Below are 57671 nucleotides of genomic sequence, written 5' to 3' on the forward strand. Positions count from 1 at the left end.
ATGCATTAATTCTTTTTTCGTTTATCGGAGCGTCGGTGAGTACGGGACTTGTGTATGGAATTGGTTCAATTTCAAGGGGAGGGTTGACACCTTTACGACTTGTGCTATCTGGTACGGTAATTAGTGCTCTATTTAGTGCGTTGAGTGAGGGGGTAGCTCTTCACTTCCGTATCGGTCAAGATTTGGCTTTCTGGTATGCGGGAGGTGTCGCCGGCACAACTTGGACGCAAATAAAAGTAATGGTTCCGATTGTATTCTTAGCTATCCTTGGCGCAATTATCATCTCTCGCTCAGTGACATTATTAAGTTTGGGTGAGGAAATTGCGACAGGTCTTGGACAGAAAGCAAAAACGGTGAAGATTTTTGGAACAGTTATCGTTTTGATTTTAGCAGGGTCAGCTGTTTCAGTCGTTGGAGCTGTTGGTTTTGTTGGATTAATTGTTCCACATTTAACAAGATATTTGGTAGGTGTAGATTATCGTTTTATTATTCCTTGTTCGGCTATTTTAGGTGCCTTGCTACTAGTTTGGGCAGATTTTGCAGCACGTATGATCAATGCTCCTTACGAAACACCTGTGGGGGCATTAATTGCCTTAATCGGTGTGCCGTTCTTCCTTTATCTCGCTCGTAAAGAAAGGAGAGAACTGTAATGGAACATATAAATGTTGTTTCTTTTGAAACAAAGCGAAAAAAAAGAGAGGTTACCGTATTAAGTGTGTTAGCTGTTCTAATTGTGGTGACATTTGTTATTAGTATGAATACGGGGCATATTCGTTTAGCGCCAATGGAATTAATTCAGACGCTTTTCGGAAATGGTACAGCTCAGCAAGACTTGATTTTATTTGAATTCCGTTTGCCACGTATTGTCGTTTCGGTTTTAGTCGGGGCGTCACTCGCTGTTTCGGGTTGTATCATGCAAGGTTTCTCCCGTAATGCATTGGCAGATCCAGGGATTCTTGGAATTAATGCAGGTGCGGGATTAATTGTTATTTTATATGTCGCAATGTTCCAAACGGAAACGATTTCTTCTGTTATGTTACTACCTGTTTTAGCTTGGATAGGAGCAGGAATTACAGCAGCTGTTATTTATGCTTTATCGTATAAACGTGGAGAAGGATTGTCTCCTACACGTTTGTTATTAACGGGTATAGCGGTTGCGGCGTTGATAAGTGCAGCGACAATAGTGTTAACGCTTCGTCTATCTCCAGAGAAATATCAATTCGTAGCGACTTGGATGGCAGGGAGCATCTGGGCATCGAATTGGAAGTTTGTTATATCAATCCTTCCATTCATTATGCTTTTATTACCATTCGTGATCTATAAAGCACGTGTATTAAATGTATTGAATTTAGGAGATCAAGTAGCGCTTGGTTTGGGTGTATCGGTAGAAAAAGAACGACGCTTGTTATTAGCGGCAGCAGTGGGGCTGGCGGGTTCAGCTGTTTCTGTCAGTGGGGGGATTGGCTTTGTTGGGCTAATCGCACCACATCTAATGAGAAGACTAGTTGGTCCAAAGCATCAATATTTAATTCCAGGTGCAGCGCTTGCAGGTGCATTGCTCGTATTAATGGCGGATACGATTGGACGCTGGATTATCCAACCGTCTGAAATCCCCGCTGGAATTGTTGTTGCGGTGATTGGTGCACCATACTTTTTATACTTACTTGCTCGTTCGAGATAATAAATAGAAGGAGAATCCATTTTGATATGTTAAAAGAATTTTTTTCTTACTATCGACCATATCGTTGGTTATTCATAATAGATTTTACTTGTGCAATTATTGCGGCGTTATTGGAATTGGTTTTTCCGCTTGCTGTAAGCCATGTAATTGACGATTATTTACCCACAGGTAATTGGAACTACATTATAACAGCTTCATTGGCACTGTTAGGCTTGTACATATTAAGTGCGTTTTTCCATTATATCGTTACATATTATGGACATATGCTTGGTATTAATATTGAGTCTGATATGCGAAAGAAAGCATTCGACCATGTTCAAAAACTATCTTTCCGTTTCTTTGATAATAATAAAACGGGACATCTTGTATCACGTATGACAAATGACCTGATGGATATTGGCGAAATTGCTCACCATGGTCCTGAAGATTTGTTCATTGCGGTTATGACGTTGATTGGTGCATTCGCTCTAATGCTGTCGATTAACTGGAAGTTAGCAATTTTTACATTTATTATCGTCCCACTTTTAATTATATTATCTATCTATTTTAGTAAAAAGATGTCAAAGTCATTTGGTCAGTTCTTCCAAGATATTGCCGACTTTAATGCACGTGTTGAGAATAATGTGAGTGGAATTCGAGTTGTAAAAGCATTTGCAAACGAAGGCCAAGAAATTAAACAATATGCAGTAAACAATGAACGTTTCCGTCGTACGAAATTAGTGACGTACAAGGTGATGGCCTGGAATTCGTCAGTTAGTTATTTCTTAATCAAAAGTGTTTCGATATTCGTATTAGCATGTGGATCTTGGTTTGTAATTCAAGGAAAGATGGAGTTTGGTGAATTTATGGCGTTCATCTTACTATCAAATATTTTCTTAGGACCAATTAATCAAATTAACTCGGTTATTGAGACATATCCAAAAGGTGTCGCAGGTTTTAAACGTTATTTAGAATTATTGAATACAGAACCAGATGAGAAGGACATAAAGGATGCGATTGAGATTCAACAAGTAAATGGAGATATTTCGTATGAAAATGTCACATTCGCTTATGAAGGAAAAGAACCGATTCTGAATAATATAAGTTTCCACGTAAAGCATGGTGAATCCATCGCCTTTGTCGGTCCATCAGGTGCGGGGAAAACAACGATTTGTAGTCTATTTCCTCGTTTTTATGACATTCAAGAAGGCAGTATTAAGGTAGACGGTATTGATATTCGAAACATGACACAAAGGTCGCTTCGCCAGCAAATTGGTATTGTTCAACAAGATGTGTTCCTATTTGATGGCACGATTCGCGAAAACATTGCCTATGGAAAATTAGATGCTACCGAAGAAGAGATTTGGGAAGCTGCTCGCCGAGCACAACTTGCTGATATTATTAAAGATTTAGAAGATGGATTGGATACATTGATTGGAGAACGTGGTGTGAAACTTTCAGGCGGTCAAAAACAACGTCTTTCTATTGCACGTATGTTCTTAAAAAATCCACCAATCTTAATTTTAGATGAGGCTACTTCGGCACTTGATACGGAAACAGAAGCAGCAATTCAAAAAGCGTTAACAGAATTATCGAAAGGGCGCACAACATTTGTTATTGCGCATCGCTTAGCAACGATTCGTAATGTTGACCGTATTATCGTTGTGACGGAAGAAGGCATTAAAGAACAAGGAACACATGAGGAATTGATTCGAAGTGGTGGTAATTATAGTCGACTGTATAAAGCACAGTTTCAGATGTGAAAATAGGAGGTCGCGCAAAATGAGTCGATTAGAAACAATAGATTTAAAGATTGGTTATGACGAACGTATTATTGTAAATAACTTGAATATTTCAATACCGAATGGAAAAATTACGGCTTTAGTTGGTTCAAACGGATCAGGTAAATCGACTATTTTAAAAGTAATGGCTCGTTTGATGAGGCCAACTGCTGGTTGTGTAATGTTAGATGGAGAAATGATTCACAAAAAATCCACCAGAGAAGTCGCAAAGGAGCTCGCGATTCTTCCTCAGAATTCAAAAGCTCCAGATGGTCTAACAGTGTATGAATTAATTAGTTATGGACGATTCCCTCATCAAAAAGGGATGGGGGCATTATCAAGAGAGGATAAAGAAATTGTTCATTGGGCGATTCATGTAACGGGTATGGAGGAATTTATTAATCGAGGTGTTGACCAACTATCGGGTGGTCAACGACAACGTGCTTGGATTGCAATGGCACTTGCACAACAAACAGAAATTTTATTTCTTGATGAACCAACGACTTTCCTAGATATGGCACATCAGCTTGAAGTATTGACACTGTTGAAAAAGTTAAACGAAGAAGAAGGACGTACGATTGTTATGGTTGTACATGATTTGAACCATGCTACAAAATTTGCCCATCACATGATAACAATTAAAGCAGGAACCGTTGTAAGTGAAGGAACGCCGCGAGAAGTTGTGACACCTAATGTACTACGAGACGCGTTTAATATTGAAGCGGATGTAATCGATGATCCACGTACAGGTGAACCACTGTGCTTACCGTATGGATTGGCTTATGGACAAACAGAAGTAGAAAGAACGATAAAGCAAGCACAATAAGAATACCATAATAGAATGTAGCAGTTAGAGTATGACCGAACAGATGTACTGTTATGAAATCGGGCATGTTCAATACACCAGCCATTGCAATAGTATATGGCTGAGAAGAAGCACTTTACAATTTATTTGGCACTGTTAAAAGATGAAGAAATAGCCGAATTGATTTCAAAATAAAAGAAAAGAGAAGTGTAAAAAATGAAAAAATGGTTGATGATTTTCCTAGTCGCATTTAGCATGATTGCTCTTGCAGCTTGTTCAGATAACAAAGAAGAAAGCAAGGCGGAAAATAAACAAACAGAACGTATTTTAAAAACGGATCAAGGCGATGTGAAAGTACCGATGCATCCTAAACGTGTCATTGTTGATTGGAATTTAGGACATGTTTTAGCAACAGGTATGAAACCTGTCGGCACAACAATTACGATGCTAGAGTATGGACAATTAATGAAGCCCTATGTAGATGAAACTGTTGCGGATATTGGTTCAGGTAATACACCGAATGTAGAGAAAATGCTTGAATTAAAGCCAGATTTAATTATTACTTGGGATCCGAAATCAGTAGAGAAATATAAAAAAATTGCACCTACGGTTGTGTATGATACATCAAAATATAATGGTGTCCACGAAGAACTACGTGCAATGGGGAAAATTTTAAATCGTGAAAAAGAAACGGAAGAATATTTGACTGATTTTGATAAGCGCGTTGCTGTTGCTAAGGAGAAAGTAGAAAAAGCGATGCCAAAAGATGCGACCTACTCAATTATTGACCTTGCCACAATTAAGCAAGCAATTGTTGTAGGAAATACAAGTGAACGTGGTGGGAACGCACTTTATGAGATGTTGGCATTAAAGCCAAGTGAAGGTATTAAAAAAAATATTATAGATAAAGGCGAGTCACGCAAAGATGTTTCATGGGAAAAAATTGGTGACTATGCAGGAGATTATATTTTTGTCATCACTTCAAAAGAAAAGGGTGTCGATACAGCTCCATCAAATTGGAAGTCGTTAGATGCTGTGAAAAATGGGCGTGTAATTGAAATTGATATGAAAGATTATTTTTCAAGTGATCCTATTTCATCATTAATTCAAACAGAGGATATGGCAGAAAAATTAGTGAAATTGCAAGAGGACCTAAAACAAAAGTAAGCCTAAGTAGAGGAAAGGGCAATGTCGAGTTTATACGAATCTATAAGGTCAAAGATGTAATAATATATTGTTAACCCCAAGGCAAGATAGGTTATTGAAGTTTTAGGTTTGCAAACTAGTGGAGTGTTGATATATACGTCCTATAATATAAAGGAGTGACAAACGAAACCCGACTCATAAGAGTCGGGTTTTTAAGTATATCTTTTAGATGCTCTGTAACCTGCAGTTTTTGCATCTTTAATTCTCTTATTATTCTATTTCCAAGACAATTTTTATATCATAATTTTTAAACTTGACATGCATATAGTAAGACAATGAGAATACTGATAATGATACTTAGCAAATGCATTCATGGATTATATTTTTTCTCCCTTTATTCCTATCCTTCATTTTGTAGTTTTCCCCTAATAATTAAGAATGGCCTGATGAAGCAAAAAAGCAAGAACCAAATAGATTCATAAGATAAAAGCGGATTAGGATATATTTGGTACGCGTATTTTGTTATACATTGTGAATTAGTCATAATATGGAATAGAATTGTAGAAACATAACATAGAATATTCTCATTAATATTTCTACAGTTTTAAACTATATACATATAAAGGTAATAGGATTATATTGGCAATGAAAGAGAAAATAATAGATAGAAGGGGATGTTATTATGTTTAAAAAAGCAGTACTTGGTATTTCATCGTTAGCAATAACTGCGTTTGTCGGATTAGGAATGGCAACAGAAGCTTATGCTGGACCTGCAGCACCACTTACTTCACTAAACGTTGTACAAGTAGAATCTGAGCAGGGCGGAGTAGAAACGATTAATCCAAACAGTTTTAGCACAACACGTGACCACGGGGGAAAATACTTATATATTACTACAAAGGAAATGGGATATGGTCAAAATCCATTTACGAAAATGGATGGTTTTAATGTGAAAAGTATTGGATCCACTATAATTGGCGGAAAACCAATTGTTGGTTGGTATTATAAGTGGGATGCTTCTGGGCATCAGCAAGGAACATTTGAATATCAAAAAACATCTATAAACGCTCCATTTAATACAATGCGAACTTCAATCTATATCAAATAAATAATTTGAAAAGTTATAGGGATTTATCATACAAAATTCAGTTCATAAAATTGAATTTAATTATAGCGAATATAGGAGCCGTCCTGAATTGGGAGGGCTCTTATATTTGCTATAAATGTCTACAAGCGCAATATATTTTCCTAAATCATATGCTAATTTCCTTGTAGTAATAGTTGTATAAGTTAGAAGAATAATAACTTGAGTATAGGAACGATGGAAGAAATAAAAAAGATGCGAAGTTTATTCTAAGACTTCGCATCTTTTCATTTAACGCAAGCATTGTGAGAAATCAATTATATATTGATTTCTAAGCACGAAAAGCATTTAAAACTAAAACTTTATTTGAAGTAAACAATACATTTATTGTATTAGTAAAAATTTTATTTTGCATTGAGCGATTAGCTTTTGCTAACTGCTCAATGCAAAGAGATACATAGAAAACTACATGTACTGAGTTTTAGCATACAGCCTACAAACTGTATTGATGGAATATCTATTTTGAATCCAATTTACTTAAAGTAAACATTCCAATGGATAAAATGACTGCGCCTACTAAAGAACCTAGCCAGTCTCTCCATCCTAATGCATTAAAAGGTGTTTCTGTTAAATCCATAATTAAGAAGATAGCCAACATTAATACACCGAATGCTAAGCATCCCCAGAAGGTTTGTAAATGTTTAATCATCTTCTTTCGAAACTTGCTCATATAAATCACCCTTGCTAATACTTTATATTTTTATAATTAAATTATCACATGTATAAAGATTGAAAGTAGAGATTATGCAATATTGCATAATCAAACTCAACAAAATAATTCTTTGAATAAAAATGGAACTAGGAAACTGTGGGATGGGATTTGAAATGCTTGTCAATCTAGCGAATAAATATATCAAAGAGGTGAAGTGGCACTTATAAACAAGCAACTGGATTCTGTGAAGGTGGCCGTGAGTTAAATGGGCTTCTATAAAGCTAAGGGCCCAATACACTATTATGTTGTGTATAAGGACGGGCTATCGCATTTGAAGCCAAAAGAAAAAAGTCACATTAAGTAGCTGAAATATTGAGCCAACTCCACGCTTTATAAACTATAAGATTCTTAGTCTTCTCCCAGTTACTGAACGTAAAGCGCTTAGCTAATAGGAGCTAAGAAAACAAATGATACGGTGGCTTGAGAGTAATCAATCTTAACTTAAAAAGGAATTTTTCATTTATTTTCCCACATTCTATTTAGGATTATTATTCCAAACATATAATTAGTTTATTCATATAAAAGGATATTTATAGTTCTTATCGAATAGTTTAATTGGAGGGGATTAGGCGATGGAAAAATATATTCTTGATGAATTATTAAAGTGGGAAAAAAAATTAATAGAAAAGTATAAAGCGATTGTAAAAGTAGAAAAAGAAAAGGAACTTGAATCCTGTACTCTAATGAAAAAAATTGAAATTCTAAAAAAAACGAGTGAAAAGTTTGAAGGGGAAAGAAAAAAACTATTCATAAGAGCAGAAATCAATCCGCTTCAAGAAAGAGAAAAACAAATAGAGCAAGAAATTATAAGTACAAAAGGAATTTATTATGAGAATAAGGAAGAAATTGAAATTACACTTGAATACTTAAGAAAAGAAATTGATAAAGGTGATGAGAGTCAGCAAATTATTACTGATCCCAAAGAGATAATTTTAAAATAAAACTAGAAAAGCGTCCCAAACGGATGCTTTTTTCTTTGTTATATGGAAATCATACATTAAACATGAATTTAAGTGAGAAGTTATTATATATAAATGTCTGTTATCTTTACTCTTTTGTTCCGTATAAGAAAGAATCAATATAAGATAAGAGTTTCCATAAAAAACTTATTTTATAGAAATTGAAAAAACTCATTCCATAGGATATTTCTAATATAAAGAGAGAATATCGGAATCAACGAAATTCGACAATAGAAGAGCGGTAATTATATATTCTAAAAATGCAAACAAAGTTCGCACGAAATACCAATTTTACGAACAATAAAGGAGTTAAATAAAAATCTAATAACCGTATCTAGGGATTTCGAGCTTAGTTGCATGAATCTTCGTATGTTGGTATGTATCTATATAATTCATACTTTATATAGAAATTATTAAATTTTAAATAACTCATTACTAATTTTTATAGCAAATTACATTTTACTTTATAAGGTTTTTTCTCACGTTGATCTAATTAAACCCCCATAATTATGATTATATAAACCAATTTATATTTTTATAAAGACTTTTAAACTATATTCATGTATTAATCTTTTGTATGAATTTTTATAGCAAATTTGTTTTATTTTCCATACATTTATATCTAGTTTTTGCACTAATTTTTATGGTCAAATACAAATTTCTCGCTTAATTATCTATAATTTTTACTTGAGTAAATACATTATTCCATTCACTATTGAGTATTTTTAGCATCTCATAATTTAATTATGTAAATAAGTTTGTGTAAAAATTGAATTTAACGCGAACTTGTGTTCGTGTATTTTTTCTGTTATAGTATATATGAGGTGATTTTTATGGATTACAGCAAGCAACGTCAAAAATCAGTACATCGTAAGAAATTATACGAGAATTTAAATGAAATGCCCTTTTACATAGAAGAATTTGTGGAGTACAAAGAATTGCATGATGCCTCTCCCTCCACCCTACTGAATTATGTATATGATTTTAGAGTTTTCTTTAATTGGCTATTATCTGAACAAATTATTGAATTTAAGCCCATTAAAGACATATCCTTCTCTGATTTGGAGAATTTAAAGAAAAAAGATGTTGAGAACTTTATGAGGTTTTTAAAACTACAACAAAATATGCAGAATTCCTCTGTTAACAGAAAAATTTCAGCCTTAAAGTCTTTATTTAAGTACCTTACCTCCCTATCAGAGAATGATGATGGAGAATGTTATTTTTATAGAAATGTAATGGCTAAAATTGAAATACATAAAGATAAGGAAACATTAAATGCCCGTGCAAAACGTATGAGATCTAAAATATTTCATAATGATGACGATCAAGAGTTTTTGAATTACATTAAGTACGAACATGAAAAATCTTTAACAAAACATCAGTTGTTCTATTTCCTAAGAGATAAAGATCGTGATGTAGCTATTCTTTCTCTCTTTCTTGGTAGTGGTATTCGTGTAAGTGAATTGGCCGATCTTCGTATGGAAGATATAAACTTAAAAGAAAGGCTAATTGATGTAATACGAAAAGGAAACAAAGAAGATTCTGTATGGATTACCCCAATTGCATTGAATGATCTTGAAAATTATATGGAAATTAGAGATAAAAAATATGCTCCAGGGAAAGAATTAAAAAATGTATTCTTATCGAAGTATAAACATACTGCACAGCCTCTTTCAGTTAGGGCTATCCAAGATATAGTAGAAAAATATACTAAGGCCTTTGGTAAAAGAATGTCTCCTCATAAATTAAGACATACATTGGCAAATAAGTTATATATGGAAGAAAAAGACTCGTTACAAGTGATGCAGCAACTTGGGCATACTAGCCAAGATACGGCCTTATTATACACACAGCTTGGAGAAACAACTATTAAAGATAGCTTAGGCAGAATAGGAAAGAATAAATAATATTTATTATTCGTTTCACATTTGATTTTATTATGTAAAAAATATATAGTTTGAAATCTACATTAATTGGAATATAAAAACTCTCTCTTAGTAGATTTAAATAAAAATTTTAGATTTCTACAATTGTTGTTTACGTTAAATCGGAATTTAACGAACAGTTGAGGAAATGTGAGTTAAACTCCCCTCCTATCTTAATGTATGTTGTACAAGGACAAGAAACTCTAAACGGAATTTTTATAGATTTACAGAATTATATTCATTTAATCTTGTGTAAAAAGACATGAAAATGGGTACTTTTTATAAAGGGATTGCTTCAGTTATATATAATTTAAATATATTAAAGAATTATTCATTCTTATATAAAGGCAAATATTCATAGTTAGAATTAATTAACTATAAGAAAATGAATTTCATATTTTAATTAAATATAATTCCTATATATATGTAAATGGAGGTTTTTTTATCTTTTTTATTTATGTGATGAAAAAATTAGGTATAGAAAAATTAAACAGACGTTTGTTTAAAATATTTTAGTTATGAATCAATGTGTGAGTTATGATGGATGAGTTCCGTGTTCAATTGTCCATTTAGTTAACTTCGCATTTATTATATAAATTTTATATAGCAAAGAAAAAGCATCCGCTATGGATGCTTCCTCTAAAAATTTATCGCTACAAGTTCTTCTTAACGTTTTTCATGAGAAATAATTAACTTTTAAAATTTTTTTTAATATTCGAAACCATTATTTGTAATCCAATCCATATTTTATTGATACCAATATAGTTACAGGTATGCTAAAATCCATTTGAAACATTGCTTTTGGGAATGTAATTGCTATCATAATCGCAATTTATTTTCTACAAACTGATTGAGTTTTAACCTAAATTGCGGTTTTATTCCGCCGTCCTTAACAAATTGTTAAGGACCTTTTTTATTTGTCCTTTAGTTGCGAAAAAATAAAATTTGCAAAGATATAAAATTCTCATAATGGGGGTAATTAAAAATATTAGCTTGATGGACATGGGGTCCCGCCACATTGCTATCAAGCTAACAAAAATAAATTCCCCTAAAATGAAAAAATACGCTATTCTTTCTGTAGAATCTATAAAATGACAATAATGTTATTTGATTTTAAAAACTAAAACAAGCATAACCCCGTTTTAAATTTAGGACGGGGTTAAAAATATAGTTATTTAATTTTTAAAGTAAGATATTTCACTACACTAAAAAATATAATAATAAAGTCGTTTAAAAATCTAAGCTTTATTCAACAATAGCGCCCGATTACGGAAGATCATTTCTAGTTAAATTTGTATTTAAAAAGATTGTTTTCTTAAAGAAACATGCTGTTAGCCAACCATGAAAAAGAGCTTCACCACAGGAAATGTAAGAAAATCACTTTCTAACATGGTAGTTTTGTCCTTATACAGAAAGATAATATTGAACTTAAGGACATAAGTTCAACCTTCAATAAAACGCAGTGCACAACCGGAATGGTGATCGGTTAGATCTTTTGCAAATTGTTGATTCGGAAATCCTCTGTGAAGCAATCTCAATCCGCCTGAAGTTAAGGATATATGATGATGGAACCGATAAAATAACATCCTGTTGGGATCAAGAGTATCATTCTTTAAATATCGATAATAATCCCCAAATCGAAACTGTAAAAAACTGTGCTCATGCTCAATATCAAAGAACTTTGCTCCTTCGATATCAATCAAATAAGGTTCTAGTTTGTCATTAATTAATACATGATCAGGGCCTAGTTCCCCATGTATAAATCCATATCGACTTCTTAGTTCAATTTTTGATTCAAGCTCGTACAATGTATCGAGTAGCTTGCTATGACTTGCCTTGATGCTGTCAATATGTTGGGATGCGTAATCTAAATCTTTTTTTGCATGGTTCATTTGCAAGTGATGACATTTTTCCGTGTTGATTCCACTTTGATTCGCTTTCCCATGAGTATTTCTCTCATTGGCATGCATGCCTGTCAGCATATCTCCTATCCGCTGAAACACTTTATCTTTATTTACTCACAATATATCCAATTGTGTAGATAATCCATAAGTGGACCGGGTAGAAAATATAAAACATATATTTTGTAAATGTATTATTTACACCACGCTCCCCGTTATATAAGAAGAAGAATGGTAACGCAAATACCATCATCCATTGGTTGTTAAATCCAAATAAGCCCATGTCTGTAAAAATTTCTCCCGCGATAAGTAAGGTTGGGACTTCCATTAATGAAAGTAATACATATGTGATAATTAACCATATTTTCTTTTCATTAAAATAATAGAAGATTAATGTCATGATGACTCCCATAAAACTTGCTTCTGTAAGGAGTCCTAATGTAGCCACAATAATTGTAGCTGGAATTCCTAGTAAATAGTTTTTTGTACGTTTCGTATAATCAATCATACAAAGTAAAACAATACTCATTCCAAGTGACAAGAAAATATTATTGTGAAGTCCACTTTCCCTTGGGAACATGTACTGAATTAAAGTTGAACCTGCAAACATAATCGCTGCCCATATAAATACACGTGTAGCATACTTTTTACGATTTCTTGTATAAAAGAATCCTTCCACTACAAAATAGAAGAAAATAGGTGCTACAATACGTCCTGGATGATGCATCCACATTGGCATACCTGGAATGTAAGTATATACATGATCAATGACCATAAGGATCATTGCAAAAACTTTTATTTGAAAAGCATTTAACCTCATAAAATCTAAAACCTCCACCTTACCTGATACTTAGATACTATTAATCTTCCGGAAACACTCTTTTATTTTCATAAAAAGTATTAATTGTTTGTCTAGGAGGTTCTTTTGTAAAAATAGAACCTCCTAAATAGTAAAACTTACTATATTATATTTAGATTAAGTAGCTAAACCATTAAACACATGTATTGTTAATTCATTAGTTTTTTCAAATAACTTCGTCGAATGATGAAAAAGCTAATAACAAATAGTAATAAAAATATCCCTACGCCTATCACTGTGACGCCATAAAAGGCTGATGAAAAATGGCTACGCATCCCAAGTAGTGTCCCACATAGAAGTATAGATGCGAATGCAAACGGGATGAAAATTAAAGTTGCCAACTCCTTGGTCACAACAGTAATTAATTCTTTTACAGAAAAGCCAATTTTACGGATTCCTGCATATTTTTCTTTTTCTTCTTCAAATGACGTTTGAAGATAGAAATAGAGTATGCTCATTGCAGCGCTCAAAAAGATAATACTCAGCATAAAACCAATAAAGAATAGAAGGCTTGCTGTAGTTTTTTCAGTCTCGTACAAATTAATTTTAGAAGATATCAGTCGCTCATCCGGTATTATTGAAACTTTTGAAAGAATTGTTTCAGACAGTTCAAGTTTTTCTGTCCAATGATCAACTTCATAAGCAAATACATTAAATACGGGATACTCAATTGCTTCATAAACTTTATCTGAAACAATATAATATACCTTTTGGAAACTTGAAGTTAAAATATTTCGTTTCTCAAGCCCCACATATTTAAGGTTTCCAAACGGGTAATCATGAATATCCTCAATACTTGGAAGGACATCATAATTACCAGCAGCAACATAGTATTCATCATCCTTTAATGAAATCGCTTTGTGAGAGCCAAGTGCATTATAATTTGAAACTGACATAAAACCGATATTTTGCTGTTTATCTGTCTTAAACGTGGAATAATACGCATCATAACTACCTTGTTTGGATAATGTAGATTCAATAAATGTAATATCCTCTTTTTCAACTTCCTTTTTATTTTCCGGAAGTGAAATATATTGAAAGCTATAAGGATATGCGGCTTCTGCATCCCCTTTTACATTATAATAGGAGATGTACAAGACGCTTGTACATACAAATACCCCTAATAACAATACTGTTAATAAATAGATAAGATTAGCATGTGAACGACCTTTGGATTTGAGATTCGAAACATAAAGCATATTTGTTTTTTTCAAGTATGACGGTTGTTTTTGTAATGTATGAATCGCTAACAACGTTCCTTGCGTAATAATAAAGTAAATAGCTAATAGTGAACTAACAAACAATCCAATGTAATAGATTATTCCAGATGATTCAATCCAATTCATTTCTAACATAGATGAGAGTATAAAGAATCCACTGGCAATTACGGATAGTAACAGCTTCCATGGCGCAGCCGCTATTAACTTTTCCTGTGTTACATCTGCTTTTAGCAAATGAATCGCTTCTTCTTTGTTAATAAAGCGTGTAGTAAATTTAGAAACGATAAAGAACAAAATTGTAAATAAGACAATTGTTAATAGAATGGATTGAATTGGTAAATACATACCGAAGCTATCAGCTTGTAACACTCTTTTAGTAACCATTAAAAATAAAGGGGCAATTATAAGTCCTAACACGATTGCTGTTATAATAGCCACACCAGCAATAAGCATATTTTCTCTAAAAACCATCTTACGTACTTGCTTCATGGATGCCCCAGTAATCATAAAGATACCAAGATTTTTCATTTTCTTTTTTAAAAACGCAAACAGCGAATAGATGATGAAAGCAAATGAAAAAATGTAAACAATGAAACTCATAAGCATCATGGTAAGACCAAGTGTACTCGATGTATCAACAATTTCCATCATTGGATGGAAGGCAATAATCGAAAATAAGAAGAATATTAAAATAGAAAATACACTGCTCAAAAAGTAAGAAATGTATGTCCATTTATCTCGCAAGATGTTTTGAAGGACTATATGATTAAAACTCATGCTGCCCACCACCTAAAAATGTAAGTGTGTCCATAATCTCCTGATAAAACTCCTTTTTATTATTACCTCGATGCACTTCATTATAAAGGATACCATCTTTTATGAAGATTACGCGGTGGGCAAAACTTGCAACATAGGCATCATGTGTCACCATTAAAATGGCTGTATTAAAATTCTTATTAATTGATTCAAATAGCGTCATAACATCATTTACCGCTTTAGAATCTAGGTTTCCAGTCGGTTCGTCCGCTAATAATAATCCAGGTTCATGAATAACAGCTCGCGCTATTGCCACACGTTGTTTTTGTCCTCCTGAAATTTCAAATGTACGCTTCTTTAAAATCCCTTTAATTCCTAAGAAAGTTGTGACTTTTTCTAAGCGCTTAGTCATTTCAGTAGCTTGTACAGAGTCAAGAGTCAACGGTAATAAAATATTTTCCTCTACTGTTAAAGTATGAACAAGGTTAAAATCTTGAAAGACAAATCCTAATTCTGTCCGACGAAACTTTGCTAGTTCAGTATCATTTAATTCATACGGATTTTTTGAATTAATCGTAACTAATCCCTTAGTTGGAGGATCAATTGTGGAAATACAGTTAAGGAATGTTGTTTTTCCGCTACCGGAAGGACCCATTACGGCAACAAATTCATTCTTTTCTAAATGAAAGTCAATCCCTTTTAATGCTTTATAAATAATTTCACCTGTATAGTCCTTTTGAAGCTCCTTTACATTCAAGATTGTGTTTGACATTAGTATTTCACTCCTTTATATCGTTCAGTATTTTAGTATAAATATGCTTGTTGCTTCTTAACATCTCTCAATGTGACAGCAAGATGACAAAATTGTCACATTCAAAACGGCTACCTTAATTGGTAGCCGTTACTATACTTCTTGAGAGATCTATTGTAAATGTTGTTTCATTATCTTTAGAATGTAGGTGGTATGGATGATTTAACGTAGTAAGGATACTTTTTACTAAATAAAGACCGATACCAGTTGCCTCCCCTTTTATACGTCCTTTGGTTCCTGTGTAAAATAATTCAAAAACACGTTTTATTTCACTTTCAGGTATTGTTTCTCCTTTATTTTTAATGAATAACTGTCCATTTTCATAATGAATTATAATAGCAGAGTGTTTTTCGCCATATTTAACTGCGTTACTTAATAACTGGTAAACCACAACCTTTAGCCATTTACGATCTGAATAAAGTAATATACGCTCCGGTATAGTGCTTTTAGGAAAGATTTCTTCCTCAATAAAATAATCCCTTAAATCGTTAATAACTTCCTGTACAATAAGTTTTAACGGGATTGGTTCTATTTTTAAATCTGCTAATAATTTAGTAGAGCGACTATACGTTAGTAACTGATTTAAAGAGAAGTTCAGTTTATCACATTCAACTTTTACTTTTTGCCATTCTGCAAGGGAATTGGGTTCCTGAAACTGATTGGATTGTATAAGCAGTTGAATGACAGAAAGTGGCGTTTTCATTTGATGAACTGCATGAGAAATCATTAATTGCTGATTATGTAAAGAACTCTTATATTCCTCTTCTTTTGATAAAAATAAGGATTGAATATATTGCAACTGAGATGCGTATGCTTTTTCGTATGAAGCAATTGGCTGAAAAATCATAAGACTATCCGTATGGCTGTTCTTGTTCTCAATATGTGCATACATTTTTTTACGACGTAAATAACGACACAAAAGTAGTATGATTAATAGAGAGAAGGCTAGAAAGATAAAATAGGTATAATGATTTTCAAAACCATCTAATCGATGAATCACAATTGGTAAGCTAATAAATGTAATAATATACAAAATAATAAAGCTCGTATGGTCTTTTAAAAATAACTTCATGTGAGTTTCTCCGTTAATTGATAGCCAATTCCTCGTATAGTTGTAATTTCTAAAGTAGAATGAATGGCTTCTAATTTCTTTCGTACTCTTGCAATATTTACTGTTAAGGTATTTTCCTCAACAAATTCTTCCTCATCCCAAATGGCTGTAAGTAGTTGCTGTCGTGTTACAACATTAGGATACGCTTCAAAGAACATTGTACATAGCTGGAGTTCTTTTATCGTTAATAGCTCCTCCTGATTAGGTGTGCATAATCGTACAGTGTCCAGGTTTAAAGTTGTATTTCCTATTTTTATAATTTTCTCCTGTACATTTCTTGCATATTCGCCATATATACGACGAATTTGTCCATTAATTTTTGCAAGTACCACTCCTAATAGAAAAGGTTTAGTAATGAAATCATCAGCCCCATTTTCAATGCCATACACTTGATCTGCCTCACTCATACGGGCAGAGAGAATCACAATAGGACAATTCGATATTTGTCTTATTTTACGGGACCAATAATAACCATCAAAGGCAGGAAGGGTAACATCCATTATGACAAGGTGGGGTTGAAAATCTTGAAAAATTTCTAATACCTTTTGAAAATCTTCTACAATGAGGCAATGATAGCCATATTTTTCAAGATGGTTTTTTAGCGTATATGCAATATTCATTTCATCTTCAACAATCAATAATTTATACATTTCATCCTCCGATTTATTTATTAACTTTGTCTCATATCTTAATTTTAAACCATTATTGCTTTTGCTCAAAATGAGACCACTCTTATACTAAATGGAGTGGCACCATATGCCCATCAACTTAAAGGTTTTATAACAACCAAAAATAAAAAAATGGGCTTTTTTAATACAAGTTAGCACTAAATTTCTTTTTGGGGGTAGTTGTATTTTCTTAGCTTGATGGTGATGTGGTGATACCCCTATTTATGTAGAATTGAATTTTAACTTCAAATTTAATTAGTATTTGCTATTTTTAGAAAGTGTCCACTTTGGTGTCTCCGTTTTAAAAAGTACCCATTTTCTTGTCTCGATATATGGACAAGAAAATGGGTACTAAATGAAAGGTATGTATAGATAATTCAGCATTATACACTATAAAATCAGTTCCTACTTTCATTTTGGAAACTTAGTTAGACAAGAAACTCTAAACTAAAGTTTTTTTAGATTTATATAATATCCACTTAAAGCTAATGTTAAATCAAATAACTAAATTCGAAAGGATATAATTTAGTTAAAGAAAATCCCCAAAAATAAGAATTTTTAGGGATTATATGTATTATACATATAAACGGTTTAACAGTTGTTTCATTTCTGGTTTGATATTAATGCTTGAACGAATCTCTTTTGCTTTTTGTTCCGTTTCTTTTACATTAGATGCAAGCCCTAATTCTACTAATAATCCAGTTGCAACCGTAACTGTACGATTACGTTCACCGGAACAATGGAAAAATACTTTCTTATCTTGTTGAACAGCTTCTTTGACAGCTGCAATTGCAGTTTTTAATGACTCCTCTGAGCCCCCTTACACCTTCTACAATCGGATAAGCATGACGTGTAGTTTCTGCTGGAAATCCTTCTGATTCTTCTCCACCGGCACGGAAATTAAATCCCTCAGTGATTCCATGCTTTTTTACTGCTTCTTGTATCGCGTCCACTCCACCGAACTAAGAAAACACCTAACATATCGAATTAAATCAAAAATAGCTCAATAATAAACATTATCTTAAATCGTAATATAAAAAATGACTTTTGTTAACTAACAAAAGTCATTTTTTATATTTTATTGGTGTTTAAATTAATCGGCATCGAAATTATTTGGCTATTTTATCATGTGCTTTTGAAATTGCTTCCTTATTTAAATTACTGTGTTTTATTGAATATATGAAATATATTAATGCACCAATTGTTATCCAGATAATGAAGTACACCCATGTTCTTAAAGGTAAATTTAGCATTAAAAATACACAACTTACAATTGAAGTGATTGGTAATATAGGTACAAATGGTACCATAAAGCCACGTTTTAAATTTGGATGCGTTTTACGAAGGATAATAACTGATACACACACCATTGAGTACGTTACTAAACCACTAATATTAACCAAATTCGCTAATTCTTTTAAATCAATAAACCCAGCTATTAAGGAACTTCCTATTCCTACCAACCCTATTGTAAAAGTCGGTGCGCCAGTCTTCTTATTAATTTTTGCGAGTGATTTTGGTAACAATCCATCACGACTCATTGCAAAGAATACTCGTGTTGCCGCATACATAGAAGAGAAAATAACAGCCATAAGACCAATGACAGCTCCTACAGCAATTATACCAGCGACTTTACCTTGTCCTACTACTTCCATTACATAAGCCATTGCTTCAGGTACATTTAATTCTTTATAGGAAACCATCCCTGTCATCACAAGACACACTATAACGTATATAAGTGTACATATGATTAACGATACAATAATACCAGTGGGAAGATTGCGTTGTGGATCTTTTACTTCTTCTGCCGAAGTTGCTAATATATCAAATCCCATAAAAGTAAAAAATGCTGCTGCCCCACCAGCTAAAACTCCACTTACACCATATGGTGTAAACGGTACCCAGTTCTCTGGCTTTACATAGAATACACCCACTAAAATAAATAATATAACCATTCCAATTTTAATTAACACCATTATATTATTGATACGTTTACTTTCCTTTGTACCACGCGATAACATCCATGTAATTATCAATGTAATGACCATGGCTGGTAGATTCATCATACCACCTTGTGATGGAAGCATTAACAGTGATTTTGGTATATCTAAACCCAATCCACTTATTAAATTGTGAAAATAACCTGTCCATCCACTAGCAACCGCTGCTGTCGCTAAAATATATATTGAAAGGAGCATCCAACCTACTAAATGTGCAACTAATTCACCAATTGTTGCATAGGCATACGTATATACACTTCCTGAAACCGGAAGTATAGAAGCAATCTCTGCGTAACATAAAGCTATAAACCCACATACAATTGCTGCCAATACGAATGAAAATACAACTGCTGGTCCAGCGTCTCTTGCTGCTACTAATCCTGCTAATACAAGAACTCCTGTTCCAATTATTGAACCTAATCCTAACATAATTAAATCAAATGAACCCAATGTTTTCATTAAGGTTTTACTCTTACTAGGCTCTAATAATTGTGTAACAGATTTCTTTTTAAACAACTTACTCATATCTTCTGTATCCCCTTTGAAAAATAAGGTGTGTTCTTCTAATACTTATGGCACACATACATGTATATAAATATTGACTAAATTAAAATTATTAAATTCACAATATATATTGTGAAAGTATGCAAGAAAATCAAAGATATTTTTCTGTAAAAAAATATCGGAATCGATTCCATAAAAAACTATTGCATATTGGTATCTAAATTTATTATTTTATCTGTCTATTTGGAGGGGATATTTCACTATTTCTCTATGAACACAATTGATCTATCTTCTATTTCTGTTTTAAATCTTATTCTGGAAATACTATAGAATCATGATTGGTCAAATTATTTTCAAATTCAAGACCACACAAGATAGCATTTTAATCTGATAAAATCACATGCTCCTTAAGTTTAAAAAATAAATACCCCAGAACAAAAGAATTGCTTTTCGAAGTCAAACTGCATATTTTTTATTTTGGGGCTTTACAAGATTCTTAAGACGTGAAATATCAGTTCAATTCAACATATATTTCAATCCTTATCTTCTATCCTTCGTCTCTATAATTATCTTTCGTGCAATAGCTGGGCATTTAAACATGACAATTGATCGAATCCAGTATTGAGTTTTAAAACAAAAAGCGCAAAACTATAATTGAAATAATACCTCCCAGTACGGTGCCCAATAAGCTACGTGTTTTTATAGCAATAAAGAAAGTTGGTATGGCTGCAAAAAATTCAATATTATTTGTAAGTGATACAATCTTTCCATCATCTATAAATATCTCTTGACCAATCAAAGCAGCTATAATAGAAATAGGGACATAATGTAACCATCGCATTGCCCATGCTGGTAATTCGAAACGACTTAGTACCATAAGAGGAACGACCCTTGGAATAAACGTTACTATAGCTGACCCTAGAATAATTAAAAAAACTCCCCATCTTACTTCCATTTTTCCACCACCATTCCTATTGTTGAAGCAATAATTGTAGCAACAATAACCCCCATACTACTGGACAATATGAAAGAACTTCCCACAGCAATAACAACTGCTATAATTGCGACAACAATATCTAGTTTAATTGTACTTCGTCCTAACATTGTTAGTATAAGGATCCCTATAAACATTGCTGGCAAGGCAAATCCTAGACCGAATTCTTCAGGATTGGAAATCCACTGTGCCAAAAATGCTCCTGCTAAATTAGCTACAAGCCAATTTATATAAGCTGTTATGTTAAGGCCATGCATCCATCTTTCACTGATTTGTTTTTTCTTTGCAGCCTCGCTAATAGCAACACCAAATGTCTCATCGGTTAGTAGAGAACCTACTAACATATTACTAAATGAAGAAAGATGCCGAAAATAAGGTGCTAGTGCTGCACTAAGTAATATATGACGAAGATTAACAAAGAAAATCGTAATAATAATAGCAGTAAGAGAACTGCTTGTTGCCATCATTCCTGCAGCAATAAATTGAGCAGAGCCAGCATAGAGGATTAAAGACATAAGAGCTATCTCAGCTATGCTAAGTCCCGCAGTCTTTTGGATAACACCTGCCGCTATTCCGATACTTAAATAACCCAGTAATGTAGGGATACAATCTTTTACTCCTTTGATAAAGCTATCTTCATCTCTCTGAGATGAATTCACTTGGACGTTCGACAGACTCATTTCATTCCCTCCTTATTTTTTTAAAAATAGAAGCTAACACACTAACTACTACGAAAAAAATGAAAGAAAATACGGTTCAATTTATTTGAACCGTTTTCCAGTGACAACATGAAATAGATTAGCATTGTTTTTCCAAAGAGCTTCCGTTTTCTCTGGACCAACTTCTTTAACTAATTCTGAGAACATAATGTCGTGTCGAATGTACTCCATTGCAATTAGTACCAGGGCTGGATCTTCTGTTTTTATTGCCCATGCAGGTGTATTTGGAGAAAAATTTGCAATTAATACTTCTTTATTGTCTCGTGCTACAATCGTTAATCGACCATTCATACGTTCCTCAGCTACTTCTGGAGCCATATAATTATGATGAGTAGTTACACCAAGCTGCATATCAGGTGCTCCAAAAAGAATAGAGAAAACATGGATTTCTTCATTTATTCGTCTATCTATAGCACTTTTTAAAGACGAGGCTTGTGGCTCCCAAATCGACAACCATATTTCTTCTTCTGCTTTATCTATGATATCAATCATTTCAGTAACAACATGCTCATCACTGCTAATACGATGAATTACATCTACTTCTTGTTCACTTTCTAAAGCAGATAAATTTTTTTCAAGATAATCCATAGAATTTTCGAGATTGTTACGCAATCGACGAATTAATTCTTTAGCTGGTAAGGGAGCGTAGGTTACAGGATCAGAAGGAACTGTATAAACCGCACCTTTATCTATTAATTTCGCCACCACTTCATAAATCGTTGAACGAGGTACACCCGACCTTTTACTTATTTCATATCCTGTTATGGGGTAATTTTTTAAAAGGCCTATATACGCTTTACATTCATATTGTGAAAATCCCCATTTTTGAAGTTCTTTATATAGTTCTTCCATAAAAACTCCTTTAGTAGTTAGTGTAGTACTTACTATAAGATAAAGTGAATTGTATGTCAAAGTTATTTTTAAATATTAATTATATTAAATACAACCCTTAAATATTTAAGTTGTTTCTACATATATCTCACTTAAACTTCAATATCATAAATAGAGAATAAATAGTCCCTTAACGTAGTATAATAAGATTTGCAAAAATATCTTAGCAAGATAAAATTTCATTTAGGAGGTACTTTAAAACCTTAGCTTGATATCGATGTGGTGATACCCCTATTTATGCAGAATTGAATTTTAACTTCACATTTAATTAGTATTTGCTATTTTTAGAAAGTGTCCACTTTGGAGTCTCCGTTTAAAAAAGTATCCATTTTCTTGTCTCGTTATGCGGACGTGAAAAAGGATACTAAATAAACTTTTTCCTTAGGTAATTCAGCATTTTATACACTAAAAATAACACGCTCTTACGAATATATAAACCCTATATAAATTGCTAATTCCATTCTGAGTTTCTTTTAACTAATATATATCTTTTTATATACGATTATCATGCCAGAAGTTTATTGGAAAATGATTATTCTCATCATAAGCTTCAAATTCATAACCTTTTTCTTTTAATCCTTTTATAATTGCTGGAACTGCCGCGACAGATTGTGGATGAATATCATGCATTAAAACAATTTCTTTTGAAGATGTCGCACCTGCCAATACATTTTGCACAATTTTTGGGGCTGCTACATCAACGGGTAATTTATTGTATTTCCAATCTAATGAATCAATAGTCCAATCCCAGACTTTCAAATTATTTCTAAACACTTCATTTCGAAGTGATTCATTTAAGCCAGGCATTGATCCATATGGTGGCCGTGTTAATTTCGGTGAGTTTCCAATAACATTTCTAATTAAAGATTGGTCCTCTTTCATTTCTTTAACATATTCTTGATTGGTGTATAGCTTTTTAAAATCATGTGTCATGCTATGCATTCCAACATAATGATTCTCTACATGTTCTCGATTCACTAAATCTGGTAACCTTTTCACATTGGCACCAATTAAAAAGAATGTTGCTTTCACATTATTTTTCTTTAATACATCTAATAAGTTAGCTGTATATTTTCCTGGTCCATCATCAAAAGTTAAATATACAACTTTTCTTTCTTTACCATCAAAACGATTAGGTATCGATTTTTCTAATTTATTTTTAGGTAGACTGCTCACTTGTTGAACATTGTTTCCCTCTGCCGCATTTACTAGCTTAGGATTTGTAATAGATTGAAACATGTAATAACCGATCGCTACTACTATAATAGCTAGTAATACACTTCATGTTGTTTAATTTTTACCATGATTAACAAATTAAAAGTGAAGTTTTTTCTCGATCTTGTAAAATCTGTACTATCCTCAATCGCTTTGTATTTAGTAGTACATTAAATTAATCTGTATGTTGTTTCTCTTCCGTTACTATTTGGTCCCATAACTTCCAATTTTCTTTTCATGGATAACTAAATACATCTCAAGATTCACCCTATTAAAGCGGAGTGAATATCTAATATTTAATTTGTTTGAATTTCATTTCTAAGACATTGAATTTTTTATGATGTTTCTAACTGAAATAAATAATTAGCTTGGTATAAACTTGATACCTTATTTATGAAGTACATGCTTTTCATAGTAAGATTCCTTCTTAGCTGAAGGCTCACTTTTACCTACAATTACACAGATGACAACAATAAAAGCTAAGACAATCGTTAGCCATGTAATTGATTCACCTAAGAATAAAACTGAAAAAATAATCATTAAAAATGGTTGTAAATATTGTAACTGACCCACTTTTGCAATGCCACCTAAAGTCATGCCGCCGTACCATCGGAGGAAGGCACCTTTGGGTGTCTTTTGGGTTCTGATGCAAAAACTTCAGGACCATTGCAACGAATCTATAAATATTGGATATACTGATACTATTACTCTACAAAATGTGTGTGATCAGTATGTCCAAGGTTAAGCGATTTTTTGCACCAGAACTCAATGAATTACAGCAATTACTCACAATTTTATAGAATTCAGCTATACCCCATCCTAACTTTCTATCTGTAAAAAACTTTTCGACAGAACCAACTTTCGCACCTATAAAATAAGTGGGAAGCTTTAGCAATATTCAATTTAGAGTCTATCAATTGTGTACTTGACAACTTGATTAAAATAAAAAAACACCTCGATCTTTGGTATAGTGAGTTTGCCTAGAAATCACTACCACAGAAGAGGTGCCTTAACTACGATAAAATAAAATAACCAATATCATCAACTACCAAAAGAACTTAATTCTATTTTTTTCGAGCTTGAAATGAATATCCAGCTACGGATGCAGTCTATCGCCGTTTCCTGCTGTTGTTTAGTACGAATACGATTAAAAAAGTAACTCGCCTTACGAAAGAAATCCGCTCCAAAGTGTTGATTGTGCTTATGATCGTAACCGCAGTAAAAAGATTGAATTGCTGGCACACTATTTTGAAACCTTGGTTAGCTATTTAAACTTTGAAGTATTTACTATTTTTTAATCAATGAGTAAGGTGCAAAATTTAAAGTATATGGTGGCACTATTTGTACTTCGTCCTGTAATCTTTGCTCATCGAATAAACCTAGAGCTATCACTCATGCCTTCAGTTGAACACCCTGATGACTGAGCCAAGATAAATTATGGATGTAGTGCCCGTGCTATCGCATCAAAATAATTCTGACTGGCACGCTGACTTACTACGGCTTCAGGCACAAATACTTCAAAGCAATGGAAGCAGCCGGGGTAGAGGTGAAATTCAACGTCTACTCCTGCTTGTGCAAGTCGTGTTACATATTCAATGGTTTCATCTCGAAATAAATCGAGTTGACCTACACATGTATAAGTTGGCGGTAGCCCGGCTAAATTTTCTGCTCTCGAAGGTACGGCATAGGGAGATAGCTCGTTGGAATCTTTCTCCTTGCCCAAGTACATACTCCAAGCCGTCAAATTGTTTGCTCTATTCCATGTTGCGTGGTCTTCTGTAATCTCATAGCTTGATGGTGCTATGTTGCGGTTGTCAAGCATCGGATACAGCGGCATCTGGAATATAATAGATGGGCCTCTTTTATCCCGAGCCATTAACGCAAGCGCTGCGGTTAGTCCACCGCCTCCACTTGCACCGGCGATCGCAACTCGATTCACATCAATGCCCAGCGAGTCTGCCTCATTTGTCATCCAAACCAAACCTGCATAACAATCTTCGATAGCCGCTGGATAAGGATGTTCGGGAGCAAGTCGATAATCGACAGACACAACAACGCATTTAGCATTCTGAACAAAGCGTTCACACAAAACATCGTCCATATCGGGGTGTCCCATTACGTATCCGCCACCGTGAATCCACAGCATAGCTGGAAGTTTATCAAGATTGTTCTCAACGGGTTCGTAAATTTTAACTAACATCTCGCCAGCAGCGCCAGGAATCATTCGCTTGGTCATGTGTACAAGCTCTGATTTTTCCAAATATGGATTCGACAAGAGACTTCGACTCGCCTCTAAATCCCCCTCTAATTGAAAGCCTGGAAACTGTGAGAAAGCCTGTTTTAATTCTGGTAATACTCGACTGTCAATTTTCATATAAATTCCTCCAGTTAAATAATGAGACTTGATGCAATCCTTATGGAATAATCAACGGAATAGATGTGTCTCCTGTTCTCCTTCAGCTTCCCATTTGGCAATTTCCTCTCTTACACGAGGGGCAACTTCTGTTCCAAGCAATTCTATGGCACGCATGACTTGATCATGCGGCATGGTACTTAATGGTACATACATCATAAAGCGTGTAATCCCGACATGCTTACGAAGATGGATGATTTTTTCGGCGACTGTATCTGGATCACCAACATACAATGCCCCTTCAAAACTTCGTGCAGCATCAAAGCTGGAACGATCATAATAAGGCCACCCCCGCTCTTTACCAAGTTTATTCATGCCTGCCTGAGTGGACGGGAAAAATGTATCTGCTGCCAATTCCGTATTCTCTCCAACAAATCCAATCGAATGTGATCCCACCTGAAGTTTTGATACATCATGACCAGCGTGAGCCGCCGCTTTCTTATATAGCTGTACAATTCGTGCAAAGTGCATTGGGCTACCACCAATAATCGCTAACATAAGTGGTAATCCCAGAAAACCAGCACGGATAGCAGACTCTTGATTTCCACCGCTACCAACCCATATCGGTAAAGGATTTTGAACAGGTCTTGGATACACACCTAAATTATTGATTGCTGGTCGATGTCCGCCTTCCCAAGTCACTTTTTCGGACTGACGTATTTTGAGAAGTAGGTCCAAATGTTCTTCAAACAGTTCTTCATAGTCCTTCATGTTATAGCCAAACAATGGAAAAGATTCGATAAAGGAACCACGACCCGCCATAATCTCTGCGCGTCCATTTGAAATGCCATCCAGTGTAGAAAAATCCTGAAAAACGCGCACAGGATCAGCTGAAGAAAGTACAGTTACTGCACTCGCCAGCCGTATCTTTTTCGTTTGTGGTGCCGCCGCTGATAGAACCATCGCTGGAGAGGATGCTGCATAATCCTTCCTATGGTGCTCACCAACACCAAACACATCAAGTCCTACTTGATCAGCAAGAACGATTTCTTCAACAACTTCACGCAATCGCTGTGCGTGACTTATCACTTCACCACTATGTACATCTGGTTTCGTTTCTACAAAAGACGTAATACCTATTTCCATTTGTCATCTCTCCTAGTCCAATTAGATTTTAAGTCAAAAAAATTAATCATTTCCTTTATAGTAGTAACGTGTTTCTCATATTGGCTAACACACGTTTATTTCATGAACTCTTAACTCGTCTGGTCATAGCCCAAAAAAGAAGAGCGAAAGCACTGACAGAGGCTCCGAGTAAGGAAACCCCTCCCCAGCCAAAGTGTGCGTATATTTGAGTCGAAGCTATTGAACCACCAGCACTGCCGATAGAATAAAACACCATATATCCAGCAGTAAGTCGACTCCGTGCTTCTGTATGCAATGGAAGGATCATGGTTTGATTCGTGACATGTATTGCCTGTACGGCCAAATCAAGTAGAACTATCCCTATCACTAATGCGATTAATGACTGCTCTATATAACTGATGAACAACCATGAAATCAATAATAGAGCTAAAGCAATACCTGTCGTTCGTTGTCCGTAACCTTGATCGGCCCATTTCCCTGCCCGTGCCGCAGCTAAGGCTCCAGCCACACCTACAAGACCGAATGCGCCAATTGCACTATGAGATAGAGCAATTGGCGGTGTACTAAGTGGCAGTACTAGTGAAGTCCACAAAATGCTGAAATCAGCAAAAATCAGCATGGCTAGAACGGAGCGAATACGTAACGTTCGTTCTTGAATAAATAAAGTAAGCACCGATCTAATCAACTCAGGGTAGGATAGCGATTTTACCTCGCGTTTAACATTGGGCAACATCTTTATAAACATAAAAACCATCAAAAGCATGAACGCAGCAGAAAATAGATATACAGAACGCCATCCCGCAACATCTGTTAATATACCAGCAAAAGTGCGTGCGAGAAGTATGCCAATAACTATCCCACTTGTTACAATGCCAACGACACGTCCTCTTTCTGTAGGGGAAGCGATGGTCGCTGCAAACGCCACGAGAGTCTGTGTCACAACTGCAATCAGTCCCACCAAAGCCATACCTGCGAAAAGTACCATGCTGGAGGAAGCAGTACCAACTATAACCAGAGCTGTTGTAGATAATAGCATCTGACCGACAATTAGACGTCGCTGGTTTAGCAAATCTCCAAGCGGTACAAGTAGCAGTAAGCCCACTCCATAAAAAATTTGTGTAACGGTAATAACAACACCAATAATGGAATGGTTAATACTAAACTCATTAGATAGTTGATCAAGCAACGGCTGTGCAAAGTAAATATTGGCAACAGACATTCCACAGGCAGTCGCAAACAATAATGCCAAAGCGTGAGACATGGATGGCTGTTGATTCAAATTAGGTTTTGTTATGGAAGATTTATGACTTATCTTAGTGTAGAGTGGATCATCTTCTATATTTGTCTCTGTTTTAAACATACCTTAACCTCCAATCACATTAGATTTTTAATCATAACATACCGTTCAGTACAATATGATTACTGGTAAATATAACTTAGTCTCATTTATGATGTCAACGATTTTTGCACTAAATTTTATGTTACATTAAATGAATGGAGCTTGATTTGACATAAATAATGGCTAATTATATAATAATTACATACTGTTTGGTAATAAAAAAACAATTGTAATTACCTACACACCTATCCTAAAACAATTAATAAAATCAAAGTTTGAGAAGGAGAATTCTTAATGGCACGAACTCGTGAATTTGATGAGGATCAAGTTTTAGATGCAGCAATGCAGTTATTTTGGGAGAAGGGATATGAGGCTACCTCATTAAGTGATCTTACTTCTAGAATGGGCATTCAACGCCCTAGTATTTATTCGGCTTTTGGAGATAAGAAAGAATTGTTTGAAGCCGCACTTCGTAGATATACCATGTCTCGGGCATCTGATGTACGAAATAGGCTTCAAAGTCACTCCTCTGTAAAAGAGTCATTTGCTATTTTCTTTGCCGATGTCGTCAATGAAGAATACGCGGGGGATCTTAGTAAAGGTTGTTTTTGTATCAATACAATGGTTGAATTAGCACCTCATGATGAGAGATTTGAAATTTTGACCAGAGAACATCAAATGTACCTCGCTGTCATTTTTCAGGAGACGATCGAACGAGGAATCCAATCAGGTGAGCTGGAAGTCAACACAGATGCAAAGTCTTTGGCACAGGCACTGATTGTAGCGTTAATCGGTCTAACGGTTATGATGAAATCTCGCCCCCAACGTTCATTTGTCGACAATGTAATAGCAGCGACGCTCACATTACTTAAGTGACATGATTGTATATGAAAGCAAGAAAACTATACCTTTATAGGGGTCTCGCCACACATCCATCAACTTAAGAAAAATAAATGCCCCAGAAGGAAAAAATCACTTCTCTAAGGCTAGTGATTAATAAGAATTTAGCTCATTATTTCGTTTTATGTAACTACGAATTTCTTACCTTGATGGCAATAGGAGATTTTAGTGAGAAAAAATATAAAAAGATTTCATCCGGTATGATGAAATCTTTTTATGTTTTTCTTCTAATTTATTTATTAAAATTAGAATTTTCATTACTATAGAAACCTAATATAATAACAAATGGAGCTAATAGAATACTTAACCAATAATTTAATTTATACGGTAAATTCATATCAAAAATAATGGTAGCAATCATAACAATTAGAGTTAATATAGCTAAAAGATAAGTAATTATTTTCATTAGTAATCATCCTTGTATATTAAAGTGATTCTATAAAATCATTAGTATTTACATTAATTTGATAGGCTTATTTGTTATGCACATTTTTAGTGTAATCGTAGAAATCCCAAAAAAGTACACTCACATATACCCTCTTGGTACCCTTAGCTTGATGGCGATGTGGTGCTACCCCTTATATTGTGGGAAGATGTAGCATTTCTTTTATAAATAAGACTCAAAAGGTACCATACCTGATAAAGGAAATATTAATGTAACTCTAGTTCCTTTATTCATTTCAGATTCAATGCCAATTTTCAATCCTAATTTTGAACACAGTTTTTCGCATAGATACAAGCCCATTCCTGTACTTTTGCTAAATCTTCTTCCATTCTCTCCAGTAAACCCTTTCTCAAAAACTCTATTTATATCTTTAGTTAGTATCCCTACTCCATTATCCTCTATAGTTAGTATTACTGAGTTAGTTTTCTTAATTGAGTATATACGTATCATTTGTTCTTTATTATTTGAGTATTTTATAGAATTTCCTATTATTTGATTAATAATAAATTCAACCCATTTTCCATCACCATATACGATTTCATCAATATCCTGTATATCTAATTTTATTTTCTTATGAATAAAATCCCTATAGTTTCTTTTAATTACATTCCTTACTACATTATCAAGGTTGATTGGCTTGATAATGTAATCTTTATTAACGTTACTGCTTCGAGAATAATACAGAACCTGTTCTACAAACCCCTCAATCCGATCCATTTGAGAGTCAATTTTATTAGTTACTTCATTTTGATTATTTTCAATTATAAGCTTTGTAGAAGCTATTGGTGTCTTAATTTCATGCACCCATGTCTCTATATATTCTCTGTAATCCAATTGCATATCTCTATAATACTTTACATTTTCATGCATATCTCTACTTACTTCTTTCAGTATAGTGTTAAGCTTTTCCCCATGTATAAAGGTTGCTTCCTTTACTACCTCTGGAAGTAGGTATTTTTTCTCCAAGTTTTCTAATATGCCATTAATCTCATTATAAAAATTTTTACATTTTATAAATTCTATAACCATATATGAAATCAATGGAAAAAACCAAATACAAAAGACAAAGAATATGATTATGAACTGAACATGCGCAGTCAGTAATATACCTGCTAATATAATAAATACCAGTACATTAGATAGTATTACTACTATTTTATCTTTAATAAATTCACCTATATTCATGGCATTATATACCCTAAGCTTCTTCTTGTTGCAATTGGATTTTCTATACCTATCTCTTCAAGCTTTTTTCTTAATCTATTTATATTAACAGTTAAGGTGCTATCATCCACAAAATAATCAGATTTCCATAAAGTTTCTATGAGTGAATCTCTTTTTACAATATTTCCGCGATTATTTATTAAGCATGAGAGTATCTTAACTTCATTTTTAGTTAACTCTACCGATTTGTCTTGATAAGTAACTGTTGCATTTGAAAGATTTAAATTAAAATCTCTATAAATTAAGATATGATTCGTCTTGAAATCTCCAGAAGTTCTTCTTAAAATGTTTGTTACTCTTGCTAATAGTATTTCTGTATTATACGGCTTTGTTATAAAATCGTCTGCTCCTAAATTCATACTTATTAGTTCATCTACATCACTATCTCTGCTTGTAACCATGAAGATTGGAACATTTGAAGTTTTACGTATTTCTCTGCATATATAATAGCCATCGAACACAGGAAGATTTATGTCTAGTAATATAAGGTCTGCATTCTCACTTTCTATATATTCGATAATATGATTAAAATCTGTGGGAGCCTTTACTTCATATCCATACTTTATAAAAAAATGTTGTAATTCTTCTCTGATGATTTCATCATCTTCTATCAGAATGATTTTTTTCATGACTTTTCCCTCCCTATACAGAATATAAGGCTATTACATCTTGAGAAACAAGGTGTAATAGCCCTAATGAGCATTATAAAATCAAGTATTACTTTTTATAATATTTTTATACCCGACATATGTCATGTAGAAATATATTACATAAACTACAAGAAATACTAAGCCAGTCATCAATGCTGGTAAAGTAATGTCTGTTGGTTGAATTGCGTTAATAAAATTATTGATTACATAAATTCCAACTACAGAATGCATTAGGGCAAGAATAACTGGAAGACTAAAGTATACGAAAGTTTGAATAAAAATCGTTTTGTCGATCATTGTTCCGTTTGAACCAATTCTCTTCAAAGATTTATATCGCTCTATGCTATCACTGGCTTCTGATAATTGTTGAAGAGCTAATACAGCCATACTCGTTATTAAAAATACAATACCTATATATATCCCAATAAACAGTATGATGGTTTTCAATCCCTTACTTTCTGCACGAACTTCATCCTTTGATTTGCCTGATATATATGCAATATTTAATTTCGGGCCATTTTCGTCATAAAAGCCCCTTGCAACGTTATCATATTTTTTATTATATTCTTCTCTATTTCCATCTAAATAATTTACATTAAGTACGGATGTACCAATTTTGTAGCCTGATAAAAACTCATCATTTATAACGATTGCGAAGAAATTAAGTGGCGCATCAGTAGTGTAAAGGTTCTCTTGTATAACTTTAGCGTGTTTTACCAGATATTCTTTTTCTTTAATATTCACCTTATTGCTATTTTTTAATCTTTCATTTATCGAATTAACCAACCGGCTTTCATTTGATAAAAGTAAAATTTCATTGTTATTTATAGTAATTTTCTTTTCACCTTTGAGATTTAAAATTTGATTATAATCAGATACTTTAATGAAATCCACAACGATATTCTTAGCATTTTTAGTTACTTCTGGTACAACGTCCCCCACTTCCATCTTTGCTGAATATACATTATAAGATACATATTTTTCATTATTACTTAGTTTAAAATTTGATGTATTTAATACGTCTTCTATCGTGTAACTTTCATCCCTATTCATCAACGTAATACTGGCATCAAATGGTGTTTCTTCTTTTATTGTTGCGTCCATCATTCTGTTGAAGCTGATTCCTGTAGATAAAGCCACCATTGTAAGGAATAACATTAAACAGATTACAGACATGGATATAAAATTTGTATTAACCTTACTATTTATTTGTTTGATGATAAATATATTTAACCCTTTAAAATAGACTTTTTTATTCTTCTTTACAACATATAATATAAATCCAGATAAACTAAAGAAAAACAGAAATGTACCTAATATGCCAAGAAGGATTGATACCACGAGCATAGGATTTTGATAATTCAATCCAATTTTTAGTACAGTCACATATGCATATCCAAGTGATGCTACACACATTATAAATGTGATTACATAGATAAGAGGATTTCTAAATTTTACATCTTCGTTTTTTCTACCTGCTGTTAACAAATCAATTATTTTGTATTTAGAAACAACATATACATTACATAACATAACAAGCAAAAACATGATTCCAAAGTAGAATACGCTTTTACCTATAGCACCTGTTGAAATTGCAAATTTATATTTATTGATGGGCAATTCAAATAACTTTAATGCAAATGTAGATAATCCCTGCGATACTCCAATACCTATTATAAGTCCACTCACTAAAGATATAACGCCAACTAGAAATGTCTCTGTTACTAATATTCTGGATATGTTTCTTCTTCCCATACCTAAAGTCATGTATATTCCTAATTCTTTTTTACGTTTTTTAATTAAGAAATTATTTGCATACAATATTAAACTACCTAATATTACGGATACAAATACTGACACATTTGAGATAGCGTTCATTACTGTAGGCACATACTTTTTATCTGAAGCGCTAATTTCCATAAGTGCCTTTTGTGATTCTATGGAGTTAAAGCTATAAAATATACAAACAGCCAGTGTTAGTGTTAAGAAATATATTGCATAATCTTTAAGACTTTTCTTTACATTCCCAATAGCAAGCTTAGAGTACATTATTATCGTCACCTCCAAGAAGGGTTATAACTTCAATAATTTTAGTAAAGAATTCTTTTCTGGAATCATTTCCTCTTACCAACTCGATAAATATTTTGCCATCATTAATAAAAAGAATTCTACGAGCATAGCTTGCTGTAAATGCATCATGAGTAACCATAAGTATGGTAGCCTTTAAATCCTTATTAAGACTTTCAAATCTTTCGAGTAATAATCTAGCTGATTTAGAATCTAACGATCCTGTTGGTTCATCTGCAAGTATCAAAGATGGATCTGTTACGATAGCTCTTGCCGAAGCAACCCTTTGTTTTTGTCCGCCCGATATTTGATAAGGGTATTTGCTTAATACTTGTTCAATGTCTAAATATTTTGCAACCGCTTGTATTTTGCCATCAATTTTTGAACTTTCCTCACCTTTTATAGTTAACGCTAGGGCAATATTTTCATAAGCAGTAAGAGTATCTAATAAATTAAAGTCCTGAAATACAAACCCTAATTCATTTTTTCTAAACTTATCTAGTGACTTTGATTTTAACCGAGTAATGTCACTATTATTGATTATTATTTTTCCCGTCGTAACATGATCAATCGTTGATATACAGTTAAGTAGTGTAGTTTTTCCACTTCCTGAGGGCCCCATTATCCCAACAAATTCCCCCTCATCTACCTTAAAACTAATATTATCTATAGCCTTTGTTACGTTATCTTTATTACCATAATATTTTTCAATTTTTTCTACACTTAATATATTTCGCATTAATACTTCTCCTTTTTCATTATAAAAATTCTTTAACTCCCCTTCATTTTATATAATTTCATTACTAGTATCGGTGGAATTACATTTCATTAACATTACATTTTTGTTATATTGAGTGATACCTCTACATGTAAGTTATCAGAAATCGCGATGGTATAAGTAAGGATTATTCGGTGCTTTACCAAAGAGGCAGAAAAATGTAGTGGTATGGGTTCTGGAGCAAAAACGATAAGACTTATGTAATTAGTAGAAATAAACAAACTGGTTACAGCGTAACAACAGCTCTATTTAAAAGACATGGATTCATAGTCATTTCAATAGAAACTATTTTTCACACTAGTATTTTCATGCATGATAAAGACGTTTTAAAAAATATCCACTTTGTTGTCTCCGTTTAAAAAGTACCCATTCCCTTGTCTCCATATGAGGACAAGGGAATGGGTACTAAATGGAGAGTCTCCGTCGGAAATTCGGCATTTTAAATTATAAAATTAGTTCCTACTTTCACGTCTTTCTACAACAAGGACGAGGAATGACAAACTATTTAGACAAAAAAGTTTAAGATACAGTTTTATATAACTAAATCAATCTTGTGTAATAGGATAGAATTTTGAAGAAAGACATAAAACGGAATACTTCATAGACTAGAAAGTTGTTTTTTTAAATTGCAAAATTTAAGACCGGCAAAAGAATTCTATTTTCTATATACAGGTGGAATGCTTTGTGGAAAATTAAAAATATCTTCTGGATCGTATTTAGCTTTTACTTGAGTCAATTTTTTGAAGTTTTCACCATAATATAAATCTGACCAATCTTTCATTGAAAGATCTGGTGTGTTAACGTAGACACCTTTCGTAAAAGGAATCATTGCTTGACGAAAATCTTCTACCCAGCGAATCCCTTGTGCAGCTCCCTCAGGTTTTTCCCACGTGGAAAATAACACCATATTCACTAGAGCTTTTCGATAAAAATAAGCAGTATCTTCCTCGGGTACTTCAGAAACCGTCCCACCTAAGCCCTGAAAAAACATGGAAACAGTGGCATTAGGTGGAGCTTGACTCATAAATTGTTCAATCGTAGCAATACCTTCTTCAGGTAATAAAGAGTCCATAAAAGGTGCTACGCTTTTAAATGGAAAAGGAGTTGCAGGCTGATGATTGGATATTAATGTTATAGCTTCTAAATAAGACAGTTCTTTTATGTCTACCTTTATAGGTGATCCAATTTGGAGAAGTGGTTGTATCAATTTCTGTAAGTCTTTAACTGACCCATGAAAAATCCCATGCATCAACAATGGAGATGTCTTTTCTGACGACAATAATAATGTAGGAGTAAAGCGTTTATCAGAAGTAGGTAGAGTATACTTTTGCCATTCCTGTATAACGGCTTTTAAATCTTGTTGCCCCCAACTAACTTCAGCAAAACCAACAGTCTTAATTTCATGAGTACGAAAGCGAAAAGATGTACAAATACCGAAACTTCCGCCTCCACCACGTAAAGCCCAAAATAAATCAGGATGCTCCTGATCATTAACCTGCAATACACATCCATTTGCATCAACCATTTCTATTTCTACTACATGATCAAGTAGTAGTCCTAATGGTCGAGAAAGAATACCTTGACCGCCACCTAAAGCTATTCCCGCGATAGCTGGTTTAGGACAGACCCCATTAGGAATAGCTAATCCTTCTTTCCCAAGAATCTCAGCTAACTGGAGATTTTTACAACCAGCTCCTACTATAACAGTTTTTGATGTAGGATCTATTTTTATTTGATTTATCTCACTGACATCAATTACTATACCACCATCTAAAACTGACAAGCCTTCATAATTGTGACCTCCTGAACGTACTCGGATAGGTACATTATTATGTAATGACCATCGTACTGCATTCACAACGTCTTGAGTATTTTGTGCAAAGACTATAACAAAAGGGAATCTATTAAAAAATGTGTTAAACGATTTACGTGCTGAATCATATTGTGCTTCACCAGGTGACACAATACGTCCTGTTAAACTTATATCTTCATCATAGTGCATATAGAAACCTCACTCTCCGTGCAAAAATTTTTAATGCTATAATGTTAATAATATGTATGTAAAAAAAAGTAAGAACTACCAATTATATTGGTAATTCTTACTTTCTTCATAAAATTAAACAATTTTGTTAAGCTTTTAAATCGACAAAAACCGTTTTTAAGCCTCTATTTTTAATATATAGGCTAGTGACGCATTCCTATCAAACTAAGAATTCAGAAATACCCAAAAAGCTCGTTCTAAGAGTAATATAAAATTTTTACTTGTTGGCGTTTTGGTATCACCAGCATTTTGGAAAAAGTTAACCAAAAATAAAATAAGCCATCCATATGGATAGCTTATTTACATAATTTTCGATATAGGAAGTTAAAAGTTTTTATTTAAATACACCTTTTCTTTTGGAAAGCCAATCTTCTAAGGCATCTTCGTGTAGTTTTGTGAATAATTTCGGTATTTGGTCTATTGGGAAGTATTTTAAATCTAAAGTTTCAATACCATCTGCAGTAAGTTCTCCATCAATTGGCTTGCATTGAAAACAATGAACGATAGTCTGAGCTTTATCTCCATTTGGAAACTCACCAAAATATTTAGAGTAGACACCTATAAGATGTTCAACCTCAACGTTTAATCCTGTTTCCTCAAGTATTTCTCGTTTAGCGGTTTCTTCAAGAGATTCTCCAAGTTCCATAGCACCACCTGGAAGACCCCACTCATTTCTATCTCCCCGTTTTTGTAAAAGAATTTCATTTCGTTCGTTATAAACAATACCTCCAGCAAAATTAAGAAATATTAAATCGTGCCCTACTTTTTCACGAATATAACGGATGTAGTCCTTATTTGTAGTCATAAATTTCCCCCTATTTATATAAAAAATACAAATTAATTATATATAAAGATGGAGTGAAATAGTAATAAAAGTTATATTTTTCCTTATTTAACTGATCTGTCATTTAGTTGAATAAGAAACAGTGTCTATCGTATACATGTGTGGTTTACATAACGTCTCATTATCAGTAGTCAATAATGAATAGAATTTTCGTTATGGGGAATTTTTACTCTTTAGGTTGATGGTGATGAGGGTCTCGAAATCTTAGCTTGATAGCGATGTATGGTGACCCCTGAGATGTAAAAAAAAAACATATCTGAAATATGGATAACCTTCTTCGCATGTCGAATAATAAAAAAGGACTTTAATAGACGTTAAATGTCCTTATATACACTACATGATAAAGGAGGATTTGAATTGATAACAACACAACATCAACATCGTAAACTCTTTTCGGAAATCAAAGTAGATACAGAAAAAATCGGCCATGAGTTAGAATCACTTATTGCTAGCATTAGCCCTACTGAGAGAGACGAAGATACAGTAGTTATGGACGATGCCACCGTTCAAATTGTTCGTAAAAATCAGAAAAACCTGGACAATAGTGAAATTGAGGCATTTAAGAATGCAGTTAATAAGTTGATTCAAGATGGGACTTATAAAAATTTAACCGAAATCCATGCCGATATGTCCCACAATCAGCATGGTTCCATGGGTGCAAAGGGAGCCTTAAGATTTTTATCATGGCATAGACGCTTTCTATTAGAATTTGAAAAAGAGTTACAAAAAGCCGACCGTTCATTACGTCCACAAGCGACTACATTCATTACTATTCCGTATTGGCGATGGGTGGATGATTTTCCATCTTGGTTAGAAGGTTTTCTACCTGCAACTGATCCAGAAAGTGGTAATCCAGTACCTCCTCGTACATATAAGAATGCTGATTCAAGCCTAAAACCTACTTCTAGTGATGTCGACTACATCATTAATGGCTTTGATCATCAGCTTTCTGGATTTACGGTTAACAAGTATACAAAATTCACGTATGGGTTAGAAGGAAATGGAGTAAGATCAGATGGCACAGAACTTCCTGCCCATAACCAGGTGCATCAGTGGGTCGGGGGGATCATGGATGACCTCAGTTATTCCCCTACTGATCCAATGTTTTGGTTACATCATGCTGAGGTTGATCGTTTATGGCATATTTGGCAAAACAATAACCCTGGTCTTAACCCACCATTAACGGGGGTAAATAAGATAATGGATCCATGGCAAGAAGACTCAGACCAACTTGCTTCAATAACAGTTCTAGGCTATAAATACGAAAGTGATATCCCATAAAAAATCAATAATTAAAAGGAGTTAAAAATCATGACATTAACAGCAACTCCAAATGTTATCATGGTTGATCCAGCTGCAGGCCAAAGTGTAGGACACACGATTATCAAATGGAAAAAGATTTTTTTCAACCTCTCTACCTTGACTGGTGGAGAGTTTTTTTACATAAAGATAAATTTATTAAGTAAGGAACCTTCTTAACGTACGGAAAAATCAAGTTTTTTAAATGGAAAATTCCTTAGTGTACGAAATTGGCGTTATATTGGTGGGACCCCTTCAAACAAAAAGCAATAAAAAACTAAGGAATCTAAAGTTCTTTTAAATATTGTGATTAAATTCCAGATTGGCTTTCTCATATTTAGAATTGTTTCTGTACTCCTAATAAAATAGAAACCGGTTCCTTTTATATAAAAGGAACCGGTTATTTTTTTTATTTAAAAATAATTTTTCTGGATATAATTTGTGGGTATATAACAGTTATCTTATTAATTTCCTGTTTATTAATTGAATGGATTGTCTTTGTCTAAGTTAGAAGATATTCCTACAGGATAACGTTCATCTATAAATGTTTTAAATTGCTGAAAACCATCAGATTTTCCTGTTAGTTCTCTATAAGTATCTGCAAGGGTAGATCCTCCCGCTTGAACGATTTGGCTCCAACTAAAGCCAAGTTGGTAATGTAAATAATTCAAGAACAGAACTGAGCAGCCATTTGATATAGGATTTCTATCGGTAGAATCGTTGTTATCGACATAATTAGGTCGATCAGATTCGTCAAGCCAGATTGGAGCGGTAACTAATCCCCCGGTAAGCGCTTTTGGGTAAATTTCAGCAGCTAGGACACGTGATAGGCCCTCTCCATTACTTGCCCCACAATCCCAGCCACGATTCTGTACTGCAGAAAACACTTCAACTATTTCAGCAACAGCTACTAATCGGGTGAAATCAATATCTAAATGCGGTGTTGTTTTCACTCCACAATATATGTCAGTCCCACTACAACTATGATGGAAAGCACCTTGTATTCCTGGTGAAATAATAATGTTAAAAGGACCAGCTGATAAACCGCCAAAAAATGATGAGATTGTATTATAGTCTCTTTCGCATACTGATAATACACCATCTGAAAGTGTTATTCCATTAGGGCCCAATTGCGGATTGTAATAGACATGGAAATTTGCTGTATCTCCATGATGTTCCGTAGGAAAATCAAACTTAGCTTCTTCTTCAGCAAAATGCTGGGGATCGAGAAAAGACTCCATTTCTTTGGAAGCTTTTGCATCTAAAATACGGATAGAATCGGTTGTTATTTTAGGATTAAGTGCTGAATCCTTTGAGTTGTTATTATTTGTCATTATTACTATTTCAACTCCTTTTAAGATATACATATCATGGTATTATTGTAGTTTTTTTAAAATTAAAGATTAAAAAATAGTGACATCATTTGCAGCTGGAGGATCAAAAACAGTAATATCCACACGAACATTCAATGGTTCATCCCAATCTACTTGTATCCAATAGTTGATACCGCTTGTGCCATCACTATACCAATGGGGACTAACATTTTTCACATAACTTGGAGCCGAACCTTTATGAGTTCCTGCTCTTACTAGCGGATCAGGACTTTCAATAAGTTCAGCTTCGGTAGCAGAAATATGAAATACTGCATCTCCACGTACTTCTTTCCCAAAACTAAAATTGACCCATCCTTATGTTCTGCTTGGATAATATACACGCCATGTTCTATAATTAGTAGCCATAAATTGTCCCCCTTGTTTTTAGTTTCAGTAGTAGTATTTCCTTAAATTTTATAAAATATGTAAAATTTAAGTTTTGTATATTGAATTCTTATTTTGATTTTTGATGAAACTAAAATATATCAGCTTCTTGCTATATATCTCAAAACAAAGTGGGGATTTTTTTAAAAAGGTTCTATACAGTTGTTTTAGACTGTTTCTTTAAACTATGAAAATAGGTATGAATAAAAATTTATATTCAGTTAACATAACGTCCTATTATTGGTAGAAAAAAAAAGGGCAGATTACTACTTTCACAAGGAATACACCTTTTTATTTTTGTATGACTCTATTCATTTATTTATACATTCCTATCCTGGCGCGATTTTAAGGCTTTCTTTTGTTACTGGATTATCCGAAAAATTGTATAAAACCTTGCATGTTCTTAGCTTAGAGTTTTTCCGAAATACTGGCTGTACCCTTAATTCATCAACTTAAGATTTTATATTAATTGATAGTAAACGAGAATGGTTGACAAATCACCAAACTTTCTCGTTTGTAGAGCTTAAGTTTTCAGTTATTAAACCAAAAATCTCTAAAATAATATCCTACGCAGTATTCTCCTCATGATCTTTTTTCTAGAGTTTAACGTTTTTGATAATTTTTGTAACAGAACCCAATATATTGTTTTAAATATTTTTAGGTATCAATAAAAAGAATTTAATATTCTTTCAATGTATAAATAATCGTAATTTTTAGATAAATCAAGGGATTGTATGATAATATATTTATATGCATTACTTTACCATTTTTACAATAGACTTACATATAATTAAGATATTGAGGTGATTCATTAGTGGTTAATAATACGTGTGAAACTAGTAAGTATAATTCAATACATAAAAAACGATTTTATAATTCCGTTTTTTCAATTCCTTTAGTTGCTTTAGCTTTATTTATATTATCTTCTGTACAATTAGAATTAACTACTTTTTTGCTTATTACGTTTGTTTCCGTTGCTATAGTGCTCTTTCAATTATTTTATTTTTATAAGAAATGGAAAGTTCAGTTACAAAGTTAAATTTTAGTCATTGTGATAGTTTGTAATGTGGTCTCTTTATTGCTGATGCCACTCATGAACTTAGAACACCACTTACATAAATTCATGGTTTCTTAGAAATATTATTACGGGGTACAGCAGATCGACCTAATCAGCTATATAACGTTCTAAATATTATGTACGGTGACTCAAAACGCATCATAAAATTAGTAGAAGATGTATTGTTTCTTGCATAAATGAATCGTGAATATAGACTACATGTATCGGAAACTAATTTAACTAAACTCATCCGGCAGATGCAGAAACTGTTAAGTGTTTTAAGCGGACATCGACACATATCATATGATCTAATATTATCAATAAGCAGTTAATAGACTGGGTGTGTAATACTTGTGCTTACAAAGTGAGAATAATGATTGCTGAAATTGTATTGTCTACCAAATTGGCTTTAATACCATACAAATCAGAGTATCTAAATGAGACCTCTTTCCATTTCCTTGTGTTATAGTGTATTCCCATAGTTTGCAAATCCATAAAAATAGATTACCTGCACACTAAAAAGTATAGCGCACAGGTAATCTATTTATTATTGAGATTAATAAAAAACTAATTTATTTTTTGAATTCTTCCATCAATAATAGCCTGAATTGGTTCTTTTGATTTTTTTATATAATCTACTAATGCTTCAAAATCAGTTGGTCCTGTTTCAGCATCTTTCCCGTTTTTAAAGGACACAAATCCATCTCCGCCTGAAGCTAGAAATGCGTTCGCAACGACGCTGTAAGTTTTAGAAGGAATAACTTCTTCTCCATTTGTTAAGCGAATATTTGTTACTTTTTCTCCATTAGGCTTGTTCGCATCCCAAGTGTATTGGATTCCTGAAATTTGAAGCATTCTTGTTATGTCTTTTTGCCATTGTTGATTTAAAATATCACGAATGTCTTGACCCGTTAAATTTACTTTTATTAATTGATTTCCGAATGGTTGAATACCATATATCTCTCCCCATGTAATATCACCTGCATCTAAGTCATTACGAATACCACCAGGATTCATAAGAGCAATTTGGGATTGCATTGTTGCACGCTGAGCATCAGCAACTAAATTTCCGAGGGTAGATTCACCAGCTGTATTTAGTTTGCGATCTATTGGAGCAATAGACTTACCTACTACTTCATTGACCAGAGGTGCGATTTTTTCTTGATATTTTTCCATCTTCTTCTTTATTTTTTTATCAGGCTCTATGCCTTCATGGTAAGTTGTAACAATTTCTGCTTTTTTCTCAACAATATCTTTTGTCTTACGATCAATCTTTACATCAACATCAGCAAAAGCCATACCATAAGAATTTGCTTGTACAACAAGTTTATTATTAACAGTCCCATTTACATAAGTGTGACTATGTCCTCCAAAAATAACATCGACTTCTGGATCAGTCTCATTTGCTAATCGGACGATATCACCATTTGTTACGCCATTTCCATCTGTTGTCCCCCCGTTATGTGCAAGAACAACGATAGATTTAACTCCTAGTTTTTTTAATTGCTTTACGGATTTGTTAATGGCTTCAACTTCATCTGTAATTTCTACATTCTTTAGCATAGTAGGCATAACAAGGTTAGGAACATCTGTTGTTACGACTCCGATAAAACCAACAGGAACTCCTTGTACCTTTTTTATAGTAAATGGTGGTAAAAATAGACGACCAGTGGATTTATTATAAAAATTTGCGGCAACATATGGGAATTTTGCTCCTTTAAAATTACCTGTTTTCTCATGATATCCACCATAAATAAGACGGTTCATTTCTTCAACGCCTTCATCAAATTCATGATTTCCGATGGTTCCAACATCGAATTTCAAATCATTTAGAAATTCAATCGTAGGTTCATCTTGTAATAATGCTGAAACAGGAGTACTTGCTCCAACAACATCTCCAGCATGTACCTTTAATGTATTTGGATTTTGTTTTTCACGATCACGTAAATAAGCCCCTAAGTACTCGATTCCCCCTGCATCTTTATTGTTAATTTTTTTTACAGTGTCTAGTTGCCCATGAAAATCGTTAATACCGAGCATTTGTACGTCTATGTAGCGGTTTGAATCTGTACTTGCTTGCGCTGAAGGCGCAGCAAATGCACTTGAAAAAGTAATTGTACTTAATGCTAAAGCAACTGGAATGATTTTTTTCAACATAAAAATTTTCTCTCCCCTAATTAAAATCTGACATAATACGTTGTTATTTTAATATATTAAGAGAATTTTTTCTATAAAAAATTCTACTAATTACAAAAATTAATAAGATTTTAATTTTTTTCAGACAAAAAGTTCCTTCCTCAAGAAACGCGTAGTTAATACGTGGGAGATAAATTGGCTTTGGACAAGTAATGAAATGAAGCCATTTTAGTTGTTAGCCATACAATGGGGTACCCCGGCCCATTCTCATCAACCTAAGAAAACAGATGTGGGATACTTCAAAATATTATATTAGCTTGATGTATATGAATTCTACGCTCTAATATACTTGGATTAAAATCATAACAACCAGCAAAAAAAGATTGCTGTAATAGGGGTACAGCCACATCGCTATCAACCTAAGCTTCTTAATTACCCCCATAATGAAAATTTTATATCTTTGCCAATTGTATTTCTCTACACTTGAAGGACAAGTTTTATTATCATTATGACAAGTTAACTTGTCATAATGATAATAAAACTGTACAATAAACATATAATTAATAAGGGGTGGTTACAAATCATGCAAAAAGAAGAGATATTAAGAAAATACAAAAAAATGGGGAGAGATGAACGTAAAGAACTTATTGAATTAGATTCATCTAGTTACGGCTTAATAGCTGTACTTGTTTTAGTCCTATTTTTCAGTTCTTGGAAATTGATGCATGGTATTAAAAGTTACGAATTAATTTCAATTTTTTCTGGTTATATAGCTAGTACAAGCTTTTATAAGTTTAGAAAGTTAAAAGAACAAAAATTTCTTATTGCAAGCATTTTAGCTATAATGAGTACAATTGCAAGTGCCATAGTTTTCTTTCTGGAGGGATGATAATTGAAAGATGAATTAGTACTGCAAAATCGTTTGAAAGTAGCAAGAGCTGAGAAAAAAATATCACAGGGAGAATTAGCTGAAATGGTAGGAGTATCTAGACAAACAATTAGTTCTATTGAAACAGGACAATTTTGTCCAACTGCAAAGTTAGCATTAGTACTCTGTATAGCGCTAGATAAAAAATTTGAAGAATTATTTTATTTTTGATTAATTGGTGTACTAGAGATTTAAACAAAAAAACGCCATCCTTTCCTATGATTCTACAGAAAGAATAGCGTTTTTTTTCTACTTTTAAATAGTCTATTAAGAGTTGTTTCTTGAAACGAATATATGACTTATTTGGTAAACGATAGGATATAAGAAAACCAGAAAGATTAACGGTTTATTATGCATATGGTTAAAATTCCATGTTCCTTCTGATAAAAATAAAGTACCTAAAGTTAATACATACATTACAAAACAACAAATTGATAAGCTTTTCTGTCTGATATGTAAAAACATTTCATCAATAAAATTCTCACTTTCTTTTTTCCCTTTCAAAATTCTCTTCATAAATAATGATTGCAAAATGATTGTTGCTACAAATAACGAAGTTATAGAGAGCTGTTGCTTCTCATACCATTCAAAAGCAAGTAAACCCATAATCACAATGTAAAAACAAGTAAATAAGATATTAATTCCATTTTTCATTTGTTTCTTCTCCTTATCTAGATTTAATAAATAAATAATTGATCAACTGTTACACCAAGGGATTTAGCTAGATTAAAAGCAAGTTCCAATGTAGGATCATATTTGTTATTCTCAATCGCATTAATCGTTTGTCTTGAAACACGACATAATTTAGCTAAATCTTCTTGGGAAAGCTTTTGCTCTTTACGTAAAATACGAATTATGTTCTCCATTTTTATGAACATCACCTCTAATTTTGTCAAAAACTTTTTACATTTTCAGTTTATATAAATCCACCAGAAATGTCAAAAGTTTTTTACATTTATAAAAGTAAAAAAACGATAATCCTTCTACAATTTAGATAGAAAGAATATCGTTTTTTTCTTTTTGGGGGTAGTTTTATTTGTTAGCTTGATGGTGATGTGACGGTACCCCATCGCTATCAAGCAAAGTTTTTGAAGTACCCCCTAAACGAAAATTTTCTTTATCTACAGGTAGTTTTTTTGAGAAGTCAGCTCATATATAACTGTCGAGAGATAAAATTTTCGCATTGGGGGGCTCCAAAATAATTGCTTGGTTGGCAATGCACCAGAAAAGGTGTTCTAAAGATATAATTCTTCAAAACACCTTTTTATTATTTCAACATTGAAAGCATTATTTTTTCCAGTTCCGCTTTGTTTACATTCCTATCAGGCACTGTTTCCGATTGATAGCCGGTACTAGGATTTGTAATAACTATCTGATATGCACTATTCTTTCCTTTTGCGGGAACAATCATCTTCATACTTTGTAAGTTTTTATCTGAAGTGACAGTACCATAGAATACCTGATTTCCTTCTAATTCATAAGTTTCTATATTGTCATTGCCATTACGATTAAACGGATCTTTTTTCTGTTCTAAAAGTGGTGACTGATAAATTGTATAACTATATTTCCCCTTTACATATTTTGATTCAACAAGTATTTCTGGCTTTCTTGTAAGGAATGATCCAGCTAATTCGCTCTTTAGTGAGTAGCCCTCAACTGTATAAGTTGGTTTGTTAATTTGAAAATCAACAACCTTTTGTGCCTCTTCTAAAGTGTATCTTAAATGGCTGTCAATTTTGTCTCCCAATGATTGTGATTGATTATAGAGATCATTTAATTTTTTGTTATCTTCTTGACTCAACAGTTCTTCCTTAAACCATTTTACATCCCCTTCAAAATTCTCAGGTACTTCTTTTGAAACCATCGCTTTTTTCTGAATAGAAAGTTTCTCCTTATAAAATTGTATATACTGTTCAAATTCCTCTTTTGTCAAATGTTTTTCAGCCAAATACAGATAATCCGTAGCCATTTTATAGGCCTCTTTTGACATTCCCCAATCTTTCTTTGCATTTTCTGGCGTACCTAGTGTTTTTTCTACAGCGTTTTGAAGAGAGTCACCAGATTGTTCCTTTACTTCTTTTATTGTAGCTTTTCCTATTGTTTTCTCTTTTTGGTTTGCATTTATTCCATCCGCACGTGCATTTAGTAAGGAAAGAGATGAAACAGCAATAATAGCAACAACTCCAAATGCAGACCAACGATATGATTTCTTTTGAAAGTTTTTAATCATACGAATTCTCCTTTTTAAAGTTCTTTTATTTCTACTTAAGTTCGCTAAACTAGGCATTTGATAATAACTTGTATAATGTTCTAAAAGAGTAATAATAGTATGGCCATATGCAAGGTTTTCCTCTGAATCTATAAATGTAAGAGCAAGCGCATCGCACGCCAGTTCCTGATCTTCCCGCATACATGAGTAAGCATACCAAAGAATCGGGTTAAACCAATTTAGAATCAGTAAGCCATGCATAAGCCAATTCACACCAACATCTCTTCGTTTGATGTGGGCTAATTCATGATGAAAAATGTATCGTAACTGATGCTCATCTAATACTTTCATATGTACACTAGACAATAACACCTTTGTTCGAATGAATCCGAACACAGTTGGACTTGAAATCTTTCCGGCTAAAAGTAGTGGGATATCCCGTTGAACAGACATAGATTTCTTACAGTTTTCAAAAATCCGGACAATTCTCTCATCCGTAATAACAGGTTGTTCTTTTATGTAGAGTAATAAACGCCTATTCATAATGATGGTAGTAAGGCTCAGAATGATAACCCCAGCAAGCCAAATATATAAAAGGATTGTATAAAATGAAAACGTCTCATCATCTTGCTTTTCATTATTGTACGTTTGTTTTTTACTTTCCTCCGCTGTTTGTGTTGAACCAGATGCATAGGTATCTTCTTTTGTGATTACCTTTGTATCACCTATATCTGTCGATCCTTGTATACGATCTACAGGGTCTTGGTGAAAGATAACTGAAGTTTCATTACTGTACGAAAGAATAGAATAGATACTGTAGGAACTATCTGGTGACCATGGCAATAAAAGCCTTACAATTAATATCATCCATAATAAATACTGCCATCGTGGAGTTAACTTATTTCTAAGCAAGATTTTGATACATAAGATTAGGCCAACTAATATACTTGCCATAATGGAGGTTTCTATTACCCAATCAAAATATCGAGGTAGATAGACGTTTACAAACATATCTATCATTATGATCTATCCTTCCTCTGATTTTCCTCATTCTTCTCATCTAAAATACGTTTGAGTTCGTTAATATCCTCTGAGGACAATTTTTCTTCTTTTAAGAAATTCACAAGTAAAGGTTTAAATGCTGCACCATAGAAACGTTTGAGGAACGATTTGGTTTCTACTTGTAAATAACTTTCTTGCGACACTAAAGGATAATATGCATACATACGCCCTTTATCCTGATGATAAGAAACTGCCTCTTTTTGGACTAATCGATTAAGAAGCGTTCGAATGGTTTTCGGTTTCCAGTCCATCGTTACCTCTAGCGCTTCAATCACTTCATTTGCCGTTTGAGGAGATTTTGACCAAAGAACTTTCATGATTTCCAATTCAGCTTCCGATATTTTAGGTAATTTTTTCATTTTATAAAATTCAACCCCTTGTATTACATTTGTAATCTATAAATTAATATTACAAATGTAATCCTTGATTGTCAAACATATTTTGGGCTTGTAAATATATTCTCATGAAACTTAAGAAATTATCCCAAAAACAATGAAAATAAGCTATTCTTTCTGTAGAATCATAGGAAAGGGTGGCGTTTTTTATGTCTGTTTCTGTGTCTGATGAATTACAACTATTTGCTCAAGAGATTCAAAGTTTTTTATCTCCAAATACCTTACGGGATCATGCTAGAGATGTTGGTTTTGTACAACGAACTAGTAAGTATCAAGCAAAAGATTTAGTAGCTTTGTGTGTATGGGTGAGCCAAAATGTAGCTATGACTTCTTTAACTCAATTATCTAGCTGTTTAGAAGCATCAAAAGAAGTACTCATCAGCCCTGAGGGACTGAATCAACGGTTTAATAAGGCAGCCGTCCAACTTTTACAACACCTACTAGCCGAACTACTAAGCAAAAAATTGGCCGCATTTATGCCGATTTCTTCTCCATACACTTCTGTTTTCAAGCGTATTCGTATTTTAGATTCAACTGCATTTCAACTCCCGGATGTATTTTCATCGGTTTATCCAGGTGCAGGAGGATGCAGCCATACAGCTGGAATAAAAATTCAACTTGAGTATGATTTGTTAAGTGGACAGTTCCTACATATTCATACAGGTCCAGGTAAACAACATGATCGCACTTACGGCTCTCTGTGTGTCCCAACTGTGACAGCAAATGATTTATGTATCCGAGATTTAGGTTATTTTCACTTGAAAGATCTTCAACATATACAAGATAAAGAGGCCTACTATATCTCTCGTATCAAGTCGAATACACGTATGCATCAAAAAAATCCTAACCCTGATTATTTTCAAGACGGAAGAATTAAGAAAGGTACAGAGTATATACAGATAGATATGGAGACTCTAATGAACTCCCTTCAACCAGGACAAACATGTGAAATAGCTGATGCTTATGTAGGAATGATTTATAAAGTGCCAGCTCGTGTAATTGTTCATCGATTAACAAAACAACAGCAACAAAAACGATTACAAGATCAAACTGTAAGAGAAAAAAAGAAAGGAATGAAGTATTCTCCTCGTAGTAAACGACTTAGTGGTATCAATGTATATATGACAAACACCCCTATAGATATTGTCCCGATGGGACAAGTACATGATTGGTACTCTTTACGTTGGCAAATCGAAATTTTATTTAAAACGTGGAAATCATTCTTTCAAATTCATCAGTGTAAAAAGATAAAATCAGAAAGGTGGGAGTGCCATTTGTATGGACAATTGATTGCTATTCTACTCTGTTCTTCTATTATGTTTCAAATGCGGCATTTACTTCTTATAAGAAAGAAACGAGAACTGAGTGAGTATAAGGCCATATATATGATTAAAGATTATTTTCTTCTTCTTTTCCAAGCTATACAGAAAGACACCCAAGAGCTATCAAAGGTTCTACTTCGCCTGTTCAATCTCCTACAGCAAAACGGGCGGAAATCTCATCGATATGAGAAAAAAACGGTCTTTGATATATTAGGTGTCGTTTACAATTGTACCATGTCTGATAATCAAGCCGCTTAATTCTAAAAAGTGAAACCCGTTAGGGTTTATTTCGTATGCAAATTTTTCAATCATCTACACTTGCCTTTTAGAAAAAAGAAAAAATCTCGCCTACAATTGACTTTACATAAGCTTAGCTTGATAGCGATGTGGCGGTACCCCTAATAGAAGTTATACCTCTAATAAAAAAAGGACAAACTATTTAAGGTGAATAGTTTGTCCAAAATTATAATCTCTGTGGTTTAACAATATATAATTTAGATCCGCTAGGAATCTTTCATTTTCTTTTCATATCTCACTATTTTTACATCTAAACTAACAATAGTAAATTAAAATAATGACTTAATACTTGCTAGAACAGTAAGTATTCCTATAACAATTACAAATACATTACTCATTTTCCCTCTGTATTTTGCTAGTACTGGTACTTTACGAATCGCATACATCGGTAATAGACATAAGATAGCAGCGACTAACGGACCGCTAAGAGCATCAATGATTCCAAGAATACTTGGATTTGTATAAGCAACATACCAGCATGTTAATACGACAAAAGTAAGAATCATTGTCTTAACTGTTCTCTCTCCTATATCTTTCCCACGTTTTTTACCGGACTTGATAATCATGTCACGCATTACCTCATACGCTCCTATATAATGGCCAAGGAAAGATTTTGTAATAGCCACAAACGCAATGATAGGAGCTGCAATAGTGATTACTGGCGAATTAAGTTCATTAGCAAGATATGATAGGATTGACAAGTTCTGTTCTTTTGCCACTTTAAGATCATCTGGAGTCAAACTTAAAGTGCTGCTCCAAACAAAGAACATAACAACAGCGAATGTCATGATATAACAAATTTTTTGTATTTGAGCACACTTGGCATCAGTAGCATCTATTCCATACGTAGCTCTCTGTTTCATAACGAATGACGAAATCATAGGAGAATGATTAAACGAGAATACTATGATTGGTAGTATCATCCATATTGTTCCAAAATATCCTGTTCCAGTTGAAGCAGTAGAAATACTTGAAAAACTTAGCATTGACGTATTCCACTGTGGAATTAAAGATATTGCGATAAAAAGTAGAGAAACAATGAAAGGATATACTAGCATGCTCATTATCTTTACAGTAATATCTTGACCAAAATTTAGTATAGCAATAAGACCGAGTACTAATACAAGCGATAAAATGGCCCTTGGAGGCTCCGGCATGTGCAATTGATTCACGATAAAACTACTTGCAGTATTTGTAAGTGCAACCGAATACATCAGCACGATCGTATAAATTGAGACGAAATATACAATGTTAAAAATGATACTTGCCTTATTTCCGAAATACTCTCTTATAGTACCCGTAATTCCCTCATCAGCAGAATTAGAAGCGTATATCATTTTAGCAAGCGCCCTATGTGAGTAATACATAACTGGATATGCAAGTATGGTAATTAACAGTAATGATAATAAACCACCTGAACCTGCATTAATAGGTAAGAAGAGTACTCCTGCTCCAATTGCTGTTCCAAATAGACTCAATGCCCAGGTAGTATCCTGTTTATGCCACTTTTTAGGGTCTAGATATTTCTCATTTTTTATTGCAGTATTATCAACTTGAAATTCTATGTTTTTTGCAGTATTCCCATTCATATAATAATCCCTCCTAGTTTCCTATTCTTACTTCTCTATTTAAGGCATTGGAATATAGACCGTTCTTGAAAAATGAATTACTCATAAAGTGCGCCACATCGTATATCCTTCTTCTAAGTTAATCAAAATCAAAATCAAAATCAAAAAATTAGCGAAGCATCAACTTGATGGGGTTGTTACCACTTACAAAATGTTTCATTTATATAGTAGTATATTTTATTAGTAATTCTCCCAATATACAGATATCCTTAGGCGAACAATAGAGAATAGATTGTTAACTTTTTCACAATATACCCGATAATTGTTCATTGATTTGATTGTTTCTCTCCAAAAATTTTATTTTTAATTGCAATCCCTGTAGGTGTAGCTGCAATTCCACCTAAACCTGTCTCTCTTAATTCGCGAGGCATCTGTCTTCCAACTCTATACATCGCTTCAATAACTTCGTCAGCATTGATGATATTGTTTACGCCGGCTAATGCGATGTCCGCTGCTGCTAAAGCATTTGCCGTTCCAATGGCGTTTCTCTTTACACAAGGAATTTCTACCAAACCAGCGACCGGATCACAAACTAAACCGAGTAAATTTTGTAATGCAATCGAAAAAGCTACAGAAGATTGCTGTGGCGTTCCACCTGCAGCTTCTACCGCAGCTGCAGCCGCCATCGCTGAGGCACTGCCTACTTCAGCTTGACATCCTCCGTACGCTCCTGAAATACAAGCGTTGTTTGCGACTATCGTTCCAAATAACGCTGAAGTAAATAGAAAATGAATCATATCTTCATGACTTAACTGCAACGTATCTTTAATACTAAATAGGACTCCCGGAATCGTCCCACTCGCACCTGCTGTTGGAGTTGCACAAATAGCTCCTAATGCAGCATTTACTTCATTAACACCGATAGCACTTTGGATCCCTAACACCATCAAATCTCCAGAAAGGGTTTTCCTATTTTCTCGATAGTTTTTAATTTTAACAGCATCACCTCCGGTTAAACCAGTTGGAGATAATACACCGTCGCCCTCGATACTTTTATTTATAGCATTTTGCATAGTCGCTAAATTTCGTTCCATTTTACTCCAAACTTCTTCATAAGTAGATTTAGTTTGTTCAATTTCCTGTTCAATTGCTAATTCATAAATTGTCTTTTGGCTTTTATTAGCTGCATCCACAATTTCTTTTATGGCCATATACATATTTTTTCACTCCTTAATGTAACTAAAGAATAATGAGCTTAGCTATATTGCTTAAATTTCCTAATTCCTCCTGGACATTACCAGGCAATAGCGTATCCAAAGCGAATGCATATAAAAATTTCCTGTTTTCTTCTAAACTATGAAAGTTGTTTATTTCCACATCATATTGTTTAAAGATCCTGCGTAAGACAAATTCAAAGTCAGCTCTTTCAGAAATCGCAATAATAACTGGCAATGGCCCCTGCAGGTCTAAGCTAAATCCGTCAATTTCAACATGTTTGATTTCAATTAATCCACCGCCAACCGAAATCCCCATCGTTCTAATACTTCGATTTTCATCCTCTAAATATACATCTGCCGTATTTGGATGGCCAGCAGGACTATCACCTGCTTCTTCAATAAAGGTAATTTCAATTCCTTTAGATTCTGCTATTTCAATAGCATCTGGCACTTTGCTGTCATCGGCAGCAAATCCTAATATCCCAGCAATAATTGCAAAATCAGTTCCGTGACCTTTATGGGTTTCAGCAAATGATTCATAATACCTTACCACGACTTTTTTTGGAAGACCTTGAAATAATTTATTGGCTACTGTTCCAATAGCCAAAGCACCTGCAGTATGTGAACTTGAAGGACCTATCATTATGGGCCCAATCACATCAAAACAACTTTTGTATTTAACAACCTTTTGTTCTTTAATAGATGCTACATTCATGTTCATATAAGCACCCCCATAATTTATTATTTTTAATTGCAGTTGAATCTAAGTTACTAAAATGACTGATTCAAAACAAGACCTCATTGAAGACGCTTTCATTCTCGTGTCAAATACACTTTTCCTTTTGATCACATACCTTTCTTAGAGTAATCATGTCAGTATGTCCAAATTTAAAAGGTTACTTACAATGTCATTAGGATTTTTGCAAAAAAACTAGGTTTGATACTTTCTCTAGAGGTAATAAATTCTTTCTCGACGCCCTCATTATAGCTTGTATATTTATGAGTACAATATTTTTTTATTTTTAGAAAGATTGAATAAACAGAATCTTGAATGGGTAATAGATTACACTTAGCATGTAGCAATTGTGTCCTTTGTTTGAAGCTGTATTAGTTAGTAGAAAAGCAAAAATAACACAGAGTTCCTTTCATTAACACATTGATTATATTGGAAAATCATTTTAATGATACTTATATTATCCTTTGTTGAAACATTTAATTTTGGACATGAAAGCTGTTGCAATAAATGATTAATAAAGATAGCAAGTAATAAATTAATGAACTATAAAATCATTTTTGAATATTAATCATTAATTTTGCATTAATATTAATTTTTCAGAAAAAAGGAACTTCTCTTTATAATCTTAACTTAAAGTAATACTTTGGTAATATCCAACAATTTACACCATCCCCTTTACAGTTATGGAAACCCTAATTAGATTTAAAAAAAGAGAAGAGCTCATCGATGCTCCTCTCTCTTTTTTATTTACTTAAGATTACTATTCAAATTGCTTATTGCATCTTTAAGCTGACTTTTAAATTATAAACTTTAATTTCCATACTTCTTTACAAGCCGATAAATGAAAAAAGTATATGTTCCTTCAAAATTAAGTTATAAAAGAGTTATGTTTTCCTGTAACATATTATTCATCCTTCTATTCACAGACAGTACGCTTCTACACTAAATAAAATCTCTCCGTAAACGTCCAATAGCTCTGAAATATACAAAAATTGAGAAATATGAAAAAGACACTCTTATGAGTGCCCTTCTTAGCAACTAAGTCCGCTGCAGCTATTACCATATCTCATATGAATTTCGCCTGTAAGAGGAAATTTTAAGTTCATATTTAATTATTAAAATAAGCCGCACCAAAGTTTTCATTAAATCTTTTACACCAAACAGAAACCGAACCATATTCACTTACATCTATCCCTTCAGGAATTTCGTAGTTTTGGTCTCCTTTATTTCCCTTTAATTTTCCTAATTCAATATACTGATAGTTTTTTACGTCTTCATTATTTTTCAAACGATTTGTAGGAACTAATACAACTCGTACATCTGGCCCATTTGATGTTGTAAAATTAGAAAGTCGTAAAACACGTTTTCCATCCGCTAATTGGTGAATTTTTGCCGTTCCAGTTGTTTCATGGACACCGGTTTGAAACTGACCTTCCCTTAATACTCGATCACTTTGTTGCCTTACTTCAGTTGATTGTATCTCTGTTTGTGGCAATGATTCATTTACGTGCTTATCAATAAATAATTTCTCTGGTCGGAACAATGACCATAATATCCCCAATACAATTATCAAACCACCTATAAGCCATACATATTTTCTTTTCATAAAGTAAAAAACCTCCTGTATCATACTGTGTAGTAGTATGTTAACAAGAAGGTCTTTCATTTTTCTAACGTAAATGTTACAAAAGTCTTTCAGCCATCTTATTTTTTTACTGATGTGATGGGAAGAGTGAACCAAAATTCACTTCCCTGCTTACCATCTGCGCGATTCCTTACACCAATTTCCCCTTTGTGCATTTCAATCAATGATTTTGCAATAGCTAATCCAAGTCCGGAACCTCCAGATTGTGAACTTCTTGATCGATCTGTTCTAAAAAAACGTTCAAATACACGTAATTGATCATTTGGAGAAATTCCCATTCCTTCATCCCGCAAAATGAATTGAACCTGTTGAGTTAGTTTATTTTCCACTACAGTCAATTCAATTGTTCCAGAGATAGGAGAATATCGAATTGCATTATGTAATAAATTACCTATGACTCTTTCTATTTTACAAGGCATAATCAAAAGTCGAGGTAATGTATCAGGGACATCCAATTGCACATGGATTTGTTTGTCTCCTAATAAGACAGAATGTGACTCTAATACATCTAATAGAACTTTATCTAAATGTGTGAAACTTGGGTGAAAATCTACTTGCTCAAACTCTAACTTTGAAAGATCAAATAAGTCGTTAATTAATCCATTTAATCTTTCTATTTCTTTTAAAACCGTTGCTAAGTATTGCTTTTTCATTTCAGGCTCTTCAATCAGGTTATCTTGTAATGCTTCTATCATCATTTGCATGCTAGCCATAGGTGTTCGTAAGTCGTGTGAGATATTGGTAATTAGCTCCTTACGAGAGTTTTCCTGTTCCTCCAACTTAGTAAACCCTTCTTCTAATTTTTTTGCCATCTGTTGAAAGGCTGTTGCCAATTCTTTAAACTCACGTGGTTCTTGCCCAATTATATACATCGTTTTAAAGTGTCTATCACTAAATTGTTTTGTCAATTTTATTAAATTTTGTATAGATCTCATGATAGGACGTGTCATTAACCAATAAATAAACGTTGAAATAATGAATGCCACAAATGCAATTACTGTTAATAACCGCGTTTGTTCCGGTTCAAGTAACATTTTGGTCTCACTATACCATATAGCAATTACCATAATACTGGTACTTAATAGATTCATGAGTAACAATTGAATACGTAATCTCATGTTTCATTTCCTCCATTTGGTTCAAAGCGATATCCTATACCCCAAACCGTATGAATCCAACGATTCTTTATCGTATGCTTCTCGAGCTTTTCACGTAAACGACTCACTAATACGGTAACTGTATTTGATGCCCCTTCATGTCCAAAATCCCAAATTAATTCAAGAAGCTGCGAGCGAGAAAATACTTGTTTTGGATGCTTTGCCATGAGATAAAGTACCTCAAACTCTTTCACCGTTAACTCCACTTCCTTATCACAAACAAGTACATATCTTGTCTTTGGATATATTTTTAAATCTGGAAACTCTATCACTTCCAATAAGGATTCTTTCGCTTGTATTTGTACATGGCTTCCTCTTCTTAGTATAATTTGAACCCTTAATACTAATTCACGTGGGGAAAATGGCTTTGTTAAATAATCATCTGCCCCCATTGTTAAGCCTAAAATTCGATCCCTTTCCTCCCCCTTAGCAGTTAACATAATAATAGGGACATTTGATTGCTGACGAATTTCCTCGCATAATTCCCATCCATCTTTTTTTGGCATCATCAAATCTAATATAATTAAATCTGGTTGATGTGTAAGAAATAAATCCCAACCTTCTTTACCATTTACAGCGGTATAAACTTCATATTCTTCTCTTTCTAAATACCGTTTGCATACTTCTCGAATATTTTCTTCATCTTCTACGATTAAAATTCTTTTCTTCATATACTATCCTCACTTCTTTTTCACCAATAACAAAAAATTTATTTTTTCTATTATCCAATAAAAATATCTTTATAGGTAAAGATATAAAAACTAATCACATAAATAAATCAGAATTCCACATTTCACCCTCGAAGCGAATGAAAATTCGGAAAATAAATCATGTAATACAGATAGTAATCTTAACATTTGATTACTTATATGACTAGATAAGTATTTAAAATAGTAGTTTCTAAATCATATATAAATTAAAAGGAATGAGTCCGATTCAACATCGAACTCATTCCTTACTAGTAACCTAAATTTTTGTATCTAACTTTTCAGATACAATTCATTTCCGGTTCTCTTTTCAAACTTAGCAACAGAACTGTTACCTATTACTGAACTCTTGATAGATTCCATGCTATAGTATCAGTCCCATTCTCTCCATTACCATATTTCATATAATCGATTAAATATCCTACCTTTAACTTATTACCATTAGATAGTATGTTCCATTGCTTATGGTGTCCAGTGAAATTCTTTGGATATGCATGATTAAATTTAAAAGTACTTGCGTTCTGTTTTTGATCTAAATGGATATAACTATCTTGAAGTTTTAAATATGCATAATCTGAATAAATAGGATTTTGAAATTTAATTAATACCTC

48 protein-coding genes and 3 pseudogenes (2 of these 51 only partly in view) are annotated in these 57671 nt (G+C 33.4%); 15 read left to right on the forward strand and 36 right to left on the reverse strand.

The features are described 5' to 3' along the window. The 6 genes from QCI44_RS29625 to QCI44_RS29650 all read left to right on the forward strand — a co-directional run. A protein-coding gene (locus QCI44_RS29625; protein ID WP_016135583.1) for a FecCD family ABC transporter permease crosses the window boundary here: on the forward strand, positions 1-650 show its 3' portion. The gene continues 409 nt to the left of window position 1, outside the view; the window shows 650 of its 1059 coding nt (coding positions 410-1059); its start codon lies beyond the left edge, outside the window; its stop codon occupies positions 648-650. Further along, positions 650-1681 (forward strand): FecCD family ABC transporter permease, encoded by a 1032-nt coding sequence (locus QCI44_RS29630; protein WP_016135584.1) that lies wholly within the window; start codon positions 650-652, stop codon positions 1679-1681. Before QCI44_RS29625 ends, QCI44_RS29630 begins: the two co-directional genes overlap by 1 nt. Before the next feature lie 26 nt (positions 1682-1707). Then, positions 1708-3423: an ABC transporter ATP-binding protein gene (locus QCI44_RS29635; protein WP_016135585.1), complete on the forward strand. Its 1716-nt coding sequence runs from the start codon at positions 1708-1710 to the stop codon at positions 3421-3423. Positions 3424-3442: 19 nt separating this feature from the next. After that, positions 3443-4267 carry an ABC transporter ATP-binding protein gene (locus QCI44_RS29640; RefSeq protein ID WP_016135586.1) on the forward strand — a complete coding sequence of 275 codons (825 nt, stop codon included), beginning with the start codon at positions 3443-3445 and terminating at the stop codon, positions 4265-4267. Positions 4268-4462: 195 nt separating this feature from the next. Beyond that, positions 4463-5413, forward strand: a complete 951-nt coding sequence (locus QCI44_RS29645) for an ABC transporter substrate-binding protein (RefSeq protein WP_016135587.1) — start codon at positions 4463-4465, stop codon at positions 5411-5413. A gap of 661 nt (positions 5414-6074) precedes the next feature. After that, positions 6075-6500 carry a DUF4879 domain-containing protein gene (locus tag QCI44_RS29650; protein WP_016135588.1) on the forward strand — a complete coding sequence of 142 codons (426 nt, stop codon included), beginning with the start codon at positions 6075-6077 and terminating at the stop codon, positions 6498-6500. Between the two features lie 493 nt (positions 6501-6993). On the opposite strand, the gene QCI44_RS29655 is transcribed toward QCI44_RS29650, so the two are convergent. Beyond that, positions 6994-7206 (reverse strand): hypothetical protein, encoded by a 213-nt coding sequence (locus QCI44_RS29655; RefSeq protein WP_016135589.1) that lies wholly within the window; start codon positions 7204-7206, stop codon positions 6994-6996. 614 nt (positions 7207-7820) lie between these two features. Here QCI44_RS29655 and QCI44_RS29660 point away from each other — a divergent pair. Further along, positions 7821-8189, forward strand: a complete 369-nt coding sequence (locus tag QCI44_RS29660) for a hypothetical protein (RefSeq protein WP_016135590.1) — start codon at positions 7821-7823, stop codon at positions 8187-8189. 851 nt (positions 8190-9040) lie between these two features. Next, on the forward strand, positions 9041-10114 hold the full coding sequence (gene xerS / locus QCI44_RS29665; protein WP_002169382.1) for a tyrosine recombinase XerS: 1074 nt from the start codon (positions 9041-9043) through the stop codon (positions 10112-10114). Positions 10115-11574: 1460 nt separating this feature from the next. Here xerS and QCI44_RS29670 read toward each other — a convergent pair. The 13 genes and pseudogenes from QCI44_RS29670 to QCI44_RS29730 all read right to left on the reverse strand — a co-directional run. Next, positions 11575-12144 (reverse strand): annotated as a pseudogene (locus QCI44_RS29670) (aminoglycoside phosphotransferase family protein); the annotation flags it as partial. After that, positions 12143-12853 (reverse strand): TraX family protein, encoded by a 711-nt coding sequence (locus QCI44_RS29675; protein ID WP_016135593.1) that lies wholly within the window; start codon positions 12851-12853, stop codon positions 12143-12145. The gene QCI44_RS29675 and the pseudogene QCI44_RS29670, both read right to left, overlap by 2 nt. A gap of 188 nt (positions 12854-13041) precedes the next feature. Continuing rightward, complete coding sequence (locus tag QCI44_RS29680; protein ID WP_353811628.1) at positions 13042-14889, reverse strand: FtsX-like permease family protein; 1848 nt, start codon at positions 14887-14889, stop codon at positions 13042-13044. Next, positions 14879-15640: an ABC transporter ATP-binding protein gene (locus tag QCI44_RS29685; RefSeq protein WP_016135595.1), complete on the reverse strand. Its 762-nt coding sequence runs from the start codon at positions 15638-15640 to the stop codon at positions 14879-14881. Before QCI44_RS29685 ends, QCI44_RS29680 begins: the two co-directional genes overlap by 11 nt. A 115-nt stretch (positions 15641-15755) precedes the next feature. Next, positions 15756-16751: a sensor histidine kinase gene (locus QCI44_RS29690; protein WP_353811629.1), complete on the reverse strand. Its 996-nt coding sequence runs from the start codon at positions 16749-16751 to the stop codon at positions 15756-15758. Beyond that, positions 16748-17440, reverse strand: coding sequence for a response regulator transcription factor (locus QCI44_RS29695; protein ID WP_016135597.1), 693 nt, complete (start codon positions 17438-17440; stop codon positions 16748-16750). Before QCI44_RS29695 ends, QCI44_RS29690 begins: the two co-directional genes overlap by 4 nt. A gap of 592 nt (positions 17441-18032) precedes the next feature. Beyond that, positions 18033-18411: pseudogene (locus QCI44_RS29700) on the reverse strand (protein-tyrosine phosphatase family protein). 156 nt (positions 18412-18567) lie between these two features. After that, on the reverse strand, positions 18568-19983 hold the full coding sequence (locus QCI44_RS29705) for an amino acid permease (protein ID WP_353811630.1): 1416 nt from the start codon (positions 19981-19983) through the stop codon (positions 18568-18570). A gap of 607 nt (positions 19984-20590) precedes the next feature. Then, on the reverse strand, positions 20591-20917 hold the full coding sequence (locus QCI44_RS29710) for an AzlD domain-containing protein (protein ID WP_016135599.1): 327 nt from the start codon (positions 20915-20917) through the stop codon (positions 20591-20593). Continuing rightward, complete coding sequence (locus tag QCI44_RS29715) at positions 20908-21636, reverse strand: AzlC family ABC transporter permease (protein WP_353811631.1); 729 nt, start codon at positions 21634-21636, stop codon at positions 20908-20910. Before QCI44_RS29715 ends, QCI44_RS29710 begins: the two co-directional genes overlap by 10 nt. 81 nt (positions 21637-21717) lie before the next feature. Then, complete coding sequence (locus QCI44_RS29720; protein ID WP_016135601.1) at positions 21718-22527, reverse strand: TrmB family transcriptional regulator; 810 nt, start codon at positions 22525-22527, stop codon at positions 21718-21720. Between the two features lie 531 nt (positions 22528-23058). Next, positions 23059-23832 carry a peptidoglycan-N-acetylglucosamine deacetylase gene (locus tag QCI44_RS29725; protein WP_050582732.1) on the reverse strand — a complete coding sequence of 258 codons (774 nt, stop codon included), beginning with the start codon at positions 23830-23832 and terminating at the stop codon, positions 23059-23061. Between the two features lie 336 nt (positions 23833-24168). After that, the gene (locus tag QCI44_RS29730; protein ID WP_267865372.1) at positions 24169-24429 is read right to left on the reverse strand and encodes an EamA family transporter; all 261 of its coding nucleotides are present in this window, start codon (positions 24427-24429) and stop codon (positions 24169-24171) included. 435 nt (positions 24430-24864) lie between these two features. Here QCI44_RS29730 and QCI44_RS30695 point away from each other — a divergent pair. Further along, positions 24865-25034 (forward strand): annotated as a pseudogene (locus tag QCI44_RS30695) (IS4 family transposase); the annotation flags it as partial. A gap of 182 nt (positions 25035-25216) precedes the next feature. Here QCI44_RS30695 and QCI44_RS29735 read toward each other — a convergent pair. The 3 genes from QCI44_RS29735 to QCI44_RS29745 form a co-directional block, all read right to left on the reverse strand. Next, positions 25217-26155 (reverse strand): alpha/beta hydrolase, encoded by a 939-nt coding sequence (locus QCI44_RS29735; RefSeq protein WP_016135604.1) that lies wholly within the window; start codon positions 26153-26155, stop codon positions 25217-25219. A 51-nt stretch (positions 26156-26206) separates the two neighbouring features. After that, complete coding sequence (locus QCI44_RS29740) at positions 26207-27280, reverse strand: LLM class flavin-dependent oxidoreductase (protein ID WP_016089100.1); 1074 nt, start codon at positions 27278-27280, stop codon at positions 26207-26209. Between the two features lie 100 nt (positions 27281-27380). Further along, entirely contained in the window at positions 27381-28640 is a 1260-nt protein-coding gene (locus tag QCI44_RS29745; RefSeq protein WP_353811632.1) for an MFS transporter, read from the reverse strand. 273 nt (positions 28641-28913) lie between these two features. Between QCI44_RS29745 and QCI44_RS29750 the strand changes: the two genes are divergently transcribed. Beyond that, positions 28914-29495, forward strand: a complete 582-nt coding sequence (locus QCI44_RS29750; RefSeq protein ID WP_016135606.1) for a TetR/AcrR family transcriptional regulator — start codon at positions 28914-28916, stop codon at positions 29493-29495. Positions 29496-30126: 631 nt separating this feature from the next. Here the strand turns inward: QCI44_RS29750 and QCI44_RS29755 are convergent. The 6 genes from QCI44_RS29755 to QCI44_RS29780 all read right to left on the reverse strand — a co-directional run bounded on the left by QCI44_RS29755 (position 30127) and on the right by QCI44_RS29780 (position 37529). After that, the gene (locus tag QCI44_RS29755) at positions 30127-31149 is read right to left on the reverse strand and encodes a sensor histidine kinase (RefSeq protein WP_016135608.1); all 1023 of its coding nucleotides are present in this window, start codon (positions 31147-31149) and stop codon (positions 30127-30129) included. Then, positions 31146-31817, reverse strand: coding sequence for a response regulator transcription factor (locus QCI44_RS29760; RefSeq protein ID WP_016135609.1), 672 nt, complete (start codon positions 31815-31817; stop codon positions 31146-31148). Before QCI44_RS29760 ends, QCI44_RS29755 begins: the two co-directional genes overlap by 4 nt. Positions 31818-31898: 81 nt before the next feature. Next, positions 31899-33887, reverse strand: a complete 1989-nt coding sequence (locus QCI44_RS29765; protein ID WP_016135610.1) for an FtsX-like permease family protein — start codon at positions 33885-33887, stop codon at positions 31899-31901. Next, entirely contained in the window at positions 33877-34644 is a 768-nt protein-coding gene (locus QCI44_RS29770) for an ABC transporter ATP-binding protein (protein WP_016135611.1), read from the reverse strand. Before QCI44_RS29770 ends, QCI44_RS29765 begins: the two co-directional genes overlap by 11 nt. 694 nt (positions 34645-35338) lie before the next feature. Further along, on the reverse strand, positions 35339-36685 hold the full coding sequence (locus QCI44_RS29775; RefSeq protein WP_016135612.1) for an FAD-binding oxidoreductase: 1347 nt from the start codon (positions 36683-36685) through the stop codon (positions 35339-35341). A 373-nt stretch (positions 36686-37058) separates the two neighbouring features. After that, entirely contained in the window at positions 37059-37529 is a 471-nt protein-coding gene (locus tag QCI44_RS29780) for an NUDIX hydrolase (protein ID WP_016135613.1), read from the reverse strand. A 396-nt stretch (positions 37530-37925) separates the two neighbouring features. Here QCI44_RS29780 and QCI44_RS29785 point away from each other — a divergent pair, with 396 nt between their 5' ends. Next, positions 37926-38849, forward strand: coding sequence for a tyrosinase family protein (locus tag QCI44_RS29785; RefSeq protein WP_016135614.1), 924 nt, complete (start codon positions 37926-37928; stop codon positions 38847-38849). A 30-nt stretch (positions 38850-38879) separates the two neighbouring features. After that, complete coding sequence (locus QCI44_RS29790) at positions 38880-39047, forward strand: hypothetical protein (protein ID WP_016135615.1); 168 nt, start codon at positions 38880-38882, stop codon at positions 39045-39047. A gap of 299 nt (positions 39048-39346) precedes the next feature. Here QCI44_RS29790 and QCI44_RS29795 read toward each other — a convergent pair whose 3' ends face one another. Beyond that, positions 39347-40201, reverse strand: a complete 855-nt coding sequence (locus tag QCI44_RS29795) for a hypothetical protein (RefSeq protein ID WP_016135616.1) — start codon at positions 40199-40201, stop codon at positions 39347-39349. 2047 nt (positions 40202-42248) lie between these two features. Then, entirely contained in the window at positions 42249-43838 is a 1590-nt protein-coding gene (locus QCI44_RS29800) for a bifunctional metallophosphatase/5'-nucleotidase (protein ID WP_353811633.1), read from the reverse strand. Between the two features lie 562 nt (positions 43839-44400). Between QCI44_RS29800 and QCI44_RS29805 the strand changes: the two genes are divergently transcribed. Beyond that, the gene (locus tag QCI44_RS29805; RefSeq protein WP_016135619.1) at positions 44401-44706 is read left to right on the forward strand and encodes a DUF6442 family protein; all 306 of its coding nucleotides are present in this window, start codon (positions 44401-44403) and stop codon (positions 44704-44706) included. Between the two features lie 3 nt (positions 44707-44709). Further along, the gene (locus QCI44_RS29810; protein WP_000651002.1) at positions 44710-44916 is read left to right on the forward strand and encodes a helix-turn-helix transcriptional regulator; all 207 of its coding nucleotides are present in this window, start codon (positions 44710-44712) and stop codon (positions 44914-44916) included. Between the two features lie 96 nt (positions 44917-45012). Here the strand turns inward: QCI44_RS29810 and QCI44_RS29815 are convergent, their stop codons facing one another. From QCI44_RS29815 to QCI44_RS29830, 4 genes are all read right to left on the reverse strand, one after another. After that, entirely contained in the window at positions 45013-45399 is a 387-nt protein-coding gene (locus QCI44_RS29815; RefSeq protein ID WP_016135620.1) for a hypothetical protein, read from the reverse strand. A 23-nt stretch (positions 45400-45422) separates the two neighbouring features. Further along, complete coding sequence (locus tag QCI44_RS29820) at positions 45423-45611, reverse strand: helix-turn-helix transcriptional regulator (RefSeq protein WP_002165486.1); 189 nt, start codon at positions 45609-45611, stop codon at positions 45423-45425. A gap of 401 nt (positions 45612-46012) precedes the next feature. Next, entirely contained in the window at positions 46013-47974 is a 1962-nt protein-coding gene (locus QCI44_RS29825) for a M56 family metallopeptidase (RefSeq protein ID WP_353811634.1), read from the reverse strand. Next, complete coding sequence (locus tag QCI44_RS29830) at positions 47974-48375, reverse strand: BlaI/MecI/CopY family transcriptional regulator (protein WP_000735928.1); 402 nt, start codon at positions 48373-48375, stop codon at positions 47974-47976. Before QCI44_RS29830 ends, QCI44_RS29825 begins: the two co-directional genes overlap by 1 nt. Before the next feature lie 185 nt (positions 48376-48560). On the opposite strand from QCI44_RS29830, the gene QCI44_RS29835 reads away from it, so the two are divergent. Continuing rightward, the gene (locus QCI44_RS29835; RefSeq protein WP_353811635.1) at positions 48561-49991 is read left to right on the forward strand and encodes an IS4 family transposase; all 1431 of its coding nucleotides are present in this window, start codon (positions 48561-48563) and stop codon (positions 49989-49991) included. Positions 49992-50299: 308 nt separating this feature from the next. On the opposite strand, the gene QCI44_RS29840 is transcribed toward QCI44_RS29835, so the two are convergent. The 7 genes from QCI44_RS29840 to QCI44_RS29870 form a co-directional block, all read right to left on the reverse strand. Then, positions 50300-51619 (reverse strand): aromatic amino acid transport family protein, encoded by a 1320-nt coding sequence (locus QCI44_RS29840; protein WP_016135623.1) that lies wholly within the window; start codon positions 51617-51619, stop codon positions 50300-50302. A gap of 305 nt (positions 51620-51924) precedes the next feature. Next, on the reverse strand, positions 51925-52815 hold the full coding sequence (gene sdaAA, locus QCI44_RS29845; protein WP_016135624.1) for an L-serine ammonia-lyase, iron-sulfur-dependent, subunit alpha: 891 nt from the start codon (positions 52813-52815) through the stop codon (positions 51925-51927). 22 nt (positions 52816-52837) lie between these two features. Beyond that, a complete protein-coding gene (gene sdaAB, locus QCI44_RS29850) occupies positions 52838-53536 on the reverse strand; it encodes an L-serine ammonia-lyase, iron-sulfur-dependent subunit beta (protein ID WP_016135625.1) in 699 nt (232 codons plus the stop codon). A 1123-nt stretch (positions 53537-54659) separates the two neighbouring features. Next, positions 54660-55157, reverse strand: coding sequence for a DM13 domain-containing protein (locus QCI44_RS29855; RefSeq protein ID WP_016135626.1), 498 nt, complete (start codon positions 55155-55157; stop codon positions 54660-54662). A 98-nt stretch (positions 55158-55255) separates the two neighbouring features. Then, the gene (locus tag QCI44_RS29860; protein WP_016135627.1) at positions 55256-56314 is read right to left on the reverse strand and encodes a sensor histidine kinase; all 1059 of its coding nucleotides are present in this window, start codon (positions 56312-56314) and stop codon (positions 55256-55258) included. Further along, entirely contained in the window at positions 56311-57024 is a 714-nt protein-coding gene (locus tag QCI44_RS29865; RefSeq protein ID WP_016135628.1) for a response regulator transcription factor, read from the reverse strand. Before QCI44_RS29865 ends, QCI44_RS29860 begins: the two co-directional genes overlap by 4 nt. 374 nt (positions 57025-57398) lie before the next feature. Further along, a protein-coding gene (locus QCI44_RS29870) for a binary toxin-like calcium binding domain-containing protein (protein ID WP_353811636.1) crosses the window boundary here: on the reverse strand, positions 57399-57671 show its 3' end. The gene runs 1944 nt beyond the window's last position; only the last 273 of its 2217 coding nucleotides appear in the window; the start codon falls outside the window, past its right edge — the gene reads right to left on this strand; the stop codon is at positions 57399-57401.

Source organism: Bacillus cereus group sp. RP37 (assembly GCF_040459695.1).
Classification (GTDB): domain Bacteria; phylum Bacillota; class Bacilli; order Bacillales; family Bacillaceae_G; genus Bacillus_A.

What these genes read in the sequence shown, in the direction of transcription:
- QCI44_RS29630 (WP_016135584.1), top strand. Translation starts at nt 650, where the DNA reads ATGGAACATATAAATGTTGTTTCTTTTGAAACAAAGCGAAAAAAAAGA.
- QCI44_RS29635 (WP_016135585.1), top strand. Translation starts at nt 1,708, where the DNA reads ATGTTAAAAGAATTTTTTTCTTACTATCGACCATATCGTTGGTTATTC.
- QCI44_RS29640 (WP_016135586.1), top strand. Translation starts at nt 3,443, where the DNA reads ATGAGTCGATTAGAAACAATAGATTTAAAGATTGGTTATGACGAACGT.
- QCI44_RS29645 (WP_016135587.1), top strand. Translation starts at nt 4,463, where the DNA reads ATGAAAAAATGGTTGATGATTTTCCTAGTCGCATTTAGCATGATTGCT.
- QCI44_RS29650 (WP_016135588.1), top strand. Translation starts at nt 6,075, where the DNA reads ATGTTTAAAAAAGCAGTACTTGGTATTTCATCGTTAGCAATAACTGCG.
- QCI44_RS29655 (WP_016135589.1), bottom strand. Translation starts at nt 7,206, where the DNA reads ATGAGCAAGTTTCGAAAGAAGATGATTAAACATTTACAAACCTTCTGG.
- QCI44_RS29660 (WP_016135590.1), top strand. Translation starts at nt 7,821, where the DNA reads ATGGAAAAATATATTCTTGATGAATTATTAAAGTGGGAAAAAAAATTA.
- xerS (WP_002169382.1), top strand. Translation starts at nt 9,041, where the DNA reads ATGGATTACAGCAAGCAACGTCAAAAATCAGTACATCGTAAGAAATTA.
- QCI44_RS29675 (WP_016135593.1), bottom strand. Translation starts at nt 12,853, where the DNA reads ATGAGGTTAAATGCTTTTCAAATAAAAGTTTTTGCAATGATCCTTATG.
- QCI44_RS29680 (WP_353811628.1), bottom strand. Translation starts at nt 14,889, where the DNA reads ATGAGTTTTAATCATATAGTCCTTCAAAACATCTTGCGAGATAAATGG.
- QCI44_RS29685 (WP_016135595.1), bottom strand. Translation starts at nt 15,640, where the DNA reads ATGTCAAACACAATCTTGAATGTAAAGGAGCTTCAAAAGGACTATACA.
- QCI44_RS29690 (WP_353811629.1), bottom strand. Translation starts at nt 16,751, where the DNA reads ATGAAGTTATTTTTAAAAGACCATACGAGCTTTATTATTTTGTATATT.
- QCI44_RS29695 (WP_016135597.1), bottom strand. Translation starts at nt 17,440, where the DNA reads ATGTATAAATTATTGATTGTTGAAGATGAAATGAATATTGCATATACG.
- QCI44_RS29705 (WP_353811630.1), bottom strand. Translation starts at nt 19,983, where the DNA reads ATGAGTAAGTTGTTTAAAAAGAAATCTGTTACACAATTATTAGAGCCT.
- QCI44_RS29710 (WP_016135599.1), bottom strand. Translation starts at nt 20,917, where the DNA reads ATGGAAGTAAGATGGGGAGTTTTTTTAATTATTCTAGGGTCAGCTATA.
- QCI44_RS29715 (WP_353811631.1), bottom strand. Translation starts at nt 21,636, where the DNA reads ATGAGTCTGTCGAACGTCCAAGTGAATTCATCTCAGAGAGATGAAGAT.
- QCI44_RS29720 (WP_016135601.1), bottom strand. Translation starts at nt 22,527, where the DNA reads ATGGAAGAACTATATAAAGAACTTCAAAAATGGGGATTTTCACAATAT.
- QCI44_RS29735 (WP_016135604.1), bottom strand. Translation starts at nt 26,155, where the DNA reads ATGAAAATTGACAGTCGAGTATTACCAGAATTAAAACAGGCTTTCTCA.
- QCI44_RS29740 (WP_016089100.1), bottom strand. Translation starts at nt 27,280, where the DNA reads ATGGAAATAGGTATTACGTCTTTTGTAGAAACGAAACCAGATGTACAT.
- QCI44_RS29745 (WP_353811632.1), bottom strand. Translation starts at nt 28,640, where the DNA reads ATGTTTAAAACAGAGACAAATATAGAAGATGATCCACTCTACACTAAG.
- QCI44_RS29750 (WP_016135606.1), top strand. Translation starts at nt 28,914, where the DNA reads ATGGCACGAACTCGTGAATTTGATGAGGATCAAGTTTTAGATGCAGCA.
- QCI44_RS29755 (WP_016135608.1), bottom strand. Translation starts at nt 31,149, where the DNA reads ATGAATATAGGTGAATTTATTAAAGATAAAATAGTAGTAATACTATCT.
- QCI44_RS29760 (WP_016135609.1), bottom strand. Translation starts at nt 31,817, where the DNA reads ATGAAAAAAATCATTCTGATAGAAGATGATGAAATCATCAGAGAAGAA.
- QCI44_RS29765 (WP_016135610.1), bottom strand. Translation starts at nt 33,887, where the DNA reads ATGTACTCTAAGCTTGCTATTGGGAATGTAAAGAAAAGTCTTAAAGAT.
- QCI44_RS29770 (WP_016135611.1), bottom strand. Translation starts at nt 34,644, where the DNA reads ATGCGAAATATATTAAGTGTAGAAAAAATTGAAAAATATTATGGTAAT.
- QCI44_RS29775 (WP_016135612.1), bottom strand. Translation starts at nt 36,685, where the DNA reads ATGCACTATGATGAAGATATAAGTTTAACAGGACGTATTGTGTCACCT.
- QCI44_RS29780 (WP_016135613.1), bottom strand. Translation starts at nt 37,529, where the DNA reads ATGACTACAAATAAGGACTACATCCGTTATATTCGTGAAAAAGTAGGG.
- QCI44_RS29790 (WP_016135615.1), top strand. Translation starts at nt 38,880, where the DNA reads ATGACATTAACAGCAACTCCAAATGTTATCATGGTTGATCCAGCTGCA.
- QCI44_RS29795 (WP_016135616.1), bottom strand. Translation starts at nt 40,201, where the DNA reads ATGACAAATAATAACAACTCAAAGGATTCAGCACTTAATCCTAAAATA.
- QCI44_RS29800 (WP_353811633.1), bottom strand. Translation starts at nt 43,838, where the DNA reads ATGTTGAAAAAAATCATTCCAGTTGCTTTAGCATTAAGTACAATTACT.
- QCI44_RS29805 (WP_016135619.1), top strand. Translation starts at nt 44,401, where the DNA reads ATGCAAAAAGAAGAGATATTAAGAAAATACAAAAAAATGGGGAGAGAT.
- QCI44_RS29815 (WP_016135620.1), bottom strand. Translation starts at nt 45,399, where the DNA reads ATGAAAAATGGAATTAATATCTTATTTACTTGTTTTTACATTGTGATT.
- QCI44_RS29820 (WP_002165486.1), bottom strand. Translation starts at nt 45,611, where the DNA reads ATGGAGAACATAATTCGTATTTTACGTAAAGAGCAAAAGCTTTCCCAA.
- QCI44_RS29825 (WP_353811634.1), bottom strand. Translation starts at nt 47,974, where the DNA reads ATGATAGATATGTTTGTAAACGTCTATCTACCTCGATATTTTGATTGG.
- QCI44_RS29830 (WP_000735928.1), bottom strand. Translation starts at nt 48,375, where the DNA reads ATGAAAAAATTACCTAAAATATCGGAAGCTGAATTGGAAATCATGAAA.
- QCI44_RS29835 (WP_353811635.1), top strand. Translation starts at nt 48,561, where the DNA reads ATGTCTGTTTCTGTGTCTGATGAATTACAACTATTTGCTCAAGAGATT.
- QCI44_RS29840 (WP_016135623.1), bottom strand. Translation starts at nt 51,619, where the DNA reads ATGAATGGGAATACTGCAAAAAACATAGAATTTCAAGTTGATAATACT.
- sdaAA (WP_016135624.1), bottom strand. Translation starts at nt 52,815, where the DNA reads ATGTATATGGCCATAAAAGAAATTGTGGATGCAGCTAATAAAAGCCAA.
- sdaAB (WP_016135625.1), bottom strand. Translation starts at nt 53,536, where the DNA reads ATGAACATGAATGTAGCATCTATTAAAGAACAAAAGGTTGTTAAATAC.
- QCI44_RS29855 (WP_016135626.1), bottom strand. Translation starts at nt 55,157, where the DNA reads ATGAAAAGAAAATATGTATGGCTTATAGGTGGTTTGATAATTGTATTG.
- QCI44_RS29860 (WP_016135627.1), bottom strand. Translation starts at nt 56,314, where the DNA reads ATGAGATTACGTATTCAATTGTTACTCATGAATCTATTAAGTACCAGT.
- QCI44_RS29865 (WP_016135628.1), bottom strand. Translation starts at nt 57,024, where the DNA reads ATGAAGAAAAGAATTTTAATCGTAGAAGATGAAGAAAATATTCGAGAA.